Source organism: Achromobacter sp., from assembly GCF_032113835.1.
GTDB lineage: Bacteria > Pseudomonadota > Gammaproteobacteria > Burkholderiales > Burkholderiaceae_B > Achromobacter.
This window is the reverse complement of the sequence record NZ_DAMCTG010000005.1, coordinates 47,300-102,639: the sequence shown is the minus strand read 5'-3', so window position 1 is coordinate 102,639 and position 55,340 is coordinate 47,300. Positions and strand designations below refer to the sequence as shown.

Below are 55,340 nucleotides of genomic sequence, written 5' to 3'. Positions count from 1 at the left end.
CCCCAGCGACACCAGAACCATCACGGCGAGGCCAAGCAGCAGTAAGGCGGCTACCGTGTAGCGGGTGGAATGCGGTCGGGACATCTGTCGTTGCTGAATCTGAATAGTCGGGAGACCACAATGCGCGTTTTCGTCGTTCTGGCCTTCATCGGGATACTGGCCAGTCTGGCATCCGCCCTGGTCTACCTGATGCGGGACAAAGGTACCACCAACCGCACGGTCAACGCGCTGACGGTCCGCATCGGCCTGTCGGTCGCCCTGTTCCTGTTCGTGCTGTTCGCCCATCACATGGGCTGGATCGAAAGCACCGGTTTTAGATAGGCTGCGCGGGTCCCGGTTCCCCGGTTGTACGCCGTACCCGCCGGCGCATCCCTCCAAATGGCCTGAAAGCGCGACGGATGCCGGCTTGCCGCCCGGCCATCCCTTCGCGCTTTCCCGTGCCGCCATCGCAGCCGGCGCCGCCGGCCGCGATCAGAACCACGTCGTCAGAACCAATACACGAACAGGTACAGGCCCAGCCACACCACGTCGACAAAGTGCCAGTACCAGGCCGCGCCTTCGAACCCGAAGTGGTGGTCCGCCGTGAAATGGCCGCGGATCAGGCGGATCAGGATGACCGTGAGCATCGTGGCGCCCAGGATCACGTGGAACCCGTGAAAGCCGGTCAGCATGTAGAACAGCGACCCGTACGCGCCCGAGTTGAACTTGAGGTTCAGGTCTTGATAGGCGTGGATGTACTCGAACGCCTGACAGGCCACGAATACAAAGCCCAGGATGACGGTGGCCGCCAGCCAGAACTTCGTCTTGCCGCGGTGGTTTTCACGCAGCGCATGGTGGGCGATGGTCAGCGTGACGCCGGAGCTCAGCAGCAGGGCCGTGTTGATCGTGGGCAGCCAGAAGGGACCCACGGTCTGGAAGGGTTCCACGACGCCAGCCGGGCCGAAGTTCGGCCACGCGGCCTGGAAGTCCGGCCACAGCATCAGGCGGTGATCGATGTCGCCCAGCCACGGCGTCGTGATCGTGCGCGTGTACCAGAGCGCGCCAAAGAACGCCGCGAAGAACATGACCTCGGAGAAGATGAACCAGCTCATGCTCCAGCGGTACGAGCCGTCGATGCGCTTGCTGTTCAGGCCGGTTTCGGATTCGTGGATGGCGTCGCCGAACCAGTAATACATGACGATGACCACGCCGATGAATCCCACCAGCACGGACCACTTGCCCCAGTCCACGCCGTTGACCCAGGCCGCGGCTCCCAGGCCCATGAAGAGCAGTGCCACAGCCATGCGCACGGGATGGCCCGAGTCGGCGGGGACAAAGTAGTACGGTGCCTCTTTACCTTGAACCGAGTGGCTTGCACTCATGGCTTTCTCCCTGGTACAGATTTAGATTTAGGTAATTCAAGTCAGGCTGGATACGGCCCAACGAACAATTAAAACCAGCACAGTCACAAAGATTGCCGCTGCCAGCAGCCCGGCCACGATGACGTGGACCGGATTGAGCTTGGCGCTGTCCTCACGGTAGCCCGCGCCCTTGCGCACGCCGAAGAACCCCCACGCCACCGCCTTCATCGTCTGAAGGAAACTCAGCTTGCGCTGAGACGTTTCGCGAAGATCGTCGCTCATGGCCCTGGCTCCTAGCCGACGGCCTTGCCGGTCAGCAAGGCCGAACCGCGGATCACCGTCCAGGCAAACACGGCAACGACGAAAACCAGAAGAACCAGTCCTGCGATCTTGTTACGGCGGCGCTGCTCGGGTGTCATTGCTGTGCTACCTGAAACATGGATAGGGATTTACTTCACTTCGGGCGGCGTTTCGAAGGTGTGGAACGGCGCGGGCGACGGCACCGTCCATTCCAGTCCTTCGGCGCCTTCCCACGGCTTGGCCGGGGCCGGTTCGCCCTTGCCCATGTAGCAGCGCACGATCGCCCACAGGAAAATCAGCTGCGACAGGCCGAACCAGAACGCGCCGATGGTGGCGAGCTGATGGAACGTCGTGAACTGCGCGGCGTAGTCGGCGTAGCGGCGCGGCATGCCAGCCAGACCCAGGAAGTGCATCGGGAAGAAGGTCACGTTGAACGAGATCAGCGTCGACCAGAAGTGCAGCTTGCCCAGCTTTTCGCTGTACATGCGGCCCGTCCACTTCGGCACCCAGTAATACGCGCCGGCAAACAGCGCGAACAGCGAGCCGGCCACCAGCACGTAGTGGAAGTGGGCCACCACGTAATAGGTGTCGTGGACCTGGATGTCGATGGGCGCCACCGACAGGATCAGGCCCGTGAAGCCGCCCATCGTGAACACGAAGATGAAGCCGATGGAGAACAGCATCGGCGTCTCGAACGTCATCGACCCGCGCCACATCGTGGCGACCCAGTTGAACACCTTCACCCCGGTCGGGATGGAGATGAGCATGGTGGCGTACATGAAGTAGAGCTGGCCGGTCACCGGCATGCCCGTCGTGAACATGTGGTGCGCCCACACGATGAACGACAGCACGGCGATGGAGGCGGTGGCGTACACCATCGAGGCGTAACCGAAGAGCTTCTTGCGGGCGAACGCGGGCACGATGGCCGACACGATGCCGAACGCCGGCAAGATCATGATGTAGACCTCGGGGTGCCCGAAGAACCAGAACACGTGCTGGTACAGGACCGGGTCGCCACCGGCGGCGGCATTGAAGAAGCCCGTGCCGAAGTGGCGGTCGGTCAGCACCATGGTGATGGCGGCGGCCAGCACCGGCATCACGGCCAGCAGCAGGAACGCGGTGATCAGCCAGGTCCAGCAGAACAGCGGCATCTTCATCAGCGTCAGGCCGGGCGCGCGCATGTTCAGGATGGTCACGATGATGTTGATCGCGCCCATGATGGACGACGCGCCCATGATGTGGATGGCGAAGATGGCCAGGTCCATGCCGGGGCCCATTTGCAGCGACAGCGGCGCGTACAGCGTCCAGCCCGCGGCGGTGGCGCCGCCCGGCACGAAGAACGACGCCGTCAGCATGATCGCGGCGACCGGCAGCAGCCAGAAGCTGAAGTTGTTCATCCGCGCGAACGCCATGTCCGATGCGCCGATCTGCATCGGGATCATCCAGTTCGCAAAGCCCACGAAGGCCGGCATGATGGCGCCGAACACCATGATCAGGCCGTGCATCGTGGTGAACTGGTTGAACAGTTCGGGGCGGAAGAACTGCAGGCCGGGCTCGAAGAGCTCGGTGCGCAGCAGGAGGGCCAGCGTGCCGCCCTCCAGAAGCATGACGAACGAGAAGATGAGATACATCGTCCCGATGTCTTTGTGGTTCGTTGCAAAAAGCCACCGGCGCCAGCCCGTGGGCACGCCGTGGTGGTGGTCATCGTGACCGTGGCCGTGGCCCGGCGACACGTGGTCTACAGTGACGCTGCTCATGATGGACTCCTTCCTGCTGAGTGCCAGCCCCGTCCAACGGGGCGGCAGGGTATCTCTGACTAAACGGAACCGGTTCTACCGGTGAAGGAACGGCCCACGCGCAATCAGCGCGCGGGCGTGATGTCCTTCGGAAGAACCGTCGGGTCCTGCCCCTTGCCGGCGTTGCTCCAGGCATGGCGCGTATAGCTGATGACCGCTGCGATCTCGACATCGTTGAGCTGCCCGCCGAATGCCGCCATGGCGGTGCCGGGCTTGCCCTTCAGCACGGTATTGATCTGCTCCCCCTTGGGGCCCAGAACAATCTTGTCTCCGTCGAGTGGCGGGAAGGAACCGGGAATGCCCTTGCCGGTGGCCTGGTGGCAGGCCACGCAATTTGCCGCGTAAACCTTTTCGCCGCGGGCAACCAGTTCAGCTTCTGTCCACTCTTTATTGGGATCGTCGGCGTTTGCCGCCATCTTCTTCTTTTGGTCTTCAACCCACTTATCGTAGTCGGGCTGCGCCAGGACTTCCACGACGATGGGCATGAAGGCGTGGTCCTTGCCGCACAATTCCGCGCACTGGCCGCGATAGATGCCAGGCTTTTCGGCGTTGAACCAGGTGTCGCGCAGGAAGCCGGGGATGGCGTCCTGCTTCACGCCGAAGTCCGGAACCATCCACGAGTGGATGACGTCGGCCGCCGTGAGGACGATGCGGACCTTCTTGTTGGCGGGGACGACCAGGTGGTTGTCCACTTCCATCAGATAGAACTCGCCCTTGGGCTCGCGGTTCTCGATCTGGGCGCGCGGCGTGGAAAGCGTGGAGAGGAACTTGATGCCGGCGGCCGAGCCGTCCAGATATTCGTAGCCCCACTTCCATTGATAGCCGGTGACCTTGACGGTCAGATCCGCGCTGGAAGTGTCTTTCATGGCGACGACCGTCTTGGTTGCCGGCAGCGCCATGGCGATGACGATGATGAAGGGGATGACAGTCCAGGCGACTTCGACGCCCAGGTGTTCGTGGAAGGTCGCCGCTTTGTGGCCGCGGGACTTCCGGTGCGCCCATATGGAGTAGAACATCACTCCGAAGACGCCGATGAAAATCACAATACAGATCGTGAGCAGCAACCAATGCAGCCACATGATGTCGCGCGAAATCGCGGTGACGCCTTCATGCAGGTTCAGCTGATTGACCTTCGGACCGCCGGGCATGTTTTGCACCTGGGCACCGGCCACGCCGCCAATCAGCATCGCACAAGCCCCCAGTATCCCTCTCCACTTCTTCATGCTTACCTCGAAATACGGCGCGAAGGCCCATTTGCTGGTGGCGGAAGTCACCGGAATACGGGCAACACGCAATTATTAGATGGCAGGGCGATGCAGGGAGATAGAGCGGCCCTGTCGTTCCCTCTCGAAATCACAAAGAAACTGGCGGATTATAGCGGACGCGCAAACAGATGTAATTTAGTGCTCTTGAATTCATGCGGCCCGCCCCCATGTGCGCCCGCCCCTTGACGGCGGGCCGTAAACCGGGTGGCTTAAAATCGCCCGCAACCTCATCTCCTTGGCGCCACGATGCAAAAGCAGTTGCCCGATTTGTATGCCGCCCTGTGCGCCCGCGCGCAGGAGCCCGCCCCTGAAGGCGCGCGCGCTTTATATATAGCGGGGCGCCGCTGCGGCTGGGCCACGCACGCGGCCTGCGACGCGCTGCGCGACGCGCCGCAAACGCGTGCGGACGATGCGGCGCTGCGCATCGGCGAGGGTCTCGCGCCCGGCCATGCGCTGGACGCCGTGCTGGAACAGGCTGCGGAACTGTTGCGCCAAGCCAACTGCCTGCGCGGCTGGCGCGACGAATTGCTGGACGTGCTGGACGGCGACGAGGCGCTGGGCGTCATCGAACGCGCCGCCGTGCGGCCGCTGGGCCTGCTGACCAAGGCCGTGCATCTGAATGCATGGACGCCCGACGGCAAGCTGTGGGTCGCCCGGCGAGCGCTCAGCAAGTCGACGGATCCCGGTATGTGGGACACGTTGGTCGGCGGACTGGCCGGCCGCGGCGAGGATCTGGAACTGGCGCTGGTGCGCGAGTGCGGCGAAGAAGCCGGCCTGGACGAACCCGACCTCGCACGCCGCACGCCGCTGCGCACGATCCTGCGCATCCACCGCCGGCTGCCCGAGGGCTATCAGGTTGAAGACGTGCTGACCAGCACGTGCATCCTGGCGCCCGACGCGCGGCCCGCCAACCGTGATGGCGAGGTCATGGAAATCGCCACCGTCGACGTCGCGACGGCCTTGCACCATATCGCCGAAGGCGAGTTCACGCTGGAAGCCGCCCTGGTGCTGGTCGAGGACATCATGCGGCGCCAGGCTGCGGGCGACATCACGATCTGATTTGCTTAAACGGGCCGCGTTGACGGGGCGGGCCCGGTCATCCTCACACGACACTGCCGGCACGCGCGCGATGGCGCGTCCGGCAGAGTGCGGCTAGCGGGACGCCGGTTCTGGCGTTCCCAGCGCGGGACCGCTCGGGGCATTGGCGTCCGGGGCATCGGCGCCCGGCGCATGAGTGCTCCGCACGTCATCACCGTCCGCCGGCTCGCCGCGCAGTTCACGCGCCGCCCGCAGATCCTCGCCTTCCGGGGGACCGCCTGCGCCAGCCGCTTCCGCGGCTTCGGCCGCCTGCGCGGGCGTGGGGCCTGCGACCGGCGCGGGCGTGGCCGCCGCCGCCGCGGAAGCCTGCGAAAACTGCTTCCAGACTTCAATCGCCCGCAGACGCTGCTTGGCCACGACCTGGATGCGATCGCGCAGGTTTTCGTCGCGGGCCAGCAGCGCATGGAAGTCGCGCGAAGACAGCATCAAAAGCTTGCTGTATCCCAGCGATGTCACGTCCGGCGTCAGTTGCTCTTCGCCCAACAGACCCAATTCGCCAAAGAATTCGCCGCTGCCCAGCTCGATCATGGTGTTGTCGGGCAGATGGACCGCCACCGCGCCCGACGCCACAAAGCACATCTCCTCGCCGTGCCGCCCCTTGGTCAAAACCCGCTGGTCGGGCAGGGCCAGGCGCGGCTTGAGCAGCTTGCTGATGGCGCGCAACGAATCGGGCGACAGGCCTTCGAAGAGCGGCACGCGCTTGATGAGTTCGGCCGCGCTCATTTCGATATCCAGCGGCGGATGCTTGTCGATGTGCGCCCAGCGGCTTTTCAGTTGCTCGGTCAGGTCGGCATAGACTTCGCCGCTGATCAGGAACTGCTCAAGCATGTCGCGGTAGCGGATGCGTTCAAGCTCGCGCGCCACACGCCCCAGATAGCTTTCCTGCAGCCATTGGGCGTACGACGGATATTGCAGGTTCAGCGCCTGCATCGCGTTTTCGATCAGGTCCAGGCGGCGCTGATGCAGCGACACGATGCGCTGCGTGGCCTCTTCACCGAGCAGCGGCGTGATCTGCTCGCGGGCAAAGCCGATCAGGCGCTGCGCGACCGACCGCTTGCTCATCAGGTTGGCAAAGCGCTGGCCAAGCTCGCGCGCCAGCCAGCCCTGGAATCCGAAGACGTAATGCAGCCGCAGCGCCAGCCGGAAGCCGGTCGAATAGCGGACGTCGGCGGCGATGGCGCGCTCGAAGCCCTCGACGCCGCCCAGCCGGATCGCGTCTTCCAGACGCTCGGCCCGCGCCAGCAGCGTTTCGGCCATGCGCCAATCCACGATCTGCGCCTTCAGGATGTCGAAGAACATTTCCTCTTCGCGTTGGGCGACGATGGCCAGGCCCACGGCCACGCGCTGCTCGTCTGTCATCTGGCTGACCCGACCGTCGTGCACGCTGGCCAGGCTGGCGTCGAACACGGCGCGGATGCGGTCGCGCACTTCATTGCCGATGTGCTCGGCCTTGGCGACTTCCTCGGTCTTGCCCTGCAAATCTTCCAGGGCCACGGCCAGCACCTGGTTGCGGATGGTGCGCTCCACGGGCGACAACTGGTTCAGCCCCAGCATCCGGATCAGCGGCCGCAGGCTGATGCCATTGACGAACAGCGTCATCAGCACGAACCCCGTCGTGGCCACGGCAATGAACTGGCGCGCCTCTTCGGGCACGCCGGTCTGTTCGGTCACCGCCAGCGCCAGCGCCAGCGACACGGCGCCCCGCAGTCCGCCCCATAGCATCACCACCTTGTACGGGTTGCTCACCTTGGTGCCCAACCGCGTCAGGCCCAGGAGCGGCAGCAGCCCGAACACCACGATCGCGCGCGCCACCAGCGTCACCACGAACACCACGCCCACCAGCACCAGTTCCTGCCAATCGGCCGCGGCCATCAGCTTGGGAATCAGCATGGCCGCAAACAGGAAGATGAGGGAATTGGCCCAGAAGCCAAACTGCTCCCAGGCGCTGGACAGATGCTCGAAGGTGGTGGGCGACATGCGCGTGCGGCCGGTGGAACCGACCACCAGGCCTGCAATCACGGTGGCGACCACGCCCGAGACATTCAGGTAATGCTCGGAGATGAAGAAGGACAGATAGGCCAGCGTCAGGGTCAGCGTGATCTCGGCCGTGGGAAAGCCGCGCAGCCAGGCAAACAGGAAGCAGGCCAACCGCCCCATCGCAAAGCCGGCCACGCCGCCGCCAATGAAGTGCACGATGAAGTCGTTGAAGATGCCGCTGACGGACAGTTCGCCCTTGCCGCTCAGCACCGCCAGCAGCACGGAATACAGCGCGATGGACGCCGCGTCGTTGAACAGGCTTTCGCCTTCGACCAGCGTGGTCAGGCGCTTGGGCGCGCCCACTTCACGAAAGATGCCGACCACCGCCACCGGGTCGGTCGTGGCCACGATGGCGCCGAGCAGCAGGCACACCACCAGCCCATAGGGCGAGATGGCGTCCAGCGTCACGCCCACCACGACCGTGCAGACGACCACGGCCACGATGGCCATCATCAGGATCGGACCAATGTCGTCCATGAGCCGCCGCACGTTCATCGACAGCGCCGTCTCAAAGAGCAGCACCGGCAGGAACACCATCAGGAAGGTCTCTGACGAGATCTCAAAGCGTTCGAGCGAATCGAGAAAATCGCCGATCCAGGCGGGCGCCCAGCCGTGCACGTGAATGACGATACCGAGCAGACAGCCAACGATAGCGAGCAGCACCGAATAGGGCAGCTTGACGCGGCCGGCCAGGGGCGGCATGAAGCAGACCAGCGTAAGCAGGCCCGCAAGACCAAATACGAGAAAACCAACATCCATGGGTAGCGCCGCGTCCCGATCGTAATGCGTGTGGAAAGTTCCACAAGAATAGCGGCTTTTTTCCGGCGCTCGCGGCCGGTGCATGACGGGATCGTGGAGAATGCACGTTTCGTTACCCCAATGGACGCTTGCGAAACGTGCCGCGCCATGTTTTTTGGGTAATGTGGCATCACGCGAACTTTTGCAGGAGCGGCACGTGGCACGCATCCACACCTTGACCCGGCGCCACGACGCGCCCGCGATGCTCGTCCAGTTGACCGATAGCCATCTTTTCGGCGAGCCCGAAACGTCGATGCTGGGCGTCAATACCGACGCGAGCCTGCGCGCCGTGCTGCGCCAGATCGAGGCCGACGGCAAGCATCCCGACCTGCTGCTCGCCACGGGCGACCTGTCGCAGGACGGCGAGGCCGCGGGCTACCAGCGCTTTGCGCGCATCCTGTCCGAATCGGCCGCGCTGGATCGCGCGACCATCCGCTGCCTGCCCGGCAATCACGATCAACCGTCCGTCCTGCGCCAGGAATTGTCCGACTGGTCGATGCCGGTGACGGACGTGGGCGCATGGCGCGTGGTCTCGCTGGATACGACGGTGCCCGGCTCGAACGCCGGCCATCTGTGCAATAGCGAACTCGACATGCTGGAAGCGGCGCTGGCCCAGGCGCCCAGCCGCCACACGCTGGTGGCGATGCACCACAACCCGATGCAGATCGACAGCCACTGGCATGACTCGATGATGATCGACAACCCGCAGGCCCTCTTCAAGCTGCTGGCGCGGTTTCCGCAGGTGCGCGTGCTGCTGTGGGGCCATGTGCACCACGAGTTCGACCGCCGCCGCCACAACCTGCGCATGCTGGCCACCCCGTCCACGTGCTTTCAGTTCAGCATTCGCGACGGCAAGCACATCGTCGACAACATGGCGCCGGGCTACCGGTGGATCAAGCTTTATCAGGATGGGTCGATGGCGACCGGCGTGCGCCGCGTGCAGGACGCGCTGTGGCACACGGCGCTGCAAGCCCCGCACAGCGCGCGCGCGGCTTGATCTGCCTGCGGACGGCTTCGAGATAGGGGCCGTTTTATGTCAGCGCTGCGTTCCGAGCGCGCATAAAAAACGGGGCACCGATATGCTAGGTGCCCCGCAAGCATCCGTCTCATAGGGGAGGGGAAAGAGGAGAAGCCGAGACGGATGACAAGACTGCTAACCGAAGTTCGCGGTCTACATGAAGTTAGGCGGCGCCTTCCCCATTAAGTTTCTGCGAACGCAGAAAATTTGACCCCGAATTTGTATCAATTTATTGACCATCGCGTAGTCGTCGGCCGCCTATTGCCAGCAGCGCGCAATGACAGACGCCAAAGAAAAAGGCCGCAACGGGCGGCCTTTTTCATGCGCGGTGCAGCAATCACGAAGCGAGGTTGCCCCGCATCTTCTTGAGCGCAGCCGCTTCGATCTGACGGATGCGTTCTGCCGACACGCCGAACTCTTGCGCAAGTTCGTGCAGCGTGGCGCCGCCGTCGTCCTGGAGCCAGCGGGCTTCGACGATGCGGCGCGAGCGCGGATCCAGCGCTTCGAGCGCAGTGGTCAGGCCGGCGCTTTGCAGGTGGTCACGTGCGGCGCGCTCCAGCACGCGCGTGGGTTCCTGGCGTCCTTCGTCGGACAGGTAGGCGATCGGCGCATAGCTGTCGTCGTCGTCGTCCTGGTTTTCCAGCGACATGTCGCGGCCGGACATGCGGACTTCCATCTCGCTCACGTCTTCGTGGCGCACGTTCAGCTCGCGAGCAATGTGGTCGACCTGTTCCGGATCCAGGGTCTGGCCGTCGGGACGCATGCTGCGCAGGTTGAAGAACAGCTTGCGCTGCGCCTTGGTCGTGGCCACCTTGACCAGCCGCCAGTTGCGGATGATGTATTCGTGGATTTCAGCCTTGATCCAGTGAACCGCGAACGACACCAGGCGCACGCCACGTTCGGGGTCGAAACGTTTGACGGCCTTCATGAGGCCGACGTTGCCTTCCTGGATGAGGTCGGCGTGGGGCAGGCCGTAACCCAGATACTGACGGGCCACGGACACAACAAGACGCAGATGCGAAAGAATCAGCTCGCGAGCGGCGCCGAGGTCTTCCTGGTCGCGAAGGCGGCGGCCGAGTTCCGTTTCGCGATCCGCGGTCAACACCGGCAGGCGGTTGACCGCGGAAATATACGCGTCGATCGTACCGAGAGCGCCCGGATTGGCGATGGCCAACGCCAGAGCGTTGCCGGAGGCGGTCAACGAGGTACTGGGTTGCTTCATAGCGGGGGTCTCCGGATAGCGAGAAAACGACATGAATTCGATGTTAGCACTCAAGTAATGGGAGTGCTAATTCGACTGTTGCGACGCGTCAAAGTTTCATTTGACCGGATTGTCCCCATTTATTTCGGCGACGCTCGCGAAGCGGGCGGCGCACGTCAGGGTGAGGCTTTACCAGCCCAAGCGCTTCAGCCCTTCGGCGGTGGCTTCGCCGTCCGGACGGATGAAGAGCGCGCCCCGGGGATCCATGAAAACCTGGTAGCGGGCCCCGTCGAACAGGGGCATGTAGGCGCCGCTGCCAAATTGGACATCGACGAAGGGGAACCAGTTCGGAAAACTTTTCTTCAGCGAACCCAGGTCCGGCGCGGGCCAGTCATCCAGGGGATGCACTGAACGCGTGGCCGTGGCTTCGCGGGCGGCATCGCTGTAGCGGCCCGACAGCCGCTCCAGCCGGTACAGCGGCGGCACGCCTGCCATCAGCGCCGGCAGCTTCCAGCGCACGACCCGGGCGTCGATCTGCCACTGGTCGCCATAAAGGACATACTGCTTGTCGCCGATGCCCGGCGCGTTGGCGTTGACCTGGAACTGACCCTCGGCCTGTTGGCGGATGTCGATGCGGGCAACCGGCTGGTCGGTGGTCAGGCGGACGAACTGCACCAGCGACAGCGCGAGCAGGCCCGATACGCATCCCAGGCACACCAGCAGCAGGCCGCACACGCGGCGCACCGGCCGAAACTGGAACATGCGGCGTCCGCGCTCGTCGCGGGGGCCGCCCCGGCCCAGCAGCATGACGATGCCGGGCAACAGGACGATGACGGCGCCCAGCAGGATCCAGGCGAAGGGAGCGATTCCGTTGATCAAATCAGGCGTTCCTATTCAAGCCGCCGCGATGTGCAGCGCGGCGGGCGCAGGAAGCCGCCACCCGCCGCGGCAGGCTCATCAGTATAGAAGCGCGTCTTCAGGCGCCCGGTTTTCCAAGCCGTTCGACGTGAAACCGGATGTGATCCTCGATGAACGTCGAGATGAAGTAATAGCCGTGGTCGTAGCCGGCTTGGCGGCGCAGAGTGAGCGGCTGTCCGGCGGCGGCGCAGGCGGCCTCGAATACCTCGGGATACAACTGCTCGGCCAGGAATTGGTCGGCGTCGCCCTGATCGATGAGGATGCCGCCGGGGAAGGGTTGCTGCAATCCGCGCATCAAGGCGGACGCATCGTAGGCCGCCCAGTCCTCGGTTTGCGCGCCCAGGTAAGCGCCGAACGCCTTCTTGCCCCACGGGCATTGGCTGGGCGCCGCGATCGGGGCAAACGCCGAGACCGACCGGAACTTGCCGGGGTTGCGCAACGCCAGCACCAGCGCGCCGTGGCCGCCCATGGAGTGTCCGAAGATGCCGGTTCGCGAAGCATCCCCCGGCAGTGCGCCGCCGGTGACGATGCCGTGCAGTTCCTGGGTGACGTAGCTGTACATGCGGTAGTGGTCGCGCCACGCCGGGGTGGTGGCGTCGACATAGAAGCCGGCGCCGGTGCCCAGGTCCCAGCTTTCGTCCTCACCGGGCACGCCGGCGCCGCGCGGGCTGGTGTCGGGCGCCACCAGCATGACGCCCAGTTCCGCTGCCAGCCGCTGCGCGCCGGCTTTGATCATGAACGTCTCTTCGGTGCAGGTCAGGCCCGCCAGGTAGAACAGCACCGGCACCGGGCCTTGCTCGGCCTGCGGCGGCACATAGACCGAAAACCGCATGGGCAGGCCAATTTCGGTGGAGTCGTGGCGGTAGTAGCGCTGCGTGCCGCCGAAGCACCGATGCTGCGAGATGAGTTCGAGGGACGCGGCCATGGGCTTGCTCCGAAGAAGAATAAATCGAGGTGGAGAAAACGTCGGCGTGTTAGGGGAATCCACGGTGCGACGTTCCGTCGCCGAATGTTAACCTGCCCCTCAATGAGCGCTCGCCACAAAAAAATACGATTCCGCGCTCAGATTGTGATCACGGCACTTGACCAACGCCCACCGTGGCACTATTTATATACCGTGTGTGAAGACAACCCGTTCTTCCCAATACGCAAGCCCTGACACTATGGCCCGACTGCCCCGTCTGTATGCCCCTGGGCTGCCCCAACTGGTGCAGGCCAACTTTATTCAGCCGTTGGCGGCGCCATCGCAACCCGCGCCCGCCGACATCCTGAATCAGCTCGCCACGTGGCTGGGCGAATCGGCCCAGCGGCACCGCGTATCGGTGCACGGCTGGCTCCTCGCCAACGACCGCATCCTGCTCCTGGCCACGCCGGCCGACGAAGAAGGCCTGCCGCGGCTGATGCAGACACTGGGCCGCAACCTTGCGGCGCGGCTGCGCGGCGGCCGGGTGTTCGCGGGTCGATACCGCTCGGCCTTGCTGGAGCCCGGCGCGTGGGTGCTGCCCTCGCTGGTCTGGCTGGAAACCTATCCGGTTCGCAGCGGGGCGTCGCAGGATCCGGATTCGTGGCCGTGGTCGTCCGCGTCCAGCCATACCGGCAACACCAGCGCCGCACCGGCTCAATGGCAGTCCGATCACGCCGATTACTGGGCTTGCGGCAACACGCCGTTCGACCGGCAGGCCAATTACCGCAAGCGGCTGCAAGATGGGCTGTCACGCGAGGAAACCCAGCGCATCGACCAGGCCGTCTCAGGTCAATGGGCACTGGGCGGCCCCAGCTTCATCGCCAGCCTGGCTCATACCGCCAGCCGGCGCGTGGCGCCCGGCCAGCGTGGCCGGCCGCGCAAGAAGCCCGCCGCGGCACCCGCGGACAACGAGTCCAGCCCGCCCACGCCACCGACGTCCACGCCGCCAGTCAACAATTCCTGATCCTTCCGACCCGCCATCACGGCGGGTTTTGTTTGTCTGCGTTTGGGCAGTGCGGCGCCGCTTTGCAGCAGAAAGGCCTGCGCGGGGCAAGCCTGTGCGCTTGTGCGCCTGCGTGCAGCCACATTTGACGTGTCTCACGCCGCGCCTGACGCCGCCGCCAAAACCGTGCGATTTCGCCACACTCAACGTTGATCCCGGGCAGAAAAAACACGGATTTAAATAGGGACGTATAACGTCGATTTGCGGGGTTTCAGGCGCCTGGATCGCTCATGCCGATACCCTGCTTCCGCAGCAGCCAATAACGGCGCGGCTGTTGTTGTGTCCCTATATTTATGCACTATGACATAGCATCATTTAAATTAGGGTCATACCCCTTTTGTTTCTGTTGCACCCTACTCCCGGCGGGGGTATTGTCCGACTCCTGCACTGCAACATTAAACGCAGGCCCACTGCGGAGCGCGCCATGCCCCAAATTACCCCGACCGAATCCTGTCCCACCTCCAAGGCAGTTGCCATCGATGCGACCCGCATCGGCCTGCCTTCGGCCCAGGGCCTGTACAACCCCAAGAACGAACATGATGCCTGCGGCGTCGGCTTCGTTGCCCACATCAAGGGCAAGAAAAGCCACGCGATCATCCAGCAGGGTCTGAAGATTCTGGAGAACCTGGACCACCGCGGCGCGGTCGGCGCAGACAAGCTCATGGGCGATGGCGCAGGCATCCTGATCCAGATCCCCGACACGCTTTATCGCGACGAACTCAGCCAGCAAGGCATCATCCTGCCCCCGCCCGGCGAGTACGGCGTGGCGATGGTGTTCCTGCCCAAGGAAACGGCCTCGCGCCTGGCCTGCGAACAGGAACTCGAACGCTCCGTGCGCGCCGAGGGTCAGGTCGTGCTGGGCTGGCGCGACGTGCCGGTGGACGTCGACATGCCCATGTCGCCCACCGTCCGCGACTGCGAACCCGTTATCCGCCAGCTGTTCATCGGCCGCGGCGCCGACGTGATGGTCCCGGACGCGCTGGAACGCAAGCTGTACGTCATTCGCAAGACCGCCAGCCACGCCATCCAGAACATGCATCTGGCGCACGGCAAGGAATACTTCGTTCCGTCGGCCTCGGTGCGCACCGTGGTCTACAAGGGCCTGCTGCTGGCCGATCAGGTCGGCCGCTACTACCGCGACCTGGCCGACACCCGCACGGTGTCCGCGCTGGCGCTGGTCCACCAGCGTTTCTCGACCAACACGTTCCCCGCCTGGCCGCTGGCCCACCCGTACCGCATGATCGCCCACAACGGCGAAATCAACACGGTCAAGGGCAACTTCAACTGGCTGCGCGCCCGCGAAGGCATGATGCAGTCGGCAGTCCTGGGCGACGACCTGAAAAAGCTGTACCCCATCGTCTACGAAGGCCAGTCGGACACCGCGACGTTCGACAACTGCCTGGAACTGCTGGTGAATTCGGGCTACTCGCTGGCCCACGCCATGATGATGATGATCCCGGAAGCCTGGGAACAGCACACGCAGATGGACGAAAGCCGCCGCGCTTTCTACGAATATCACGCCGCCATGATGGAGCCGTGGGACGGCCCCGCCGCGGTCGCGTTCACCGATGGCCGCCAGATCGGCGCCACGCTGGACCGCAACGGCCTGCGTCCCGCCCGCTACCTGGTCACCGATGACGACATGGTCATCCTGGCGTCGGAAGCCGGCACGCTGTCGATTCCCGAAAACCGCATCGTCAAGAAGTGGCGCCTGCAGCCGGGCAAGATGTTCCTGATCGACCTGGAACAGGGCCGCATCATCGACGACGCCGAAATCAAGCTGCAACTGGCCAACAGCCGTCCGTACCGCCAGTGGATCGAACGCCTGCAGATCAAGCTGGAATCGCTGCCCGCCCCGCGTCAGGTCGCCGTGGCCACGCAATCGGCCGTGTCGCTGCTGGATCGCCAGCAGGCATTCGGCTGGACCCAGGAAGACTACAAGTTCATCCTGGAGCCCATGGCTTCGAGCGGCGAGGAAGTCATCGGCTCGATGGGCAACGATGCCCCGCTGGCCGTGCTGTCGGACCGCGCCAAGCCGTTCTACAACTATTTCCGCCAGTTGTTCGCGCAGGTCACGAACCCGCCGATCGACCCCATCCGCGAACAGCTCGTGATGTCGCTGGTGTCCTTCATCGGTCCCAAGCCGAACCTGCTGGACATCAACAACGTCAACCCGCCGCTGCGTCTGGAAGTGTCCCAGCCGGTGCTGGACTTCGCCGCGATGGCGCAGATCCGCGACATCGATCAGGTCACGGGCAAGAAATTCCGCAGCTTCGAACTGGACATCACGTATCCCGCCGCCTGGGGTCCCGAGGGCATCGAAGCCCGCGTGGCAGCCCTGTGCGCGCGCGCTGTTGACGCAGTGCGCAGCGGGTACAACATCCTGATCGTGTCGGACCGCCTGGTCGACAGCGAGCGCGTGGCCATCCCCGCGCTGCTGGCCACGTCGGCCGTGCACCAGCACCTGATCCGCGCCGGCCTGCGCACCAACACGGGTCTGGTCGTCGAGACCGGTTCGGCCCGCGAAGTGCACCACTTCGCGCTCCTGGGCGGCTACGGCGCAGAAGCCATTCACCCCTACCTGGCGCTCGAATCGCTGGGCAAGATGAATGACCCCGAAAAGGCCGTGAAGAACTACATCAAGGCGCTGGGCAAGGGCCTGAACAAGGTTATGTCCAAGATGGGCATTTCCACGTACATGTCCTACACCGGCGCGCAGATCTTCGAAGCCGTGGGCCTGCAGAGCGCCCTGGTGAACAAATACTTCACCGGCACCGCCTCCAACATCGAAGGCATTGGCATCTTCCAGGTCGCCGAAGAAGCGCTGCGCCAGCACCGCGCCGCCTTCAGCGCCGACCCCGTGCTTGCCAACGACCTGGACGCCGGCGGCGAATACGCCTATCGCGTCCGCGGCGAAGAGCACATGTGGACGCCGGATTCGATCGCCAAGCTGCAGCATGCTTCGCGCGCCAACAACTACCGCACGTACAAGGAGTACGCGCAGATCATCAATGACCAGAGCCGCCGTCACATGACGCTGCGCGGCCTTTTCGAGTTCCGCTTCGACCCGTCGCGCGCCATCCCGCTGGACGACGTCGAGCCGGCCAAGGAGATCGTCAAGCGCTTTGCCACCGGCGCCATGTCGCTGGGCTCGATCTCGACCGAAGCCCACTCGGTGCTGGCCGTCGCGATGAACCGCATCGGCGGCAAGTCCAACACCGGCGAAGGCGGCGAGGACGAACTGCGCTACCGCGCCGAAATGCGCGAAGGCAAGAGCACCATCAAGGACGGCGACACGCTGGCCTCGGTGCTGGGCACGGACCGCATCGAAGCCGACGTCGAACTCAAGAAGGGCGACTCGCTGCGTTCGAAGATCAAGCAGGTGGCGTCAGGCCGTTTCGGCGTGACCGCCGAGTACCTGTCGTCCGCCGACCAGATCCAGATCAAGATGGCGCAGGGCGCCAAGCCCGGCGAAGGCGGCCAGCTGCCCGGCCACAAGGTGTCGGAATACATCGCCAAGTTGCGCTACTCGGTGCCGGGCGTGGGTCTGATCTCGCCCCCGCCGCACCACGACATCTACTCGATCGAAGACCTCGCACAGCTCATTCACGACCTGAAGAACGTCAATTCCAAGTCCTCGATCTCGGTCAAGCTGGTGTCCGAAGTCGGCGTCGGCACGGTGGCCGCGGGCGTGGCCAAGGCCAAGGCCGACCACGTCGTGATCGCCGGCCATGACGGCGGCACGGGCGCATCGCCGGTGTCGTCCATCAAGCACGTGGGCACGCCCTGGGAACTGGGTCTTGCCGAAACGCAGCAGACGCTGGTGCTGAACCGTTTGCGCAGCCGCATCCGCGTGCAGGCCGACGGCCAGATGAAGACCGGCCGCGACGTCGTCATCGGCGCGCTGCTGGGCGCCGACGAATTCGGCTTCGCGACCGCGCCGCTGGTCGTCGAAGGCTGCATCATGATGCGCAAGTGCCACCTGAACACCTGCCCGGTGGGCGTGGCCACGCAGGATCCCGCGCTGCGCAAGAAGTTCCAGGGCAAGCCCGAGCACGTCGTGAACTTCTTCTTCTTCATCGCTGAAGAAGTCCGCGAAATCATGGCCCAGCTGGGCATCCGCAAGTTCGACGACCTGATCGGCCGCGCCGATCTGCTCGACATGCGTTCGGGCGTCGAGCACTGGAAGGCGCAAGGCCTGGACTTCACCCGCGTGTTCCACCAGACCGTCTCCGACGCCGAAGTGCACCAGACCGAAGAGCAGGATCACGGCCTGGCTGGCGCGCTGGATCACCTGCTGATCGAGCGCAGCAAGCCCGCGCTGGAGCGTGGCGAGAAGGTGTCGTTCATCGTGCCGGTGCGCAACCGCAACCGCACGATCGGCGCGATGCTGTCCGGCGCCGTGGCCTCGCGCTACGGCCACGACGGCCTGCCCGACGACACCATCCACATCCAGTGCAACGGCACCGCCGGACAGAGCTTCGGCGCGTTCCTGGCGCACGGCATCACGATGGATCTGGTGGGTGAAGGCAACGACTACGTGGGCAAGGGCCTGTCCGGCGGCCGCATCATCGTGCGCTCGCCCAACGACTTCCGCGGCTTCGGCCCCGACCACATCATTGCCGGCAACACCGTGCTGTACGGCGCGCTGGCAGGCGAGGCGTTCTTCAACGGCGTGGCGGGCGAACGCTTTGCCGTGCGCAACTCGGGCGCGGCCACCGTCGTGGAAGGCACAGGCGACCACGGCTGCGAATACATGACCGGCGGCACCGTCGTCGTGCTGGGTTCCACCGGCCGCAACTTCGCGGCGGGCATGTCCGGCGGCGTGGCGTACGTCTGGGATCCGGACCGTACGCTCAAGCACCGCGTGAACCTGTCGATGGTGGAGCTGGAATCGGTGGTGCCGCACGCCGAGCAGCAGTCGCTGAACAACATCGACATCTGGCACAGCGCGCAGCGCGGTGGCGAACGCGAGACGGACGAGTCCATCCTGCGCCGCCTGGTGGAAGACCACTTCCGCTACACCGGCAGCTACCGTGCCCGCGAAATCCTGGGCGACTGGGAAGCCTCGCGTGGCAAATTCGTGAAGATCATGCCGACGGACTACCGCCGTGCATTGGGTGAAATGTGGCGTGCAGCCAACCCGCAACAACTGGCTGCGTGAGGGATACCATGGGAAAGATCACTGGATTTATGGAATTTCAGCGTCTGCAGGAGGCCTCCGAGGCCCCGCAGAAGCGGCTGAAGAACTGGCGCGAATTCGTGCTGCACCTGACCGACGATCAGGCCAAGCAGCAGGCGGCGCGCTGCATGGACTGCGGCATCCCGTTCTGCAACAACGGCTGCCCGGTCAACAACATCATCCCGGACTGGAATGACCTGGTGTACAAGCAGGACTGGCGCCGCGCGCTGGACGTCCTGCACTCCACCAACAACTTCCCGGAGTTCACGGGCCGCATCTGCCCGGCGCCCTGCGAAGCCGCCTGTACCTTGAACATCAACAGCGACGCTGTCGGCATCAAGTCCATCGAGCACGCGATCATCGACAAGGGCTGGGCCGAGGGCTGGGTCGCGCCGCAAGTGCCGGCGCGCAAGACGGGCAAGAAGGTTGCCGTCGTGGGCTCCGGCCCTGCCGGCATGGCGTGCGCGCAGCAACTGGCGCGCGCGGGCCACTCCGTGACCTTGTTCGAAAAGAGCGACCGCATCGGCGGCCTGCTGCGCTACGGCATCCCCGACTTCAAGCTCGAAAAGCACCAGATCGATCGCCGCATCTCGCAGATGGAAGCCGAGGGCGTGGAATTCGCGCCGTCGACCTACGTCGGCGATCCGAAGGATCCCGTGGCCGACGGCCTGACGGTGCGCACGCCGAAATCGCTGCTGGCCGAATTCGACGCCGTCGTGATGAGCGGCGGCTCCGAGACGCCGCGCGATCTGCCGGTGCCGGGCCGTGAGCTCGACGGCGTGTACTTCGCCATGGACTTCCTGCGTCAGCAGAACAAGGCCGTGGCGGGCGACCGCCTCACCAACCAGACGCTGGCCAAGGGCAAGCACGTGGTGGTGATCGGCGGCGGCGATACGGGTTCCGACTGCGTCGGCACCAGCAACCGCCATGGCGCCGCATCGGTCACGCAGTTCGAACTGATGCCCCAGCCGCCCGAGTCCGAAAACAAGACCATGACGTGGCCGTACTGGCCGCTGAAGATGCGCACGTCGTCGTCGCACGAGGAAGGCTGCGAGCGCGACTGGTCGGTGACCACCAAGCTGCTCAAGGGCGCCAACGGCAAGGTCGAGCAACTGGTCGGTGCACGCGTCGAATGGTTCAAGGACGACGCCACGGGCCAGATGAAGATGCGCGAAGTCGAAGGCTCCGAGTTCGAGATCAAGGCGGACCTGGTGCTGCTGGCCATGGGCTTCGTGTCGCCGGTGCAGAACGTGCTGGACGCGTTCGGCGTGGATCGCGATGGCCGCGGCAATGTGCGCGCCAATACCGACGACTACCGCACCAACGTGGAGAAGGTTTTCACCGCCGGCGACATGCGCCGCGGCCAGTCGCTGGTCGTGTGGGCGATCCGTGAAGGCCGCCAGTGCGCGCGTTCGGTCGATGCCTATCTGATGGGAAGCAGCGAACTGCCGCGTTGATCGTATTGCGACACATCAACGCCGCCGGACGCCTTGCGCGCCGGCGGCGTTTTTTTTGCCTTGCGTTGCGGTTAACCGCAGGTGTTGCGGCATAACCACTTTCTGAAAACGGTCTTTTCACGATTTGACACACGTCAAGATCGGGGACGGGGCGGTCTGAGAACCTGTCGTCTCACCCCACACGGAAAGATCGGAGAAGAAAATGTTTTCGCTGAACGGGCGTATCCGCGCCACCGCCATTGCTGGTTTGATCGCTGCCGGCGCATTCGCCGCTCCCGCCCATGCCCACGAAGCCGGCGATATCCTGTTCCGCGTCGGCGTGACGCAAGTCCGCCCCTCGCAGAACAATGGCTCGGTGCTCGACGGCAGCGTCAAGCTGGATGTGAGCAACAACGTGCGCCCCAGCTTCACCCTGGCCTACATGGCCACCCGCAACATCGGCATCGAACTGCTGGGCGCCTGGCCCTTCCAGCATGACGTCAGCGGCAGCAACCTGGGCAAGATCGGCTCCACCAAGCAACTGCCCCCCACGCTCAGCCTGCAATGGCACATCCTGCCCGACAGCATGATCCAGCCCTACATCGGCGTCGGCATCAACTACACCCACTTCTTCGACACCAAGGCCGAAGGCGCACTCAAGGGCTCGAACCTGAAGCTGGGCGATTCCTGGGGCGTGGCCGCGCAACTGGGCGCGGACATCAAGATCAACGACCGCTGGTTCATGAACGCCGACATCCGCTACATCGACATCAAGTCGAAGGTGACGCTGGACGGCCAACGTGTCGGCACCGCGCGCATCGATCCGTGGGTCGCCACCATGGGCATCGGCTACCGTTTTTGATCGCTGACCTGATCGCTGACCTGACGATGCGCGCGGCCTCGCGCGCATCGCTCAATCCTGCGGCGGCGCAAGCCGGCTACGCAGGGCCTGCAACGCCGGCGTGTCGTCGTCGGCACGCCAGACCAGCTGGGTAAGCGCCTGCCCCTGGGGTCCGGACAACGCGCCCACGCGCACCGAATGCTCCGCCCCCAGCACCGCCAACACCGACCGCGGCACGATCGCCACGCCGGTTCCCGCTGCCACACACGCCACGATGGCGTGATACGACGCAAACTCCATCACCTTGCCGGGCGCAATGCCTTCCTGGTTCAACCACGATTCCAGGATGCGCCGATATGAGCAGCCCGCCGCAAAGGCGATGACGCTGCGGTTGCCCAGGTCTTTCGGACTGCCGATCGGGTCCCAGGCCAACGGCGAGATCAGCGCCAATTCCTCCTTGAACGCATCCATCGCCGCCAGTCCCTCTGCGGGAAAGGGCTGCGCCACGAAGGCGGCTTCGATCTCGTAATTGCGCACCTTGGCGGCCAACGCGCCCGACGTACCGGTGACCAGTTCGATCCTCACCTGCGGCCAGGCCGCGTGATAGGCCGCCAGGATGGGCGGCAGGCGGGCGGCGGCCGTGCTTTCCATGGTGCCGATGCGCAGCACGCCTTGCAGGGCGCCTTCCCGGACCGCCGCCTGCGCCTCATCGGACAGGCGCAGCAGGCGGTCGGCGTAGGACAGCAGCACGCGGCCCTGGTCCGACAGCACCAGCCGGCGGTTCTGCCGCCGAAAGAGCGGCGTTCCCAGCGAGGATTCCAACTGCTTCAGGCGCGTCGACACATTGGACTGCACCCGGTTCAACTGCGCGGCGGCGCGCGCGACGCCGCCCTGATCCGCCACGGTCTTGAAGATCTGCAGCGCATCGAGATCCAAGTTTCTCATTTTGGGAACTCACGTTCTTAATAATTCACTATTCAAGATATTAGTACAGCCGTAGAGTAGGCTCCATGTCAACGCCTGCTTACCCTTCCTCCCGTCCCTCGGCCAGCGCCGCAAGCCTGGCCTGGCCCGCGGCGCTTGCGCTGGCGGCCGCCATGGGCATCGGCCGCTTCGCCTTCACGCCTGTCTGGCCGTTGATGGCGCAGGAGTCCGGCCTGTCGCTGGCGCAGGGCGGCTGGATGGCGTCGGCCAACTACGCGGGATACCTGTTGGGCGCGCTAGCGGCGATCGTCTGGCCCGTGCGCCGGCTCCGTGCCACGCTGGCGGCCAGCCTGGCCGCCGTGGCCGCACTGACGCTGACCATGCCGCTGTTGAACAGCGTGGCGGGCTGGTCGGCGCTGCGGCTGGCCGCGGGCTATGCCAGCGCCAGCGCCTTCATCTGCGTGGTCGCATGGCGGCCGGTGCCCGCTGGCGATCCGCGCGAGGCCGCGGCTTCGGCGGTGACGTATGCCGGCGTGGGGGCGGGCATTGCGCTGACGGGACTGGCCTGTCTGGTCCTGATGGCCTGGGGCGCAAGCGCCGGCGTGACCTGGACCGCGCTGGGCGGTCTGGCGTTGGCGCTGTCGGTCGTGGCGTGGCCCGGGCTCAGCCGGCAATCGCCTCCCGCGCGACGGGCAGCCGCCGACGCGCCGCAAGCCCGCCTGCCGCGCGGCATCGGCGCGCTGTCGCTGCACTACGGCGTCTTCGGGGTCGGCTACATCATTCCCGCCACCTTCCTGCCGGCGATGGCCAAGGAGATCTTTCCGGACCCGGCGATCTTCGGCTGGGCGTGGCCGCTCTTCGGCATGGCCGCGGCGCTGTCCTGCCTGCTGGTCCCGCGGCTGGCGCGCGGCCGGGACGACCGTCAGGTGTGGCGCGGCGCGCAGGCGCTGATGGCGGCCGGCATGCTGACCGTCGCGCTGTGGCATCACATTGCCGCCGTGATCCTGGCGGCGCTGCTGGTCGGCGGCACCTTCATGGTGATCACGCAGGCGGGCATGCTGACCGCGCGCCGCCTGTCCGGCCCGGCGGCGCCGCGCGCTGCCGCCATCATGACGGCGGCATTCGCGGCGGGACAGATTCTGGGGCCGTTGCTGGCCTCGTGGGCGGCGCGCTGGGGCGCCGGCCTGCCGCAGGTGCTGGCGGCCAGCGCGGGGCTGCTGGCGGCGTCGGCCTGGGCGCTGGGAAAAGTCACGACAGATGGCAATGGCGCTGGGCATAATGCCATCGGCCCTTCGGGCCAACCACACAGCAATTAGAAAGCAGGTAAAGAGGAGTCCCCAGCATGAAAGCACTACGCCCCCTGATCGCCGCCCTGGCCGCCACCGCCGCCTTTGGCGGCGCTGCCCAAGCCCAGACCGGCGAGTGGCCCGCCAAGCCCGTGACCATGATCGTGCCCTACGCGCCGGGCGGCTTTGCCGACACCCGCGTGCGCCTGTTGGCGCGCAAGCTGGGCGAATCGCTGGGGCAACCCGTTGTCGTCGAGAACAAGGCGGGCGCCGGCGGCGTGGTCGGCACGAACCTCATCGCCAAGGCCGCGCCTGACGGCTACACGATCGGCACGGGCAACCTGGCCCCGATGGCGGTCAATCCGTCGCTGATGAAGGAAATGCCCTACAACCCGCAGAAGGATCTGGCCCCGATCATCCTGATCGAGAACAGCCCGCTGGTCCTGAGCGTAAACAACGAGCTGCCGGTCAAGACGCTGGCCGACCTGATCGCGCTGGCCAAGAAGGAACCCGGCAAGCTGACCTTCGGCTCATCCGGCGTGGGCGGCGCGCACCACCTGTCGGGCGAGATGTTCCGCGAACAGGCCAACATCGATATCGTCCACGTGCCCTACAAGGGCGGCAGCCTGGCCGCGACCGACCTCATGGGCGGCCACATCGCGATGATGTTCGAAATGGGCTATTCCGCGCTGCCCGCGATCCAGGGCAACAAGATCCACCCGATCGCCGTCACGTCCGCCAAGCGCCTGGCCGTGCTGCCCGACGTGCCCACCATGGCCGAGTCCGGCCTGCCGGGCTTCGAGTCCTACAACTGGCAGGGCATCGTGGCGCCTGCCGGCACGCCCGCGCCGATCATCGCCAAGCTCAACGCCGAGTTCAACCGCATCCTGAAGGAACCGGATGTGCAGAAGGCCATTGCCGACACCGGCAGCCAGGCCGGCGGCGGCACGCCCGAGGAATTCGCCGCCTTCATCAAGACCGAAAGCGACAAGTGGGCGCACGTCATCAAGGCTGGAAACATCCAGCTTCAATAACCTCCCAGGAGTTTTCCCATGGCTACCCCTTTGATTGAACTGCTCAAGCTGACCCACCCCATCATCCAGGCGCCCATGGCGGGCGGCGCCACCACGGTGGACATGGTGGCCGAGGCATCAAAGGCGGGCGCCCTGGGATCGCTCGGCGGGGCCTACATGACGCCCGAACAGATCGAAGCGGCGGCCGAAGGGATCCGCGCCCGCACGGATCGCCCGTTTGCCATCAATCTGTTCGCGTCCGTAACGCAGGAGCCCATGCAGGGCGATGCGAGCCGGATGCTGGCCCTGATGGCGCGCTACCACGAGCAACTGGGGCTGCCTGCACCCGAGGCCCCCGGCCCGCAGGCCGATCCGCTGCCGGGGCAACTCGAGGCCGTGCTGCGCATCCGGCCCGCCGTCCTCAGCTTCACCTTCGGCCGCCTGCCGGCCGCAACGCTGGCCCGCTGCCGCGAGTTGGGCATTCTGACGGTGGGCACGGCCACGACAGTCCGCGAGGCGCAGGCGCTGGAGCTGGACGGCGTCGACGCCATCGTGGCGCAGGGCGCAGAGGCGGGCGGCCACCGTGGCACTTTCCTGGACGCCTTTGAGGCATCCCTGATCGGCACCATGGCGCTGGTCCCGCAGGTGGCGGACGCCGTCTCGGTTCCGGTCATCGCATCCGGTGGCATCATGGACGGGCGGGGCATCGCGGCCGCCTTGGCCCTGGGCGCCGACTTCGCGCAAATGGGGACGGCTTTCCTCACCACGGAAGAATCCGGCATCAGCGACGCCTACAAGGCGGTCGTGTCCGCCTCGCGCGCCGAACAGTCCCGGATCACCCGCGGCTTCTCCGGCCGCCCGGCCCGCGGCATCGCCAATGCCTTCATGCGGGATGTGGACGCCATCGCCGGCGACATCCTGCCGTATCCGCTGCAGAACGCGCTGACGCGGCCCATGCGCACGGCAGGCGGCAAGAGCGGCAATATCAATGTCCTGTCCCTGTGGGCCGGCCAGGGCGCGCCGCTGGCGCGGCGGGAGTCGACGGCCGAATTGATTCAGCGCCTGGCCCGGGAAACGGCGGCCGCGCAGACGCGGCGCTGAGCGCTGGCGGCGGCTTGGCCCGGGAATGGGTGTCTGACACCCGGGTAGAAGGCGTGTGTGCTGGGCCAGTGCCTCAAGGGTGTCAGACTCCCAAGGCGGTCGGCCCGGAATGGGTGTCTGACACCCGGGTAGACGGCGTGTGTGCTGAACCAGTGCCTCAGGGGTGTCAGACACCCATGGAGCAATGGCAAACGCCGATCAGCACCGAATCGGGGACGGCCGAATTGTTCCTGAAGCCGAAAACACTGTTCCACGGGCGGCCACTCCAATTGTGATTGCACAGCGTCGGGCTACAATGGCGCCTCGCCGCCGGGAGCGAACGCTTACGCTTGCCCCGGCATCTGAGTAACAGGGCGCTTCCCGACGCAGCCTGTCTTGCCCGCGCCGGCCAGGTCTTCGGTCCCGCGTGTCGACAGGACAGCAGGGCAAGCTCCGCCGCCGAAACTCCCTTTCGTTGCCCATGCCCGCTCAAACCAGCAGCACCCCGGAATTCGCCCTGCGCCTGGAAGGTGTGGCGCTTGGCTACGGTGATTTCACCGTCTTGCGCGATATTTCCATGGACGTCCGGGCGGGCCAGGTGGTGGCAGTCATGGGCGGCTCCGGCTCCGGCAAGACCACGCTGCTGCGTGCGGCCACCGGCCAGATCACCGCCCAGCAGGGCCGCGTGCTGGCATTTGGCCAGGATATCGGCGCCGCCTCCCGCACCGAAGTGCAGTCCCTGCGCAAGCGCATGGGGGTGCTGTTCCAGCAGGGCGCGCTGTTCACCGACCTGAACGTCTTCGAAAACGTGGCGTTTCCGCTGCGCGAACACACCCGCATCAGCGAGGCCGAGGTCACCGACCGCGTGCTCGACAAGCTGGATGCCGTCGGGCTGCGCGCCGCCGCGCACCTGAAGGTCTCCGAAATCTCCGGCGGCATGGCCCGGCGCGTGGCGCTGGCCCGCGCCGTGGTCCTGGAGCCGGAACTCATCCTGTACGACGAACCCTTTGCGGGGCTGGACCCGATCTCGCTGGGCATCACCGCCCGCCTGATCCGCAGCCTTGCCGACCGGCTGGGCTGCGCCTCGGTGCTGATCACCCACGACGTGCAGGAATCCTTTGCCATCGCGGACCAGGTCTACCTGGTGGGCCGCGGCCAGTTGGCCGCCGCCGGCACGCCGCAGATGCTGGCCGCCTCGCCGGACCCGTACGTGCAGCAATTCCTCAAAGGCCAGCCGGACGGTCCGGTCGCGTTCCAGTATCCCGAAACGCCCGCCTTCCAGAAGTGGCTGTCGCAACAGAAAGGGCGCAAAGCATGAGCGCTTCCAATAACGCTATCGCCATACTCGGCCACTGGGTGCGCTCCCGAGTCGCCGCCATTGGCTACTTCACCCGTTTCTTCGGCGCCATGCTGGCGCGCAGCGGCATCGCGCTGTCGCGGCCGCGCCTGGTGTCGCAGCAGGTCCACTTCATCGGCAATTATTCGCTGCTGATCATTGCCGTTTCCGGCATGTTCGTGGGCTTCGTGCTGGGCCTGCAGGGTTATTACACGCTGAACCGCTACGGCTCCGAAGAGGCCCTGGGCCTGCTGGTGGCCCTGTCGCTGGTGCGCGAGCTGGGTCCCGTGGTCACCGCGCTGCTGTTCGCGGGCCGCGCCGGCACCTCGCTCACCGCCGAGATCGGCCTCATGAAAGCGGGCGAACAACTGTCGGCCATGGAAGTCATGGCCGTCGACCCGATCCGCCGCGTGCTGGTGCCGCGCCTGTGGGGCGGCATCATCGCGATGCCCATCCTGGCGGCGGTGTTCTCCATGGTGGGCATCCTGGGCGGCTGGGTCGTGGGCGTGCTGCTCATCGGCGTGGACGCGGGCGCCTTCTGGTCGCAGATGCAGAGCGGCGTCGATGTATGGAAAGACGTCGCCAACGGCGCCATCAAGAGCGTCGTCTTCGGCGTCACGGTGACGCTGGTGGCGCTTTATGAAGGCTGGCAGGCCAAGCCCACCCCCGAAGGCGTTGCCCGCGCCACCACGCGCACCGTGGTCGTGGGCTCCCTGGCGGTTCTCGGGCTGGACTTCCTGCTCACCGCCTTGATGTTTGGAAATTGATACGGATCGATCATGTCACGCGAAAAAACCGACTTCTGGGTAGGCCTGTTTGTATTGCTGGGCGCGATCGCGCTTGGGTTCCTGGCGTTGCGCGCCGGCAACTTGAGCACGTTTTCCTTTGCCCCGACCTATACCGTGACCGCCAACTTCGATAACGTAGGCGGCCTCAAGGTGCGCGCGCCGGTCAAGAGCGCGGGCGTGGTGGTGGGCCGGGTCACGGGCATTTCCTTCGACGACAAGACGTTCCAGGCGATCGTCTCGGTCGATCTGGAAACGGCCTACCAGTTCCCCAAGGACTCGTCGGCGGCCATCCTGACCTCCGGCCTCTTGGGCGAGCAATACCTGGGCCTGACCGCCGGCAGCGAGGAAGATAACTTTACCGACGGCGGAAAAATCCGCTATACACAAAGCGCCGTGGTCCTGGAGCAACTGATCAGCCAGTTCCTGTACGGGTCGGCGGAAAAGCAAGGCACGACCGCCGCGCCGGAATCTGCCCCGAAGGCGCAAGATTAAAGGCGCGGCGCGATCAAGCCGTTACAACGCTGCGTCTCGCCGTCGCGATAACAAAAGAATTGTTGATAGGGATATCCGGATCATGAATAAGAAAGCTATTTCCCGAATTGCCACCGTCGCCGCCGCGGGCGCGCTGATGGCTGGTTGCGCCGCCCCCAAGAATCCGGATCCGCGCGACCCCTGGGAAGGCTTCAACCGCGGCGTCTACCAGTTCAACGACACGGTCGACCGCGCGGTGTTCAAGCCCGTTGCGCAGGCCTACACGTTCGTGACGCCGCAGCCGGTGCGCAGTTGCATCCACAACATCTTCAGCAACGTCGGCGACCTCTGGTCCGGCACCAACAGCTTCCTGCAGGGCCGCGGCCACGACTTCGTCAACACGCTGGGCCGCTTCCTGTTCAACACGACCATGGGCGTGGGCGGCTGCTTCGACGTCGCCTCGGCCAATGGTGCGCGCAAGATCCCGAACGACTTCGGCACCACACTGGGCGTCTGGGGCTTCAGCCAAGGCCCGTACCTGGTGCTGCCGTTCTTCGGCGCCTCCAGCGTGCGCGATGGCATCGGGCTGGCGGGCGACTTCTACGGCACGACCTACGGCTACATGGGCGTGGACTCGATCGACAACATCCGCCTGCGCAATTCGCTGTGGGGCCTGCGCGTCGTCGATACGCGCGCCAACCTGCTCGACACCACCGACACCATCGACCGTGTGGCGCTCGACCCGTACAGCTTCGTGCGCGACGCCTTCCTGCAACGCCGCGCCGCCATGGTGCTGGGCCATCGCGTCGATGAAGAAGGCTCGCTGCCCAACTACGAAGACGACGGCGACGACGACACCCCCGCCGCGCCCGCGCCGGCCCCCGTGCCTGCGCCGCAACCCGCGAACAAGTAAGCTGAGGCCTTGCGCTTTCGGTATCTGAAGGAGATTTGATGCGATTTTCCATTCCCTCCCTGTTGCAGCGCCTGGTGTTCACGGGCCTCGTCGGCCTGGCGGCCGCCACGGCCGCGCACGCCAAGCCGGACCCCAACGGGCCGCCCGAGCAGTTCGTCTTGACCGCCGCCAACGAGGCCCTCGATGTCCTGAAGTCCGACGGCGCGCTGCGGGCCGGCAACACTGCCCGCATCAACGAAGTCGTCGACCAGCACATCCTGCCGTACGTCAACTTCCAGAAGACCACGCGCCTGGCCGCCGGCCGCTACTGGCGCCAGGCCTCCGAGCAGCAGAAAACCGCGCTGGCCGAAGCCTTCCGCGGCACGCTGATCCGCACGTACAGCGGCGCGCTGACCCGCGTCACGTCCAGCACCACCATCACCGGCCTGCCGTTCCGCGGCGATCCCAAGGCCGACGACGTGGTCGTACGCACGCTGATCAGCCAGTCCAACAGCCAACCGGTGGGCGTTGACTACCGCCTGGAAAAGACGCCGCAGGGCTGGAAGATCTACGACATGAACGTCGAAGGCATCTGGCTGATCGAGAACTACCGCAACCAGTTCGCCCAGCAGATCAATCAGAACGGCATCGACGGCCTGATCCAGGCGCTGAACCAGCGCAACAAGTAAAGCTCCGCTCAGGCTTGCTTCGGCCCGGCGCGCCCCCTCGGGGGTCCGCCGGGCCGATTGTTTTGGGGACGCAACATCGCGCCGCCCCCAACGCCGCCGGGGCCATCCCCGGTTCCCGCCACATCGCGCTTATATAATGGTCAATTCGCTCTTTTCGGGCCATCTCCCCCCGTCATGTCCGCCGTCAGCCTAGAAAACGTCTCCAAGATCTACTCGCCGCGCCAGCGCGGCTGGCAGAAGCTGCTCGGGCGCACGCCCCGTCCGGGCTTTCAGGCGCTGGACAACGTCAGCCTGAATATCGAGCACGGCGAATTCTTCGGCCTGCTCGGCCCCAACGGCGCGGGCAAGACCACGCTTATTTCCATCCTGGCGGGCCTGGCGCATGCCACCTCGGGCCGCGCCACCGTCTGTGGATACGACGTCGTGGCCGACTACAAGTCGGCGCGGCGGGCGCTTGGCGTCGTGCCTCAGGAATTGGTCTATGACCCGTTCTTTACCGTGCGCGAGACGCTGCGCATCCAGTCCGGCTATTTCGGCCTGCGCAAGAACGACGACTGGATCGACGAAATCCTGTTCAACCTGGGCCTGGCCGACAAGGCCAATTCCAACATGCGTGCGCTGTCCGGCGGCATGAAGCGCCGCGTGCTGGTGGCGCAGGCGCTGGTGCACCGGCCGCCGGTCATCGTGCTGGACGAGCCGACCGCGGGCGTGGACGTGGACCTGCGCCGCACGCTGTGGGAATTCATCTCGCGGCTGAACAAAGCCGGCCACACCATCATGCTGACCACGCACTACCTGGAAGAAGCCGAGGCGCTGTGCAATCGCATCGCGATGCTCAAGGGCGGACGCATCGTGGCGCTGGATACCACGCAGGCTCTCCTGGCTCGCGTGGGCGGCGTGGACCTGGAAGACGCCTTCGTGCGCATCATGCACCAGGACGACGAGCCTGGCGCGCGCGCCCTGCAACCCGAAGAGATCTCATCATGACCCAGCCCGCCACGTCTGCCGGCCAGCCGCTGGTGCAGCCCCGCCTGGACGCGGGATCCGGTTTTCCCACGCTGCTGCGCAAGGAATTGCTGCGCTTCTGGAAGGTCAGCTTCCAGACCATCGCCGCGCCCGTCATCACGGCGCTGCTGTACCTGCTGGTGTTCGCGCACGTGCTGGAAGGGCGCGTGACGGTGTACGGCACCGTGCCCTACACGTCGTTCCTGATCCCCGGGCTCATGATGATGAGCATGCTGCAGAACGCGTTCGCCAACCCGTCCTCGTCGCTCATCCAAAGCCGCATCACCGGCAACCTGGTCTTCATGCTGCTGCCGCCGCTGTCGCACCGGGACATCTTCGGCGCCTACGTGTTGGCCGCCATCGCGCGCGGTCTCGCGGTCGGCCTGTGCGTCTGGGCCGTGGCGCTGTTCTTCGTGCCGCTGGCGCCCGCGCATCCGCTGTGGGTGCTGGTGTTTGCCGTGCTGGCGTGCGGCATCATGGGCACGCTTGGGCTGATCGCGGGCCTGTGGTCCGAGAAATTCGACCAGCTCGCGGCCTTCCAGAACTTCCTGATCATGCCGGCGACCTTCCTGTCCGGCGTGTTCTATTCCATCCACACGCTGCCGCCGTTCTGGCAAAGCGTCTCGCACTGGAACCCCATCTTCTACACCATCGACGGATTCCGTTACGGATTCTTCTCGGTGTCGGACGTCTCGCCCTGGCACAGCCTGGCGGTGGTGACGGCGGTGTTCCTCGCGCTCTCGACTTACGCGCTGCGGCTCCTGTCCAGCGGCTACAAACTCAGGAACTGACGTCCATGCTTCCCACTCCCGCGCAAGTCCGCCAATACATCGCTGATGGCCTGCCCTGTGAACATCTCGACGTGCAGGGCGACGGGTCGCACTTTGATGCCGTCATCGTCAGCAATGCCTTCGAAGGCAAGCGTCTGATCCAGCGTCACCAGCTCGTCTACGCCGCGCTGGGCGACCGCATGAAGGCCGAGATCCATGCGCTGTCGCTGCGCACCCTGACCCCCGCCGAATACAACAAAGCGGGCGAATGATGGACAAGCTACGCATCACCGGCGGCGCGCGGCTGCACGGCGAGATCTCGATTTCCGGCGCCAAGAATTCGGCCCTGCCGATCCTGTGCGCGGGTCTGCTGACCGCCGACACGCTGGTCCTGTCCAACGTGCCGCGCCTGAACGACACCGGCACCATGCTGCGCCTTCTGGCCCAGATGGGCGTGCGCGCCGAGCGCGCCGAAGACGGCGTGGTCACGCTGCAGGCCGGCAACGTCGACAGCCTGGAAGCGCCGTACGACCTGGTCAAGACGATGCGCGCCTCGATCCTGGTGCTGGGTCCGCTGGTCGCGCGCTTTGGCGAGGCACGCGTCAGCCTGCCGGGCGGCTGCACCATCGGCCAGCGTCCGGTCGACCAGCACATCAAGGGCCTGGCCGCACTGGGCGCGGAAATCAGCATCGAGCACGGCTTCGTCGTGGCGCGCGCCAAGCGCCTGAAGGGCGCCTCCATCCGCACCGACATGGTCACGGTCACCGGCACGGAAAACCTGCTGATGGCCGCCGTGCTGGCCGAAGGCCGCACCGTGCTGGAAAACGCCGCGCGCGAACCCGAAGTCGTGGACCTGGCCGAACTGCTCATCAAGATGGGCGCCCGCATCCAGGGCCACGGCACCGACCGCATCGTGATCGACGGCGTCGACCGCCTGCACGGCGCCGAGCATCGCGTCATCTCCGACCGCATCGAAGCCGGCACCTTCCTGTGCGCGGTGGGCGCGGCCGGCGGCGACATCCTGCTCAAGAACGCCGATGCCGGCATCCTGGGCGCGACGCTGGACAAGCTGATCGAAGCGGGCCTGACCATCGAAACCGGCCCGGACTGGATCCGCGGCGCCATGGACAAGCGTCCCAAGGCCGTGGGCTTTCGCACGCACGAGTATCCGGGCTTTGCCACCGACATGCAGGCCCAACTGATGGCGCTGAACGCCGTGGCCGACGGCACGTCGGTCATCGTCGAGACCATCTTCGAAAACCGCTTCATGCACGTGCAGGAACTGCGCCGCATGGGCGCCCAGATCGACATCGACGGCCACACCGCCATCGTGCGCGGCGTGCCGCGCCTGTCGGGCGCCACCGTCATGGCGACCGACCTGCGCGCCTCGGCCAGCCTCGTCATCGCCGGCCTGGCCGCCGACGGCGACACGCTGGTCGACCGCATCTACCACCTGGATCGCGGCTACGACCAGATGGAAGTGAAACTGCGCGCCCTGGGCGCGAATATCCAACGAGTTACCGGCAAGGAACAGGCTCAATGAGCAATGCCTCCGTCACCCCCCTGACCCTGGCGCTGTCCAAGGGCCGCATCTTCGAAGAAACCATGCCGCTGCTGGCGGAAGCCGGCATCGACGTTCCGGAAAACCCGGAAAGCTCGCGCAAGCTCATCCTGCCCACCAGCGATCCCGGCCTGCGCCTTATCATCGTGCGCGCTTCCGACGTGCCCACGTACGTGCAGTACGGCGCGGCCGACCTGGGCATCGCGGGCAAGGACGTGCTGATCGAGCACGCCAAGGAACAACCCGGCGGCCTGTACCAGCCGATCGACCTGAACATCGCCAAGTGCCGCCTGGCCGTGGCCGTGCGCAACGGCTTCGACTACGAGGCCGCCGTCCACCAGGGCGCGCGCCTGCGCGTGGCCACCAAGTACGTGCAATCAGCCCGTGAACACTTCGCGGCCAAGGGTGTGTACGTCGACATCATCAAGCTGTATGGTTCGATGGAACTCGCGCCGCTGGTCGGCCTGGCCGACTGCATCGTCGACCTGGTGTCCACCGGCGGCACGCTGCGCGCCAACGACCTGGTTGCCGTGGAAGACGTCATGCCGATATCGTCGCGCCTGATCGTCAACCAGGCTGCACTGAAGACCCGCGGCGACCGCCTGCAACCGCTGCTGGACGCCTTCGCAAGAGCCGCCTCCCGCAACGTCTGATTCCCGACCGCCCGCCGCGCCCGGCGCGGCGGGCGATACCCGATACCGTTTCCTGCTTTGCTCCATGACGCCATGGCCCTGATCAATCGTCTCGACTCCCGCGATCCCGGTTTCAAAACCGCCCTGTCCACGCTGCTGGCCTTCGAGGCCACCGAGGACGAATCCATCGACCGCGCCGCCGCCAGCATCCTGGCCGACGTGCGCACCCGCGGCGACGCCGCGCTGGTGGAATACACGCAGCGGTTCGACCGCATGCCGGACGCGGCGGTCCATACGCTGGAGATCCCCAAGGCCGATTGGCATGCGGCCCTGGCCGCGTTGCCGGCCGCCCAGCGCAATGCGCTGGAAGCCGCCGCCGACCGCGTGCGCGCCTACCACGAGCGCCAGCGCGCCGAGACCTGGACCTACACCGAAGCCGACGGCACGCTGCTGGGCCAGCAGGTCACCCCGCTGGACCGCGTGGGCCTGTACGTGCCCGGCGGCAAGGCGGCCTATCCGTCGTCGGTGCTGATGAACGCCATCCCGGCCAAGGTCGCGGGCGTGCAGGAACTGGTCATGGTCACGCCCACGCCTGACGGCGTGCGCAATCCCATCGTGCTGGCCGCGGCCGCCATCAGCGGCGTGGACCGCGTGTTCGCCATCGGCGGCGCGCAGGCCGTGGGCGCGCTGGCCTATGGCACCGATACCGTGCCGGCCGTGGACAAGATCGTCGGCCCGGGCAACGCCTACGTCGCGGCCGCCAAGCGCCGCGTGTTCGGCGTCGTCGGCATCGACATGATCGCCGGCCCCAGCGAAATCCTGGTCATCTGCGACGGCAAGACGCCGGCCGACTGGATCGCCATGGACCTGTTCTCGCAGGCCGAGCACGACGAACTGGCCCAGTCCATCCTGCTTTGCCCCGACGCCGCCTTCATCGAAGAAGTCGAAGCGTCCATCGCCCGCCTGCTGCCCACCATGCCGCGCGCCGACATCCTGCGCGTCAGCCTGGCCAACCGCGGCGCGCTGATCCTGGTGCGCGACCTGGAAGAAGCCTGCCAGATCGCCAACGACATCGCCCCCGAGCACCTCGAAATCTCCACCGAGCAGCCCGAGGTCTGGACCGCCCGCATCCGCCACGCCGGCGCCATCTTCATGGGCCGTTTCAGCTCGGAAGCGCTGGGCGACTATTGCGCCGGCCCGAACCACGTGCTGCCCACCTCGCGCACGGCGCGCTTCTCGTCGCCGCTGGGGGTCTATGACTTCCAGAAGCGTTCCAGCCTGATCCAGGTCTCGCACGCCGGCGCGCAGACGCTGGGCCGTATTGCCGCCGAACTGGCGCTGGGCGAGGGCCTGCAGGCGCACGCCGCCAGCGCCCAGTACCGGATCGACAAGCCATGAGCGCGGGACCGGCGGACGTCGCCGGCCGCATCGAAGGCACCGTCCGCGCCGACATCCGCGAGTTGGCGGCGTACCCGGTCGCCCATGCCGAAGGCTGCATCAAGCTGGACGCCATGGAGTGCCCGTACGAGCTGCCCGAGGCCGTGCGCGACGACATCGCGCGCGCTGTTCGCGATCTGCCCCTGAACCGTTATCCGTCCGCCGACCTGTCCGCGCTCGAGGCCGCCGTCAAGACGGCCTTTGGCGTACCGGACGCCGCGGACGTGCTGTTCGGCAACGGCTCGGACGAACTCATCCACCTGATGGTGCAGGCGTGCTGCAACCCGGGCGACGCGGTGCTGTCGCCCTGGCCGTCGTTCGTGTATTTCGACATGGCGGCCCGCTTCGATCACGCGCGCTTCGTGGGCGTGCCGCTGACCGCGGACCTGGCCTTGGACCTGCCGGCCATGCTGGCCGCCATCCGCGAACACCAGCCCAAGCTCGTGTTCCTGGCCACCCCCAACAACCCCACCGGCGGCCTGTGGTCGCCGGAAGACGTCAACGCCATCATCCAGGCCGCGCCGGGACTGGTGGTGATCGACGAGGCCTACCAGCCGTTCGCGGACTACACCTGGATGCCGCAGGTGCTGGATGCGCCCAACGTCGTCGTCATGCGCACGGTGTCCAAGATCGGCCTGGCCGGCCTGCGTTTCGGCTACCTGGCCGGGCATCCCGCGTGGATCGCCGAGTTGAACAAGGTGCGTCCGCCGTACAACCTGAACGTGCTGACCCAGGCAACGCTGCTGGCCGTGCTGCGCCACAAGGCCGTGCTGGACGAGCAGGCCGCCCGGCTGCGCGCGGACCGCGAACCGCTGGCCGCGGCACTGGCGCAACTGCCCGGCGTCAGGGTATTCCCTTCCGCCGCCAACTTCATACTCGCCCGCTTTTCCGGCAAGCTCGATGGCAACGCCGTGCATCTTGCCCTGAAAACGCGCAAAATATTGATTCGCAACTTCTCCAATGCCCATCCGCTGCTGGCCAACTGCCTGCGCATCTCGGTGGGCGCCCCGGCCGAGAACGCCGCCTTGCTGGCTGCCCTGCAAGAGATCTTGAGTGCTTAACATGCGTACCGCAGAAATCACCCGCAACACCAACGAAACCCGCATCCGCGTGGCCATCAACCTCGACGGCACCGGCAAGCAGACGATCGACACGGGCGTGCCCTTCCTGGACCACATGCTGGACCAGATCGCGCGTCACGGCCTGATCGACCTGGACATCAAGGCCGAGGGCGACCTGCACATCGACGCGCATCACACGGTGGAAGACGTGGGCATCACGCTGGGCATGGCCATCGCCAAGGCGGCGGGCACCAAGGCCGGTCTGCGCCGCTACGGGCATGCCTACGTGCCGCTGGACGAAGCCCTGTCGCGCGTCGTGGTCGACTTTTCCGGCCGTCCCGGCCTGGAATACCACATCCCCTTCACCCGCTCGCACATCGGCAGCTTCGACGTGGACCTCACGCGCGAATTCTTCCAGGGCCTGGTCAATCACGCGCTGATCACGATGCACATCGACAACCTGCGCGGCTTCAACTCGCACCACCAGGCGGAAACCGTGTTCAAGGCCTGTGGCCGCGCGCTGCGCATGGCCCTCGAAGTCGACCCCCGCATGGGCGACGTCGTGCCGTCCACCAAGGGCGTGCTGTAAGGCACTGCTGTAACGTACGCAATCCACTTTCGCACCGCACCAGGCAGACAGAAGTGACCACTATCGCCATCGTCGACTATGGAATGGGCAATTTCCATTCCGTCGCACGCGCCCTGAAATACGCCGCGCCTGACGCCGACATCCGCATCTGCAACCAGCCCCAGGAAATCGCTGCCGCCGACCGCGTGGTCTTCCCGGGCCAGGGCGCCATGGCGGACTGCATGCGCACCCTGAACGAATCCGGCCTGCGCGACGCCGTCGTGCGTGCCGCCCGCGAAAAGCCCCTGCTGGGCGTCTGCGTCGGCGAACAGATGCTGTTCGAATCCAGCGAAGAGGGCGGCACCGCCTGCCTGGGACTGTTCCCGGGCGTCGTGCGCCGCTTTTCCGGCCCCGGCTTTGCCGACCTGATCCCCGCCGACGACGAGGCGTGCCTGGCCGACACGGGCGCGGCAGGTCTCGTGGACACCCGTCCCGAGCGCCTGAAGGTCCCGCACATGGGCTGGAACAAAGTCCGTCACACCCGCTCTCACCCGATCTGGGACGGCATTCCGGACGACTCGCACTTCTATTTCGTCCACAGTTATTACGCCGATCCGGCCGATCCGGGCCTGACGGTTGGTGAAACCGATTATGGCGTCGCCTTTACCTGCGCGGTGGCGGCAGCTAACATTTTCGCGGTGCAGTTCCACCCCGAAAAAAGCGCCGAGCACGGTTTGCGCCTGTATCGCAATTTTGTAGACTGGCAGCCCTAGGCCTTGAGCCGCGTGCGCCAGCCCGTTCAACCCCACTTTCTTACTCGCTGCCAACCATGCTGCTGATCCCCGCCATCGACCTCAAAGACGGGCGCTGCGTTCGCCTGCGCCAGGGTGACCTGGACGATGCAACGGTGTTCTCCGAAGACCCCGCCGCCATGGCCACCCGCTGGCTGGACCAGGGCGCCCGCCGCCTGCATCTGGTCGACCTGAACGGCGCCGTCGCCGGCAAGCCCAAGAACGAAGCGCCGATCAAGGCGATCCTGGACGCCGTCGGCGACGACATTCCCGTCCAGATCGGCGGCGGCATCCGCGACCTCGACACCATCGAGCGCTACCTCGACGCCGGCATCTCGTACGTCATCATCGGCACCGCCGCGGTCAAGAACCCGGGCTTCCTGCAGGACGCCTGCGGCGCCTTCCCCGGCCAGATCATCGTCGGCCTGGACGCCCGCGACGGCAAGATCGCCACCGACGGCTGGAGCAAACTCACCCGTCACGACGTGCTGGATCTGGCCAAGAAGTTCGAAGACTACGGCTGCGAAGCCATCATCTACACCGACATCGGCCGCGACGGCATGTTGTCGGGCGTCAACGTCGAAGCCACGGTCCGCCTGGCCCAGCACGTGCGCATTCCCGTGTACGCCTCGGGCGGCATCGCCGGCATCCAGGACATCGAGGCGCTGTGCGCCGTCGAGGAAGAGGGCGTCGAAGGCGCCATCCTGGGCCGCAGCATCTACGAAGGCACGCTCGACTTCCAGGCCGCGCAGGCGCGCGCCGACGAATTGGCAAAATGACCATATCCAGCAACACCCCCGGGGCCGGCGCGTCCGCGCAGAACGCGCTGACCCGCCGCATCATTCCCTGCCTTGACGTCACGGCCGGCCGCGTCGTCAAGGGCGTGAACTTCGTCAACCTGCTCGACGCGGGCGACCCCGTCGAGATCGCCCGCCGCTACAACGAGCAGGGCGCCGACGAACTCACGTTCCTGGACATCACCGCCACCAGCGATGGCCGCGACCTGATCCTGCCCATCATCGAGCAGGTGGCGTCGCAGGTCTTCATTCCGCTGACGGTAGGCGGCGGCGTGCGCCAGGTGTCCGACATCCAGCGCCTGCTCAACGCCGGCGCCGACAAGATCAGCATCAACAGCGCCGCGGTGGCCAATCCCGACCTGGTTCGCGCCGCGTCGGACTACCACGGCTCGCAATGCGTGGTCGTGGCCATCGACGCCCGCCGCGTGTCCGCGCCCGGCGAACCGGCGCGCTGGGAAGTCTTCACACACGGCGGCCGCAAGGCCACCGGCCTGGACGCCGTGGCGTGGGCGCGCCGCATGGCCGCCTATGGCGCCGGCGAAATCCTGCTGACCAGCATGGACCGCGACGGCACCAAGTCCGGCTTTGACCTCGAACTGACCCGCACCGTCTCGGACGCCGTGCCGGTGCCCGTCATCGCCTCGGGCGGCGTGGGCAACCTGCAGCATCTGGCCGACGGCGTCACCACCGGCCGCGCCAGCGCGGTGCTGGCCGCCAGCATCTTCCATTTTGGCCAGCATACCGTCGGCGAGTGCAAGCACTTCATGGCCGAACAAGGCATCGCCGTACGATTGGACTGATTATGAGCAACGAACCCGCCTGGCTGGCCGACGTCGTCTTCGACGAAAACGGCCTGATCCCCGCCATCGCCCAAGACGCCGACAACGGCCAGATCATGATGGTGGCGTGGATGAACCGCGAATCCCTGGCCGAAACGGCCGCCACCGGCCGCGCCGTGTACTGGTCACGCTCGCGCCAGCGCCTGTGGCGCAAGGGCGAAGAGTCCGGCCACGTCCAGCAAGTGCACGAACTGCGCCTGGATTGCGACGGCGACGTGGTGCTGCTGAAGGTCCACCAGGAAGGCGGCATCGCCTGCCATACCGGCCGCGCCAGCTGCTTCTTCCGCCGTCTGGAAGGCCAGACCGATCACGCGTCCTGGGTCACGGTGGATCCGGTGCTCAAAGACCCGGAACTCATCTACAAATGACCGATCAGACTCTGTCCGCGGCCGACATCCTGGCCCGCATTGCAGACACCCTGGAAACCCGCCGTCCGCAAAACGGCGGCGATCCTTCCGCCTCCTACACGGCCAAGCTGCTGGCCAAGGGGCCGGATGCCTTCCTGAAGAAGATCGGGGAAGAAGCCACGGAACTGGTCATGGCCGCCAAGGACGGCGTGCCCGACCGCATCGTCAGCGAGACCGCCGATCTGTGGTTCCATTGCCTGGTGGCGCTGACGCATTTCAACCTGCGGCCCGAAGACGTGCTGGCTGAGCTGGCCCGCCGCGAAGGCCTGTCGGGCCTGGTGGAAAAGGCAAGCCGCCCCAAGGACTGACCACGGAAACCCAACCCATGAGCGACAACTGCCTTTTCTGCAAGATCGCCGCCGGCGAAATCCCGTCCAAGAAGGTCTACGAGGACCAGGACTTTGTTGCATTCCACGATATCAATCCCGCCGCGCCGGTACATTTACTGCTGATCCCCCGACGTCATGTCACATCCATGCAGGATATTACGGGCGAGGACGCAGATTGGTTGGGTAGAATGATGTCGTTGGCGCCGCGGCTTGCCGCCGAGAACGGTTGCCGTCCGGGCCCTGATGGCGGATTTCGCATCATGATCAATTCTGGCGTCGAAGGCGGCCAGGAAGTCCCGCATCTGCATTTCCACATCATCGGCGGCTCGCGTCCCTGGAAAGGGCGCGTGGCCCCCACTGCGTAATTCGGAGAATCATCATGGGTAGTTTCAGCATTTGGCATTGGTTGGTCGTCCTCGTCATCGTTGCGCTCATTTTCGGCACCAAGAAGCTGCGCAACATCGGCGGCGATCTGGGCGGCGCGGTCAAGGGCTTCAAGGACGGCATGAAGGAAGCCAACAGCGACAAGCCCGCTGAACCGGTCACGCAACAGCGCGTCGCCGGCGACACCATCGACGTGCAGGCCAAGGAAAAGTCCAACTCCTGAGCGTCAGCCAGTCTCCCTCCGGGCCAGCCCTGAACGGGCCGGCCCTTATTGCTTCAATTCCCTAGCGGCCGTCGAATGTTTGATGTCAGCCTCACTGAACTGATGGTGATCGGCGTCGTCGCCCTGATCGTCATCGGCCCCGAACGCCTGCCCAAGGTTGCCCGCACCGTCGGCCACCTGCTCGGGCGCGCGCAGCGTTACGTCAATGACGTCAAGTCCGATATCCAGCGCGAAATCGAACTCGACGAACTCCGCAAGTTCAAGACCGAAATGGAAGACGCGGCCCAGGGCGTGCAGCAATCGCTGAACGAAACCGGGGCCTCGCTGCAGGAACCCGTTCAGCAGTTCCGCGCCGAACTCGACGAAGTCGCCCGCGAAGCCAGCGGCAAGGCCACGCCGGCCGTTGCGCAGGCGCCGGTGACTGTCCAAGTGGCTGACGCTGCGCAATCGCCTGCCGCAGGGGCGCCTGCCGCAGGTTCGCCTGCCACAGGTTCGCCCGCCGCAGGATCGCCCACTGCCGACGCGTCCGCCGCTGGCGCACCCGCTGAGCCCGCGCGCACCATCGCGCCGCCCAGCCAGAACCACAATCTGGACCTGGACCTGCCCGCCGCCGAGCCCGCACCGCGTCCGGCCGCCGCCCCTCAACAACCCGCCCCGGCGCCCAGCGCGCCCGCGGCTGACGTCGCCGCGCCCGCCGCCAAGCCCGTCTCGCCCTCCGGAACTTCGTCGTGACCCAGGACGCAACCCAAGAAGAAGGCCAGCAAGAGACCTTCATCTCCCACCTGGTCGAGCTGCGCACCCGCCTGCTGCGCGCTGTCGGCGCCGTGGTGGCCGTGTTCATCGTGCTCTTCATCTATCCCGGCGCGTCGGCCATCTATGACGTGCTGGCCGCCCCCATGCTGGCCTCGCTGCCCGAAGGCACCCGCATGATCGCCACCGGCGTCATCACGCCCTTCATGGTGCCGGTCAAGGTCACGATGATGGCCGCGTTCATCGTGGCGCTGCCCGTGGTGCTGTATCAGGCTTGGGCTTTCGTGGCCCCGGGGCTGTACCGGCACGAGAAGCGCCTGGCGCTGCCGCTCATCGTTTCCAGCACCTTTCTCTTCATCGCGGGCATGGCGTTTTGCTATTTCGTGGTGTTCCGCACGGTGTTCCACTTCATCGCCACGTTCGCGCCGCAGTCCATCACCCCGGCGCCGGACATCGAGGCCTACCTGAGCTTCGTCATGACGATGTTCATGGCGTTCGGCATCACCTTCGAAGTCCCCGTGGCCGTGGTGCTGCTGGTGAAGATGGGCGTGGTCGAGTTGTCCAAGCTGAAGGCCGCGCGCGGCTACGTGGTCGTCGGCGCCTTCATCATCGCCGCCGTCGTCACCCCGCCCGACGTGGTCAGCCAGTTCATGCTGGCGGTGCCGCTGTGCCTGCTCTATGAAGTCGGGCTGATCTGCGCCCGGATGGTCACACCAAAAGGGAGTGCGGCGGCAGACGACGCCGCCGCCGATTCCCTGACCGAACGCCACTGAAGCCGGCCAGCCGGCAAGGCAGAAGAAAACCAGAACGGTCCGCATAAAAGCGGACCGTTTCACCTTGTCGGCCCATGACTGCAGTCCTACATTGCAGTCATGTCGCTCTCACAAAGACTGCGCACCCTCATGCGGTGGCGCGGCATCCATAGCCAGAACCAGCTTGCGCGCCTGTCAGGTGTGCCGCAGTCCTGCATCCACCGCATCCTTACCCGCGAAGACCGCTATTCACCGGCGCGCAACACGGTGGTGCGGCTGGCGCGGGCCCTGGGCACCAGCGTGCCTTGGCTGACGGATGGTGTGGTGCCCGCCAATTCGCCCCCGTTGCAGGAGGCCGCCGCCAACGACATCGACGGCTACTGTGCCGAAATCTGCGCACGGCTGGCGGCGCAACCCGACAGCACCAAGCGGCTGATCCTGGCGCTGGTGCGCGAACTCTCAGACAAACCAGACACCGGGGCCGCCCGAATGGCCGCGCGCAAATGCGCTTAGCGCGGCTTGCCCGGCCGCGTCCCCACCACGACCGCCAGGTCCGCCGGTTTGCCGCTGCGCAAGATGCCCAGCGTTGCCCGCTGGCCCGGTGGCACCTGCGCAATCTCCGACAGCAGGCCAACCGTATCCGCTACCCGCTTGCCGTTGACCGACTGGACGATATCCCCCACGCGCAGGCCGCCGCGCGCGGCCGGGCCGTCGCGCATGACCCCGGCAATGATCACGCCCGCCGCGTCGCGCGGCAGCTCGAAGGCCCGCGCCAGTTCCGGCGTCATGTCCTGCGGCTCCACGCCCAGCCAACCACGCTTGACCGTCCCCGTCTTGACGATGTCGTCCATGACCTTGCGCGCAATCTCGATCGGCGTCGCAAAGCCGATGCCCATCGACCCGCCGGATTCCGAATAGATGGCGGTGTTGATGCCCACCAGATTGCCGTAGGCATCGACCAGCGCGCCGCCCGAATTGCCCGGATTGATCGCCGCATCGGTCTGGATGAAGTTCTCGTAGGTGTTCAGCCCCAGGCCATTGCGGCCCAGCGCCGACACGATGCCCTGAGTAGTGGTCTGGCCCACCCCAAACGGATTGCCGATCGCCAGCACCACGTCGCCCACGCGCAAGCCCTTGTCGGGCGCCAGCGTTGCGGCGGGCAAGTCACGCAGCTTGGACAGCTTGAGCACCGCAAGGTCCGTGTCCGGATCCGCGCCCACCACCTTGGCGGTGTCGCGCCGCCCGTCGCGCAGCGCCACCTCGATGGCGTCCGCGGCCTGCACCACGTGATAGTTGGTCAGCACGTAGCCGTCGGCATTCACGATCACACCCGAGCCCAGGCTGGTCGACGCCTCGCGCCGGCTCACGCCCGGCACCTGCCCGAACAGCTGGCGCAGCACCGGATCATCGGGCAGCGGGATCAACGGCACGTTCACGTGTTTGGTCGTAAATACATTCACCACCGAGGGGGCCGCCTTCGCCACGCCGTCTGCGTACGACACCGCACCCACATCGTCCGCGGATGCGCGTCCCGCCGCGGCGGTGGCCGGCGGGACCGTGCCGGGCCCGTTCACCCGCAGCAGGTCGGGCCGCAACGTCGTCACCACGAATAGAATAGCCAGGCAGACCGTGGCGGCCTGAGCAAAGATCAGCCAATATCGGCGCATGTTTCTGATAGGACTAGCAATGAATAAAGTGGACTCCCGCGTCCTGGCCAACTGGCTGGACGACACCCTGCAGGCGGCCCGTTTCAAGGACTACTGTCCCAATGGGATGCAGGTGGAAGGCCGATCCGAGGTCGGACACATTATCACCGGTGTCACGGCCAGCGAAGCATTGCTGCGCGCGGCGGTCGACCGCGGCGCCGATGCGGTGCTGGTGCACCACGGCTGGATGTGGCGCAACGAAGACCGCCGCGTCATCGGCACCCGCCGCACGCGCATGGCCCTGACGCTCAAGAACGACCTGAACCTCTTTGCCTACCACCTGCCGCTGGATGCGCATCCCACGCTGGGCAACAATGCGCAGCTGGCGCGCGTGCTGGGTCTGACGCCGGCGCTACGCGACGAGGGCGTGCCGCGGACCTGCGGGCAGGACGGGCTGATCTGGCTGGGCGAGGCCACCGGTCTGCAGACGCTGGCCCAACTGGGCGACCAGGTGGCCCAACGCCTGGGCCGCCAGCCGCTCGTCGTGGGCGACCCGGACCAGCCCCTGACGACAGTCGCATGGTGCACCGGCGGCGCCCAAGGCATGATGGGCGACGCCGTTGACGCGGGCGCCAGCGTGTACATCACCGGTGAAGTCTCGGAATCCACCGTGCACCTGGCGCGCGAAACTGGCGTAGGGTTCATTGCGGCCGGCCACCATGCCACCGAACGCTACGGCGTCCAGGCATTGGGACAGGCCGTGGCCGAGCGTTTCGGCATCAAGGTCGAATTCGTGGACATCGACAACCCGGCCTGAATCCCTTGACACCGGCATACCGGCGCCAACCCGGCTGAAAGCAAAAGCGCCCCGATGGGGCGCTTTGCTATTTACGGCCGCTTGAGCAGATCGCGAATTTCGCGCAGCAGGGCCACGTCTTCCGGCGTCTTGGCGGGCGCCGGCGCTTCCTCCTGCTTGTTGCGAGCCTTGTAGATGGCCTTGACCATCCAGAAGATCACAAGCGCCAGCAGGACGAAATTGATGATGATGGTGACGAAGTTGCCCCACGCAAACACGTTGGCGCCAGCCTTGGTCAGATCCGCGTACGTCATCGGTCCGGCATAGCCTTCGGGCATCGACAGGACAAGGAATTTGTTCGAGAAATCAACCGATCCGCCAAGGATGAAATTGACGAGCGGCATGATGATGTCCCGGACCAGCGAGTCGACAATCCTGCCGAACGCCGCACCGATGATCACACCAACGGCTAAGTCGACCGCGTTGCCCTTGACCGCGAAATCTCGAAACTCTTTGACGAAACCAGTCGTTTTGCTCATAAATCCGCTCCATTCGTGATACGCCTGGGGTAGGCTGGCCTATAATACGCGGTTGCTATGTTGTTACATATTCCCGCGAACCCGATGCCGCAGAAGTGATGCTACTCGTTGAGCGGGCGCATCAACAAGGATAGGAAGATGAGTCAGGATACGCTGGTGCATGACGATGACGGTGCGGTTGATCCCAACCTGCCACCTGATCCTTCGCGACGTTTCTGGGTTACCACCGCCTGTGCTGTGGGCGGCGTAGCAGGTGTCGCAACGGCAGTGCCGCTTGTGAGCACGTTTTCCCCCTCCGAAAAAGCCCGCGCGGCAGGGGCGCCGGTTGAAGTGGATATCGGCGACATTCCCGTCGGTTCCATGAAAACGGTCGAATGGCGCGGCAAACCGGTCTGGATCATGCATCGCTCGCCCGAGCAGCTGGCCGGACTGAAAGAGCTGGATCCCCAGCTCGCCGACCCGCAATCCAAGCGGCCCGGCTTCACGCCTCCGTATGCCGAAAACGAAGCCCGCTCGCGCAAGCCCGAGATCTTCGTCTGCGTCGGCATCTGCACCCACCTGGGCTGCTCGCCCACCGCGCATTTCGAAACGGGTGGCGGCGGCGGTCTGGGCGCGGATTGGCAAGGCGGATTCCTCTGTCCGTGCCACGGCTCCACGTTCGACCTGGCTGGCCGGGTCTTCAAGAACAAGCCTGCTCCCGATAATCTCGAAGTTCCGCCGTACCAGTACCTCACCGACACCCGCATCATCGTGGGCGTCGATGAAGACAACAAGGCCTGACGCTCGCGTCGCGCTTTTTTCCCGATCTACGTAAGTAAGAACAATACGCCACGTATAGAAGGAGCCGTTACATGGCTGGCGAGAAAACCGTCGAGACGACAGGCCTGTTGGGCTGGCTGGACCGGCGCTTTCCGGTGACCTCCACCTGGAAAGCCCATCTGTCCGAGTACTACGCACCCAAGAATTTCAACTTCTGGTATTTCTTTGGCTCGCTGGCGCTACTGGTGCTGGTGCTGCAGATCGTGACCGGCATCTTCCTGGTCATGCACTACAAGCCGGACGCCGAGCGCGCGTTCCAATCCGTCGAATACATCATGCGCGAGGTCCCGTGGGGCTGGCTGGTGCGCTACATGCACTCGACCGGCGCGTCGATGTTCTTCGTCGTCGTCTACCTGCACATGCTGCGCGGCCTGCTTTACGGTTCCTACCGCAAGCCCCGCGAACTGGTGTGGATCTTCGGCGTCGCGATCTTCCTCTGTCTGATGGCGGAAGCCTTCTTCGGCTACCTGCTGCCCTGGGGCCAGATGTCGTACTGGGGCGCCCAGGTGATCGTGAACCTGTTCGCGGCCATTCCGTTCATCGGCCCTGAACTGTCCATCTGGATCCGCGGCGACTACGTCGTGTCCGATGCCACGCTGAACCGCTTCTTCGCCTTCCACGTCATCGCCATTCCGCTGGTGCTGATCGGCCTGGTCGCGGCTCACCTGGTGGCGCTGCACGAAGTCGGCTCGAACAACCCGGACGGCATCGAGATCAAGCAGGGCCCGAAAGACAAGTACGGCCGCCCGAAAGACGGCATCCCGTTCCATCCGTTCTACTCGGTGCATGACCTGGTGGGCGTGGCGGGCTTCCTGCTGGTGTTCGCGGCCATCGTGTTCTTCGCCCCGGAAATGGGCGGGTACTTCCTCGAGTTCAACAACTTCATTCCCGCTGACTCGCTGAAGACGCCTCCGCACATCGCGCCGGTCTGGTACTTCACGCCGTTCTACTCGATGCTGCGCGCCACAACGGATGAATTCACGTGGGTGCTGGCGGGCGCTTCGGTGCTGGGCGCCATCGTGCTGTTCGCCAAGAGCAACCTGAAGGGCTTCATGCGCATCGCCGTCCCCGGCATCCTGATCGTCGTCGCCGTGCTGCTGCGCGCCATCGACGCCAAGTTCTGGGGCGTGGTGGCCATGGGCGGCACGGTCGTCATCCTGTTCTTCCTGCCCTGGCTCGATCATTCGCCGGTCAAGTCGATCCGCTACCGCCCCACGTGGCACAAGTGGATCTACGGCATCTTCATGGTCAACTTCCTGGTGCTCGGCTACATCGGTACGCAGCCGCCCAGTCCGCCGTTGAACCTGACGTCGCAGATCGGCACGCTGCTGTACCTGGCCTTCTTCTTCCTGATGCCGGTATGGAGCCGCCTGGGCACCTTCAAGCAAGTGCCCGACCGCGTCACGTTCCACGCCCACTGAGCCAACGAGAATAACGGACTAACCATGATCAAGAAGCTGATTGGTGCCGTGGCCTTGATGCTCACGTGTACCGCTACCTTTGCCGCCGGAGGCGGATATCCGCTAGACAAGGCGCCTTACCGCGTCAACGACATGGCGTCGCTGCAAAACGGCGCCAAGCTGTTCGTCAACTACTGCCTGAACTGTCATAGCGCGTCCTCGATGCGCTACAACAAGCTCCGGGACATCGGCCTGACCGACGAACAGATCAAGGAAAGCCTGCTGTTCTCCGGCGAAAAGATCGGCGACATGATGCACGTCGCCATGACGCCGAAGGACGCCAAGGCCTGGTTCGGCACGACGCCCCCGGACTTGTCCGTGATCGCCCGCGCCAAATCCGTGAACGCCGGCCCCTCGGGTTCCGACTATCTGTACACCTACCTGCGCACCTTCTACCGCGACACGTCGCGCGCCACGGGCTGGAACAACCTGGTCTTCCCGTCGGTCGGCATGCCGCATGCCCTCTGGCAGGAACAGGGTCCGCGAGAGCTCACCACGGTCGCCGTGCACGAGGTCGAAGGCAAGCAAGGCGCCCCCAAAACCTGGGAACGCGTCACAACGGTGTACGATGCACAGGGTTTTGCCACGGTGAAGGCCGAGCCGTTAGCCAATCACCACGGCCATGCCACCTTCGATGCCAAATTCAAGGCCGCCAACCCGGCCCAAATCGCAACATACGACAACGACGTCGCTGATCTGACCGCATTCATGTCCTGGATGGCCGAGCCCGTCCAGACACTGCGCGTCCGCATCGGCGTCGGCGTCATGTTGTTCCTGCTCCTGTTCTTCTTTGTTACGTGGCGCTTGAATGCCTCGTACTGGAAACACGTGCGCTAACCGTAACGCCCCGCCAGGTTCCCCAGCCACCCCGTCTATCGGGGACGGAAGAGGCGGATAGGGCTGTAAGCCTATCCTGCCTGGCAATTGGGGCCAGCGCCTGCTAGATTTAGGCGCTGGCCTTTCGTTTTTCAATAAAGGACTTACCGCCATGATGGTGCTCTATTCCGGAACCACGTGTCCGTTTTCGCAACGCTGCCGCTTCGTGTTGTTCGAAAAGGGTATGGATTTCGAGATCCGCGACATCGACCTGTACAACAAGCCCGAAGACATCTCGGTGATGAACCCGTACGGTCAAGTGCCCATTCTGGTCGAACGTGACCTGGTGCTGTACGAGTCGAACATCATCAACGAGTACATCGACGAGCGCTTCCCGCACCCGCAGCTCATGCCCGCCGACCCGGTCATGCGCGCCCGCACGCGTCTGTTCCTCTACAACTTCGAGAAGGAACTGTTCGTTCACGTCTCGACGCTGGAAGACCGCAGCGCCAAGCCCGACGAAAAGAAGCTCGCCAACGCTCGCCAGAACATCCGCGACCGCCTGGCTCAGCTGGCCCCGATGCTGCTCAAGAACAAGTACATGCTGGGCGAGGAATTCTCCATGCTCGACGTGGCCGTCGCTCCGCTGCTCTGGCGCCTGGACCACTACGGCATCGAGCTGCCCAAGAATGCGGCTCCGCTGCAAAAGTACGCCGAACGCATCTTCTCGCGCCCGGCCTACATCGAAGCGCTGACGCCTTCGGAAAAAGTGATGCGTCGTTAAGGCTGGCTGTGTAATGGGTGAAACTTCGACCAAACCGTATCTGATCCGCGCACTGCACGAATGGTGCACCGATAACGGCTACACGCCGTACATCACCGTGCAGGTCGACGAGCACACCATGGTGCCCGTCGCCCACGTGCGCGATGGCCAGATCACGCTGAACGTGGGCACGCTGGCCACCAACCGCCTGGTGCTGGGCAATGAATTCATCGAATTCCAGGCCCGCTTCAGCGGCGTGACCGAAAACGTCTACGTCCCCGTGGGCGCCGTCAGCGCCATCTATGCGCGCGAAACCGGCGCCGGCATGGGCTTCGAGGTGCAGCCCTACGAGCCGCCCGAGGCAGGCGCCCAAAGCGCCTCGCCCAACCCCGCCGCCCCCGAGGGCTCGGACGCCAATCCCGCCCCCGGCGACGACGACGGCAACGACGACGAACCCAAGCGCCCGCGCCTGACCATCGTCAAATAACGACCCCACGAGAGGGGCTGCATTTTTTTCATTACAATGCAGTCCCTGCGCGTGCCCCGGCACGCATCGCCGGTGTAGCTCAGTTGGTAGAGCAGCTCACTTGTAATGAGAAGGTCGAGGGTTCGATTCCTTTCACCGGCACCAAAAATCTCCACCAGGTTCATCTGGCGTAGTACACGAAACCCGCATCCAAACTGGCGATGCGGGTTTTTTCTTGCCCATGACAATCGACCGTCAGATTGCGCCGAGAGACAGCACATTTGACGGCGCGCGGCGAACACTGCGGCCTGTGACTTCCGGCAACCATGATCGTGGTCGGATCGGTCGCACAAATAATAGAAATCCTATTTACCGACCTTGAGCATGGCGTCTACAAGTGGGTCGCGGAAACACCCGTCATGGGGTAACGCAATCCACCTGTGGTCAGACCCAACAACGCGTCGGCATGAAAGTTTTTCCTCTTGTTTTTCTAGCATTCGCCTTGCTCGTGGTCCAGCTGACTGGTTGTGACGGCCGGCAAACCAAGCAGGACAACGTGGGCACGTCCATGACCGGAATCGATCACTTGCCGGATCACGTGAGCGTGCAGAATTTCTGGGTCAATGGCGCCAGCGGACATCAAGCCGGTACGGGCGGAAGTGTGGTCTGCTGCGCGATGCTGCCGCGGACATGGCATCCCGATCTAACGGTGGTGGTGAACTGGAATGTCACGAACTGGCGAGACTGCCAGTGGGAAAGCTACGAACGGCGCGTTGCGGTGGACCGCTACGAGAAGGTGGGTCATTTGTTCGTTCACTTCCTGGCCGATGGCGGCGTTCGTGTCGTTTCAGCGAATATCGGCCCAGGCTATCCAGGTAACGGTTATCCGGGCCCAGAGGATTCGATACCTAACAAGGACCCCTGGGATGTCTATGGAAGCTATCGCGGACGTTGCCCGCCGCAGGAGACGCCCACGGCGATGGAACGCGCCAAATGAACGAGCTGCTCCGAGTCCTTCCGGCGATTCCAGCGGTCGGTATCCAGTCGTCTTCCTTCACGCCACCGACACTCGCTTCCTTTCACCGGCGCCGCATCCGATTCCAGATTCCACTGGCGTGTTTGCTCAGAACCGCATCCACATTATCGAAACCAGAAAGTAGCGCAAACCTCCGGTTGTCTGAACCAACAACGAGTCGGCATGAGAATTTACTCCCTCATCATCATGGCGTTTGCACTGCTAGTGGTCCCGTTGACCGGCTGTGACAGCCGGCAAACCAAGCAGGACAGCGTGGGCACGTCCATGACCGGAATCGATCACTTGCCGGATCACATGAGCGTGCAGAATTTCTGGGTCAATGGCGCCAGCGGACATCAAGCGGGCACCGGCGGCAGCGTCGTCTGCTGCGCGACACTGCCGCGGAAATGGCATCCCGATCTCACGGTGGTGGTGAACTGGAATGTCACTAACTGGCGAGATTGTGGCGGACAAAGCTACGAACGACGCGTGGCAGTGGACCGCTACGACAAGGTGGGGCATATGTTTGTTCACTTCCTAGCCGATGGCGGCGTTCGTGTCGTATCAGCAAACGTAGGTCCTGGTTACCCAGGCAACGGCTACCCCGGACCGGATGACTTGATTCCTAACAAGGACCCCTGGGATGTCTACGGCAGCTATCGCGAACGCTGTTCGTGGGCAGGCGGCCCGGTCATTATGGAAAGAGCGCAGTGATGGACTCCTTCGAGCCCAGCGCCGCCAACCTCATGCTTTCCTGATTCTTCTGATTGTCCGTTGCTCGACGCGGTGTTGTTCTACGCGCTCCGACAATCTGCAAAGGGACGTGATGCGTTTCCTACTTAAGTTCTTCGGAAGTATCGTCGGATTTTTAGCTGTGCTTTGGAGCTGCATAGCCTTGTGGGGCACGTTCTCGCCAATCGTGCTCTTGCATTATTCCGAGCGGGCGACGGACCGAATCGGTGTTTTTTTCAACGACAACCACAACACGGCGAAATTCGGGATGAGCCCGGGCGAGACGTCGGCTCACTACACGGCAATGTTTCCAGAGTCCGACTTGTGGCTGCTGCTGACATTTCCCAGTGAAAGCACTGATTCGCTGGAAATCACCAAGCCGTTCAGACGAATCGACGTCTGCATCGGGCCTGGTGCAAAAATTGAGCGAACGGTGACGCGCCACGGATTCTTTGATCGTTTCACCGAGCCTAGCCCGCCCTGCGAGCCCGCGTCCAAGCGCTGAGTCGCCTCGGGCCGCGCGGGCCTGCCAGGAACCCCATACGGATTCTCCCTCGGCATTCTTCTAACGCTCCGCAGCGCTTTTCAGGAGAGGGCGGCGCGCACTCAGCGCGGTCCCCCTCCGCCGTCCTCACCCCAGCGCCGGCAACAAATTAAACAGCAGCACCATCACCAACCCCACCACCGACACGATCGACTGCACGACCGAGATCGTCTTGGTGGCTTCGCCCATCGTCATGCCGAACGATTCCTTCACCATCCAGAATCCGGCGTGGTTCGCGTAGTTGAAGAACAGCGAACCGCAGCCGATGGACAGGGCAAGCAGCGGCAAATTCAGGGAGGGGTCTGCGCCTGCAAGTGGCGCCAACAACCCCGCCGCGCCCACGATGCCGACGGTGGCCGAGCCGGTGGAGACCGACAGCAGCATCGCGATCAGCCAGCCCAGGATCAGCGGCGGGAAGGCGAACTGGTGCGTCAGGTGCACGATGGCGTCGCCGACCTTGGCGTTCGTCAGGACCTGCTGGAAGGCGCCGCCGCCAGCGATGATGAGCATGATGCCGGCAATCGGTTTCAAACTCTGGCCCAGCGCGCCGCGCAGCTTTTCCGGGTCGCCGCCGCGCATGAAGACCAGCGTCACGGCCGCGAACAGCACGCCCAGCAGCATGGCGACGACGGGGTTGCCCAGGAAGGCGGCCACGTGCGTCACGCTGGAGTCCTTGGGCAGCAGCATTTCGGCCACCGCGTGGACCAACATCAGCAATGCCGGCAGCAGCGCCGCCAGCACGCCCAGGCCGACGCTGGGGGCATGCTGGCCCGCAGGGCTGTCAGTGGAGGCGGTGAACTGTTCAAGCAGCGCCTCGTCCGGCCGCGACGTCATGCGCGGGGCGATGAACGCGCCATACAGCGGGCCGCCGAAGATCATGGCTGGCAGGGCCGCGATGAAGCCGTAGATCATGGTCGGACCGACCGTGGTCTTGAGCGTGGCGATGGCGGTCAGCGGGCCGGGGTGCGGCGGCACCATGCCGTGCATCGCCGCCAGGGCCGAGATCACCGGCACACCCACGTAGACATAGGCCGAACCCTTGAAGCGCGCCTGGCTCTCCAGCTTGCGCGCCACGCTGAAGATCAGCGGCAGCATCACCACCAGGCCCACTTCGAAGAACATGGGGATGCCGATGACGAACGCCACCAGCGTCATGGCCCAGGGGATCAGTCGCGGGGAAGTGTGGCGCAGGATCGCGTTGGCCAGGCGCTCGGTGGTGCCGGAGTCCGCGAGAATCTTGCCCAGCATCGCGCCCAGCGCGATCACCACGCCGACGGCGCCCAGCGTCTTGCCGGCGCCGTCGGTCAGGCTTTTGACGATGGCGCCAGGAGCCATGCCCGTTGCAAAGCCGACGCCGATCGACACGATCAAGAGCGCCAGCAGCGGATGCATGCGTATCCGCGAGACGATCAGTGCGACCAGAACCAGAACGCTCACCAGGGCGGTGAGCAGCAATTGAATGTCGAACGAAGACATATGAGAACCCAGAAAAATCGAGAGAGGTCGCGAGCCCTCTGTGCGCCATGATACGGGATCGGGTTGACGGCAAGCTTGAAAAAAAGGGCCGGTTTCGGGCGCCGAAACGCGCTTTTTCGGCCCCGCTTTGCATTCTTCCGTTTTTTTGTGCATAATTCGCCCCCTCTACCTGTTCCCCGATAGCTCAGTCGGTAGAGCGACGGACTGTTAATCCGCAGGTCGCTGGTTCGAGCCCAGCTCGGGGAGCCAAGAATTTGCAGTACCGCAGTACCCCTAAAAAAGCCCGCAACTTGTTTGCGGGCTTTTTGCATTGGGGCGCGGCGTCTCGCGCGGGATTGCGGCCAGGACAGCCCGCGGGTTGCCAACCCGCGCGCATCGCGTAGCATCACCCGGATCCCCGCACCTTCTGCCCCTGCACACCGATGCGTTCCTCGCGATCACTGCCTCCCCTGGTATCCCTGCGCGCCTTCGAGGCCGCCGCGCGGCGGTTGAGCTTTTCGCAAGCGGGAGAAGAGCTGTTCGTCACGCAGAGCGCGATCAGCCATCACATTCAGCGGTTGGAAAAGGAATTGGGCGTGGCGCTCTTTGAGCGGCGCACGCGCGCCGTCGCGCTGACCGAGGCCGGCCAGGCGTACTACGCCCGCGTGCACGCGGCGTTCGAGTTGCTGCGCCAAGGCACCGACGAACTGCGCGCGCCCGAGCCCGCCCGTCATACGCTGCGGATCGGCTTGCTGGCGTCGTTCGCCACGCGCTGGCTTGCGACGCGTCTGCCCGCCTTTGCCGCTGCGCATCCCCACATCGATCTGCAACTGCAACCCGACATCGCGCTGGCAGACGTGGCGGGTGGCGAGGTCGACGCCGCGATCCGCTATGGCCGTGGCGGCTGGCCCGGCGTGCGCAGCACGTTGCTGATGTCGGAACGCCTGTCGGTCGTGTGCGCGCCCGCGCTGGTGGCGGGCCGAAAGCGGCCAAAGACGCCCGCAGACCTGCTGCGCCACCCGCTGCTGGTCTCGCACGCAAGGCAGCAGTTCGAATGGGACGCCTGGGCGCACCGGTACGGGCTGGATCTGGGCGCCGCCCGCACCGTGCGCCTGCATGACTACAACATCGTCGTCGAGGCCGCACTGGCCGGGCAGGGCCTGGCGATGGGCCGCGAACGGCTGATCGCCGCGCACCTGGCGAGCGGGGCGCTGGTCGAGGCGCTGCCCGGCGCAGTGCTGCAAGATGCGCGCATCGGCTGGTGGTTCGTCACGCCGCGCGGCGCATTCAGCGAACCCGTCCAGGCCTTGCACGACTGGCTGGCGCAGACAGCAGCGCAAAACACGGGTGTCTGACACCCGTGTAGCCGCGCTTGATTATGAAAGGCTGTCTCTTGGGGTGTCAGACACCGGCACATGCCCCGCCCAACAAAAGACGTATTAGTTTTACTCATACGTACCAGGCAAGAATTGATTGGTCATGCCGCGCCGCGGCCGATAGCATCGGGGAAGCGTCAAGACGCGCTTTCTCCTTCGCTTTCCCCCCTTTTCATAGGTGATCCGATATGACCCAAAGCATTTCCGCCCGCGTTGCCGAGCTTGGCCTGGTCCTGGAAGCGGCCGCCGCGCCGGCCGCGAACTACGTGCCCTTCGTCCTGGAAGGCAATCTGCTCTATATCTCCGGCCAGATCTCCCGCAAGGACGGCAAGGCCGCCTACCTGGGCCAATTGGGCCACCAGGTGTCGGACGCCGACGGCGTCGAGGCTGCACGCGCCAGCGCACTGGGCATCCTGTCGCAGATCGCCGCCGCCACGGGCGACCGCCTGGACCGCGTGGCGCGCGTCGTCAAGCTGGGCGTGTTCGTTGCCAGCGCGCCGGACTTCAACCGCCAGAGCGCCATCGCCAACGGCGCCTCGGACCTGATGGTCGAGGTGTTCGGTGACGCGGGACGCCATGCCCGCAGCGCCGTCGGCGTCGCCGCTTTGCCGCAAGGCGTGTCGGTGGAAGTCGAGGCCGTGATCGCGCTGACCCCGGCCTGATGCCGGCCGCCTGATCGCAACAACAGGAGCCGCCATGACCGCCCCCCTGACCCCGCGCGCCGTCCAGGCACTACGCGCCCTCGCGCCTGGCGCGCAAAGCACCGTGCACTTCAATCACGCCGGCGCCTCACTGCCGTCAGAAGCCACGCTGCAGGCCATTCATGCGCATCTGAAGCGCGAAGCGGCGCAGGGGCCGATGGAAGCGGGCGTGGCGGCGCGCGATCTCATCGAAGCAGCCCGCACGCTGGCCGCGCAGTTGCTCAACGCCC

58 protein-coding genes, 2 tRNA genes and 1 pseudogene (1 of these 61 cut by a window edge) are annotated in these 55,340 nt (G+C 65.2%); 47 read left to right on the top strand and 14 right to left on the bottom strand.

What is annotated here, in order from left to right; translation table 11 throughout:
• Positions 1–84: the start of an SURF1 family protein gene (locus RT697_RS03820; protein ID WP_313697050.1), read on the bottom strand. Its footprint begins 729 nt before the window's first position; 84 of the gene's 813 nt are visible here — the first part of the coding sequence; its start codon is at positions 82–84; the stop codon falls past the left edge of the window.
• Positions 85–120: 36 nt separating this feature from the next.
• Here RT697_RS03820 and RT697_RS03815 point away from each other — a divergent pair, with 36 nt between their 5' ends.
• Positions 121–321, top strand: coding sequence for a twin transmembrane helix small protein (locus RT697_RS03815; protein ID WP_105236947.1), 201 nt, complete (start codon positions 121–123; stop codon positions 319–321).
• A 164-nt stretch (positions 322–485) separates the two neighbouring features.
• Here RT697_RS03815 and RT697_RS03810 read toward each other — a convergent pair whose 3' ends face one another.
• From RT697_RS03810 to coxB, 5 genes are all read right to left on the bottom strand, one after another.
• Entirely contained in the window at positions 486–1,361 is an 876-nt protein-coding gene (locus RT697_RS03810; RefSeq protein ID WP_313697049.1) for a cytochrome c oxidase subunit 3, read from the bottom strand.
• A gap of 36 nt (positions 1,362–1,397) precedes the next feature.
• On the bottom strand, positions 1,398–1,622 hold the full coding sequence (locus RT697_RS03805; protein WP_056565538.1) for a DUF2970 domain-containing protein: 225 nt from the start codon (positions 1,620–1,622) through the stop codon (positions 1,398–1,400).
• Between the two features lie 11 nt (positions 1,623–1,633).
• The gene (locus tag RT697_RS03800) at positions 1,634–1,759 is read right to left on the bottom strand and encodes a cytochrome oxidase small assembly protein (RefSeq protein WP_217467855.1); all 126 of its coding nucleotides are present in this window, start codon (positions 1,757–1,759) and stop codon (positions 1,634–1,636) included.
• A 30-nt stretch (positions 1,760–1,789) separates the two neighbouring features.
• Positions 1,790–3,397 carry a cytochrome c oxidase subunit I gene (gene ctaD, locus RT697_RS03795; RefSeq protein ID WP_056565541.1) on the bottom strand — a complete coding sequence of 536 codons (1,608 nt, stop codon included), beginning with the start codon at positions 3,395–3,397 and terminating at the stop codon, positions 1,790–1,792.
• A gap of 104 nt (positions 3,398–3,501) precedes the next feature.
• Positions 3,502–4,659, bottom strand: coding sequence for a cytochrome c oxidase subunit II (coxB, locus tag RT697_RS03790; RefSeq protein WP_313697105.1), 1,158 nt, complete (start codon positions 4,657–4,659; stop codon positions 3,502–3,504).
• Between the two features lie 288 nt (positions 4,660–4,947).
• Here coxB and RT697_RS03785 point away from each other — a divergent pair, with 288 nt between their 5' ends.
• Positions 4,948–5,760, top strand: coding sequence for an NUDIX domain-containing protein (locus RT697_RS03785; protein ID WP_313697048.1), 813 nt, complete (start codon positions 4,948–4,950; stop codon positions 5,758–5,760).
• A gap of 93 nt (positions 5,761–5,853) precedes the next feature.
• On the opposite strand, the gene RT697_RS03780 is transcribed toward RT697_RS03785, so the two are convergent.
• Entirely contained in the window at positions 5,854–8,595 is a 2,742-nt protein-coding gene (locus RT697_RS03780; protein ID WP_313697047.1) for a cation:proton antiporter, read from the bottom strand.
• 196 nt (positions 8,596–8,791) lie between these two features.
• Between RT697_RS03780 and cpdA the strand changes: the two genes are divergently transcribed.
• On the top strand, positions 8,792–9,631 hold the full coding sequence (gene cpdA, locus RT697_RS03775; protein ID WP_313697046.1) for a 3',5'-cyclic-AMP phosphodiesterase: 840 nt from the start codon (positions 8,792–8,794) through the stop codon (positions 9,629–9,631).
• Positions 9,632–9,989: 358 nt separating this feature from the next.
• Here cpdA and rpoH read toward each other — a convergent pair whose 3' ends face one another.
• The 3 genes from rpoH to fghA all read right to left on the bottom strand — a co-directional run bounded on the left by rpoH (position 9,990) and on the right by fghA (position 12,696).
• Positions 9,990–10,874 (bottom strand): RNA polymerase sigma factor RpoH, encoded by an 885-nt coding sequence (gene rpoH / locus RT697_RS03770; protein ID WP_191576287.1) that lies wholly within the window; start codon positions 10,872–10,874, stop codon positions 9,990–9,992.
• A 168-nt stretch (positions 10,875–11,042) separates the two neighbouring features.
• Positions 11,043–11,732 carry a hypothetical protein gene (locus RT697_RS03765; RefSeq protein ID WP_312439129.1) on the bottom strand — a complete coding sequence of 230 codons (690 nt, stop codon included), beginning with the start codon at positions 11,730–11,732 and terminating at the stop codon, positions 11,043–11,045.
• A gap of 97 nt (positions 11,733–11,829) precedes the next feature.
• Positions 11,830–12,696 (bottom strand): S-formylglutathione hydrolase, encoded by an 867-nt coding sequence (fghA, locus tag RT697_RS03760; protein WP_313697045.1) that lies wholly within the window; start codon positions 12,694–12,696, stop codon positions 11,830–11,832.
• Between the two features lie 238 nt (positions 12,697–12,934).
• Here fghA and RT697_RS03755 point away from each other — a divergent pair, with 238 nt between their 5' ends.
• The 4 genes from RT697_RS03755 to RT697_RS03740 all read left to right on the top strand — a co-directional run bounded on the left by RT697_RS03755 (position 12,935) and on the right by RT697_RS03740 (position 21,218).
• A complete protein-coding gene (locus RT697_RS03755; protein WP_313697044.1) occupies positions 12,935–13,699 on the top strand; it encodes a hypothetical protein in 765 nt (254 codons plus the stop codon).
• A gap of 463 nt (positions 13,700–14,162) precedes the next feature.
• Positions 14,163–18,902, top strand: coding sequence for a glutamate synthase-related protein (locus RT697_RS03750; protein ID WP_313697043.1), 4,740 nt, complete (start codon positions 14,163–14,165; stop codon positions 18,900–18,902).
• A gap of 8 nt (positions 18,903–18,910) precedes the next feature.
• A complete protein-coding gene (locus RT697_RS03745) occupies positions 18,911–20,377 on the top strand; it encodes a glutamate synthase subunit beta (protein WP_313697042.1) in 1,467 nt (488 codons plus the stop codon).
• A 202-nt stretch (positions 20,378–20,579) separates the two neighbouring features.
• On the top strand, positions 20,580–21,218 hold the full coding sequence (locus RT697_RS03740) for an OmpW/AlkL family protein (RefSeq protein ID WP_313697041.1): 639 nt from the start codon (positions 20,580–20,582) through the stop codon (positions 21,216–21,218).
• A gap of 51 nt (positions 21,219–21,269) precedes the next feature.
• Here the strand turns inward: RT697_RS03740 and RT697_RS03735 are convergent, their stop codons facing one another.
• On the bottom strand, positions 21,270–22,142 hold the full coding sequence (locus RT697_RS03735) for a LysR family transcriptional regulator (protein ID WP_313697040.1): 873 nt from the start codon (positions 22,140–22,142) through the stop codon (positions 21,270–21,272).
• A gap of 65 nt (positions 22,143–22,207) precedes the next feature.
• On the opposite strand from RT697_RS03735, the gene RT697_RS03730 reads away from it, so the two are divergent.
• From RT697_RS03730 to RT697_RS03605, 26 genes are all read left to right on the top strand, one after another.
• Positions 22,208–23,437, top strand: coding sequence for a YbfB/YjiJ family MFS transporter (locus tag RT697_RS03730; protein ID WP_313697039.1), 1,230 nt, complete (start codon positions 22,208–22,210; stop codon positions 23,435–23,437).
• Between the two features lie 26 nt (positions 23,438–23,463).
• Positions 23,464–24,441 carry a tripartite tricarboxylate transporter substrate binding protein gene (locus tag RT697_RS03725; RefSeq protein WP_313697038.1) on the top strand — a complete coding sequence of 326 codons (978 nt, stop codon included), beginning with the start codon at positions 23,464–23,466 and terminating at the stop codon, positions 24,439–24,441.
• Positions 24,442–24,459: 18 nt separating this feature from the next.
• A complete protein-coding gene (locus RT697_RS03720) occupies positions 24,460–25,521 on the top strand; it encodes a nitronate monooxygenase (protein ID WP_313697037.1) in 1,062 nt (353 codons plus the stop codon).
• 460 nt (positions 25,522–25,981) lie between these two features.
• Positions 25,982–26,818 (top strand): ABC transporter ATP-binding protein, encoded by an 837-nt coding sequence (locus RT697_RS03715; protein WP_313697036.1) that lies wholly within the window; start codon positions 25,982–25,984, stop codon positions 26,816–26,818.
• Entirely contained in the window at positions 26,815–27,603 is a 789-nt protein-coding gene (gene mlaE / locus RT697_RS03710; protein WP_313697035.1) for a lipid asymmetry maintenance ABC transporter permease subunit MlaE, read from the top strand. The genes RT697_RS03715 and mlaE overlap by 4 nt, the downstream gene beginning before the upstream one ends.
• Before the next feature lie 12 nt (positions 27,604–27,615).
• Positions 27,616–28,116 (top strand): outer membrane lipid asymmetry maintenance protein MlaD, encoded by a 501-nt coding sequence (gene mlaD / locus RT697_RS03705; protein WP_175123902.1) that lies wholly within the window; start codon positions 27,616–27,618, stop codon positions 28,114–28,116.
• Positions 28,117–28,198: 82 nt separating this feature from the next.
• On the top strand, positions 28,199–29,008 hold the full coding sequence (locus RT697_RS03700) for a VacJ family lipoprotein (protein WP_313697034.1): 810 nt from the start codon (positions 28,199–28,201) through the stop codon (positions 29,006–29,008).
• 38 nt (positions 29,009–29,046) lie between these two features.
• Positions 29,047–29,676 carry an ABC transporter substrate-binding protein gene (locus RT697_RS03695; protein WP_313697033.1) on the top strand — a complete coding sequence of 210 codons (630 nt, stop codon included), beginning with the start codon at positions 29,047–29,049 and terminating at the stop codon, positions 29,674–29,676.
• Positions 29,677–29,850: 174 nt separating this feature from the next.
• Complete coding sequence (locus RT697_RS03690; protein ID WP_313697032.1) at positions 29,851–30,663, top strand: ABC transporter ATP-binding protein; 813 nt, start codon at positions 29,851–29,853, stop codon at positions 30,661–30,663.
• Complete coding sequence (locus RT697_RS03685) at positions 30,660–31,472, top strand: ABC transporter permease (protein WP_313697031.1); 813 nt, start codon at positions 30,660–30,662, stop codon at positions 31,470–31,472. Before RT697_RS03690 ends, RT697_RS03685 begins: the two co-directional genes overlap by 4 nt.
• A 5-nt stretch (positions 31,473–31,477) precedes the next feature.
• On the top strand, positions 31,478–31,723 hold the full coding sequence (locus tag RT697_RS03680; RefSeq protein WP_313697030.1) for a BolA family protein: 246 nt from the start codon (positions 31,478–31,480) through the stop codon (positions 31,721–31,723).
• The gene (murA, locus tag RT697_RS03675; protein WP_313697104.1) at positions 31,723–32,994 is read left to right on the top strand and encodes a UDP-N-acetylglucosamine 1-carboxyvinyltransferase; all 1,272 of its coding nucleotides are present in this window, start codon (positions 31,723–31,725) and stop codon (positions 32,992–32,994) included. Before RT697_RS03680 ends, murA begins: the two co-directional genes overlap by 1 nt.
• Positions 32,991–33,665 carry an ATP phosphoribosyltransferase gene (gene hisG, locus RT697_RS03670; protein ID WP_056565602.1) on the top strand — a complete coding sequence of 225 codons (675 nt, stop codon included), beginning with the start codon at positions 32,991–32,993 and terminating at the stop codon, positions 33,663–33,665. Before murA ends, hisG begins: the two co-directional genes overlap by 4 nt.
• A gap of 72 nt (positions 33,666–33,737) precedes the next feature.
• Positions 33,738–35,042, top strand: a complete 1,305-nt coding sequence (gene hisD, locus RT697_RS03665; RefSeq protein ID WP_313697029.1) for a histidinol dehydrogenase — start codon at positions 33,738–33,740, stop codon at positions 35,040–35,042.
• Complete coding sequence (gene hisC, locus RT697_RS03660; protein WP_313697028.1) at positions 35,039–36,142, top strand: histidinol-phosphate transaminase; 1,104 nt, start codon at positions 35,039–35,041, stop codon at positions 36,140–36,142. Before hisD ends, hisC begins: the two co-directional genes overlap by 4 nt.
• Before the next feature lies 1 nt (position 36,143).
• Positions 36,144–36,731, top strand: a complete 588-nt coding sequence (hisB, locus tag RT697_RS03655) for an imidazoleglycerol-phosphate dehydratase HisB (protein WP_008160445.1) — start codon at positions 36,144–36,146, stop codon at positions 36,729–36,731.
• 53 nt (positions 36,732–36,784) lie between these two features.
• Positions 36,785–37,483, top strand: coding sequence for an imidazole glycerol phosphate synthase subunit HisH (hisH, locus tag RT697_RS03650; protein ID WP_175123911.1), 699 nt, complete (start codon positions 36,785–36,787; stop codon positions 37,481–37,483).
• Between the two features lie 56 nt (positions 37,484–37,539).
• Positions 37,540–38,280 carry a 1-(5-phosphoribosyl)-5-[(5-phosphoribosylamino)methylideneamino]imidazole-4-carboxamide isomerase gene (gene hisA, locus RT697_RS03645; RefSeq protein ID WP_006224535.1) on the top strand — a complete coding sequence of 247 codons (741 nt, stop codon included), beginning with the start codon at positions 37,540–37,542 and terminating at the stop codon, positions 38,278–38,280.
• Complete coding sequence (gene hisF, locus RT697_RS03640) at positions 38,277–39,098, top strand: imidazole glycerol phosphate synthase subunit HisF (RefSeq protein WP_313697027.1); 822 nt, start codon at positions 38,277–38,279, stop codon at positions 39,096–39,098. Before hisA ends, hisF begins: the two co-directional genes overlap by 4 nt.
• 2 nt (positions 39,099–39,100) lie before the next feature.
• The gene (gene hisI, locus RT697_RS03635; RefSeq protein ID WP_313697026.1) at positions 39,101–39,505 is read left to right on the top strand and encodes a phosphoribosyl-AMP cyclohydrolase; all 405 of its coding nucleotides are present in this window, start codon (positions 39,101–39,103) and stop codon (positions 39,503–39,505) included.
• On the top strand, positions 39,502–39,852 hold the full coding sequence (locus RT697_RS03630) for a phosphoribosyl-ATP diphosphatase (RefSeq protein ID WP_313697025.1): 351 nt from the start codon (positions 39,502–39,504) through the stop codon (positions 39,850–39,852). The genes hisI and RT697_RS03630 overlap by 4 nt, the downstream gene beginning before the upstream one ends.
• 17 nt (positions 39,853–39,869) lie before the next feature.
• Positions 39,870–40,238: a histidine triad nucleotide-binding protein gene (locus RT697_RS03625; protein WP_175123915.1), complete on the top strand. Its 369-nt coding sequence runs from the start codon at positions 39,870–39,872 to the stop codon at positions 40,236–40,238.
• A gap of 14 nt (positions 40,239–40,252) precedes the next feature.
• On the top strand, positions 40,253–40,480 hold the full coding sequence (gene tatA / locus RT697_RS03620) for a Sec-independent protein translocase subunit TatA (RefSeq protein ID WP_056320404.1): 228 nt from the start codon (positions 40,253–40,255) through the stop codon (positions 40,478–40,480).
• Between the two features lie 75 nt (positions 40,481–40,555).
• Positions 40,556–41,212, top strand: a complete 657-nt coding sequence (tatB, locus tag RT697_RS03615; protein ID WP_313697024.1) for a Sec-independent protein translocase protein TatB — start codon at positions 40,556–40,558, stop codon at positions 41,210–41,212.
• On the top strand, positions 41,209–42,003 hold the full coding sequence (gene tatC / locus RT697_RS03610) for a twin-arginine translocase subunit TatC (RefSeq protein ID WP_312433712.1): 795 nt from the start codon (positions 41,209–41,211) through the stop codon (positions 42,001–42,003). The genes tatB and tatC overlap by 4 nt, the downstream gene beginning before the upstream one ends.
• Positions 42,004–42,102: 99 nt before the next feature.
• Positions 42,103–42,495, top strand: a complete 393-nt coding sequence (locus RT697_RS03605) for a helix-turn-helix transcriptional regulator (RefSeq protein ID WP_312433713.1) — start codon at positions 42,103–42,105, stop codon at positions 42,493–42,495.
• Here the strand turns inward: RT697_RS03605 and RT697_RS03600 are convergent.
• A complete protein-coding gene (locus RT697_RS03600; protein ID WP_313697023.1) occupies positions 42,492–43,649 on the bottom strand; it encodes a trypsin-like peptidase domain-containing protein in 1,158 nt (385 codons plus the stop codon). The two genes, RT697_RS03605 and RT697_RS03600, sit on opposite strands and share 4 nt — an antisense overlap.
• Before the next feature lie 19 nt (positions 43,650–43,668).
• On the opposite strand from RT697_RS03600, the gene RT697_RS03595 reads away from it, so the two are divergent.
• Positions 43,669–44,445 carry a Nif3-like dinuclear metal center hexameric protein gene (locus tag RT697_RS03595; RefSeq protein ID WP_313697022.1) on the top strand — a complete coding sequence of 259 codons (777 nt, stop codon included), beginning with the start codon at positions 43,669–43,671 and terminating at the stop codon, positions 44,443–44,445.
• Between the two features lie 71 nt (positions 44,446–44,516).
• On the opposite strand, the gene mscL is transcribed toward RT697_RS03595, so the two are convergent.
• Entirely contained in the window at positions 44,517–44,963 is a 447-nt protein-coding gene (gene mscL, locus RT697_RS03590; RefSeq protein WP_056565647.1) for a large conductance mechanosensitive channel protein MscL, read from the bottom strand.
• A 138-nt stretch (positions 44,964–45,101) separates the two neighbouring features.
• On the opposite strand from mscL, the gene petA reads away from it, so the two are divergent.
• From petA to RT697_RS03545, 9 genes are all read left to right on the top strand, one after another.
• Positions 45,102–45,743 carry a ubiquinol-cytochrome c reductase iron-sulfur subunit gene (gene petA, locus RT697_RS03585; protein ID WP_313697103.1) on the top strand — a complete coding sequence of 214 codons (642 nt, stop codon included), beginning with the start codon at positions 45,102–45,104 and terminating at the stop codon, positions 45,741–45,743.
• 71 nt (positions 45,744–45,814) lie between these two features.
• Complete coding sequence (locus RT697_RS03580) at positions 45,815–47,203, top strand: cytochrome b (RefSeq protein WP_056565653.1); 1,389 nt, start codon at positions 45,815–45,817, stop codon at positions 47,201–47,203.
• 24 nt (positions 47,204–47,227) lie between these two features.
• A complete protein-coding gene (locus RT697_RS03575) occupies positions 47,228–48,079 on the top strand; it encodes a cytochrome c1 (protein ID WP_313697021.1) in 852 nt (283 codons plus the stop codon).
• Positions 48,080–48,230: 151 nt separating this feature from the next.
• Positions 48,231–48,842, top strand: a complete 612-nt coding sequence (locus RT697_RS03570) for a glutathione S-transferase N-terminal domain-containing protein (protein ID WP_006388039.1) — start codon at positions 48,231–48,233, stop codon at positions 48,840–48,842.
• Between the two features lie 13 nt (positions 48,843–48,855).
• A complete protein-coding gene (locus tag RT697_RS03565; RefSeq protein WP_313697020.1) occupies positions 48,856–49,308 on the top strand; it encodes a ClpXP protease specificity-enhancing factor in 453 nt (150 codons plus the stop codon).
• Between the two features lie 68 nt (positions 49,309–49,376).
• Positions 49,377–49,452: transfer RNA gene (locus tag RT697_RS03560), tRNA-Thr, on the top strand.
• Between the two features lie 301 nt (positions 49,453–49,753).
• On the top strand, positions 49,754–50,284 hold the full coding sequence (locus RT697_RS03555; RefSeq protein ID WP_313697019.1) for a DUF3304 domain-containing protein: 531 nt from the start codon (positions 49,754–49,756) through the stop codon (positions 50,282–50,284).
• A 201-nt stretch (positions 50,285–50,485) separates the two neighbouring features.
• On the top strand, positions 50,486–51,016 hold the full coding sequence (locus RT697_RS03550; protein ID WP_313697018.1) for a DUF3304 domain-containing protein: 531 nt from the start codon (positions 50,486–50,488) through the stop codon (positions 51,014–51,016).
• Between the two features lie 112 nt (positions 51,017–51,128).
• The gene (locus RT697_RS03545) at positions 51,129–51,539 is read left to right on the top strand and encodes a hypothetical protein (protein ID WP_313697017.1); all 411 of its coding nucleotides are present in this window, start codon (positions 51,129–51,131) and stop codon (positions 51,537–51,539) included.
• Between the two features lie 126 nt (positions 51,540–51,665).
• Here the strand turns inward: RT697_RS03545 and RT697_RS03540 are convergent, their stop codons facing one another.
• Positions 51,666–53,054, bottom strand: coding sequence for a gluconate:H+ symporter (locus tag RT697_RS03540; RefSeq protein ID WP_313697016.1), 1,389 nt, complete (start codon positions 53,052–53,054; stop codon positions 51,666–51,668).
• A gap of 173 nt (positions 53,055–53,227) precedes the next feature.
• Here RT697_RS03540 and RT697_RS03535 point away from each other — a divergent pair.
• From RT697_RS03535 to RT697_RS03520, 4 genes and pseudogenes are all read left to right on the top strand, one after another.
• A tRNA-Asn gene (locus RT697_RS03535) sits at positions 53,228–53,303 on the top strand.
• 173 nt (positions 53,304–53,476) lie between these two features.
• A complete protein-coding gene (gene gcvA, locus RT697_RS03530; RefSeq protein WP_313697015.1) occupies positions 53,477–54,388 on the top strand; it encodes a transcriptional regulator GcvA in 912 nt (303 codons plus the stop codon).
• Between the two features lie 209 nt (positions 54,389–54,597).
• A complete protein-coding gene (locus RT697_RS03525; RefSeq protein ID WP_191576266.1) occupies positions 54,598–55,071 on the top strand; it encodes a RidA family protein in 474 nt (157 codons plus the stop codon).
• 34 nt (positions 55,072–55,105) lie between these two features.
• Positions 55,106–55,340 (top strand): annotated as a pseudogene (locus tag RT697_RS03520) (aminotransferase); the annotation flags it as partial.

What these genes read in the sequence shown, in the direction of transcription:
- RT697_RS03815 (WP_105236947.1), top strand. Translation starts at nt 121, where the DNA reads ATGCGCGTTTTCGTCGTTCTGGCCTTCATCGGGATACTGGCCAGTCTG.
- RT697_RS03810 (WP_313697049.1), bottom strand. Translation starts at nt 1,361, where the DNA reads ATGAGTGCAAGCCACTCGGTTCAAGGTAAAGAGGCACCGTACTACTTT.
- RT697_RS03805 (WP_056565538.1), bottom strand. Translation starts at nt 1,622, where the DNA reads ATGAGCGACGATCTTCGCGAAACGTCTCAGCGCAAGCTGAGTTTCCTT.
- RT697_RS03800 (WP_217467855.1), bottom strand. Translation starts at nt 1,759, where the DNA reads ATGACACCCGAGCAGCGCCGCCGTAACAAGATCGCAGGACTGGTTCTT.
- ctaD (WP_056565541.1), bottom strand. Translation starts at nt 3,397, where the DNA reads ATGAGCAGCGTCACTGTAGACCACGTGTCGCCGGGCCACGGCCACGGT.
- coxB (WP_313697105.1), bottom strand. Translation starts at nt 4,659, where the DNA reads ATGAAGAAGTGGAGAGGGATACTGGGGGCTTGTGCGATGCTGATTGGC.
- RT697_RS03785 (WP_313697048.1), top strand. Translation starts at nt 4,948, where the DNA reads ATGCAAAAGCAGTTGCCCGATTTGTATGCCGCCCTGTGCGCCCGCGCG.
- RT697_RS03780 (WP_313697047.1), bottom strand. Translation starts at nt 8,595, where the DNA reads ATGGATGTTGGTTTTCTCGTATTTGGTCTTGCGGGCCTGCTTACGCTG.
- rpoH (WP_191576287.1), bottom strand. Translation starts at nt 10,874, where the DNA reads ATGAAGCAACCCAGTACCTCGTTGACCGCCTCCGGCAACGCTCTGGCG.
- fghA (WP_313697045.1), bottom strand. Translation starts at nt 12,696, where the DNA reads ATGGCCGCGTCCCTCGAACTCATCTCGCAGCATCGGTGCTTCGGCGGC.
- RT697_RS03755 (WP_313697044.1), top strand. Translation starts at nt 12,935, where the DNA reads ATGGCCCGACTGCCCCGTCTGTATGCCCCTGGGCTGCCCCAACTGGTG.
- RT697_RS03750 (WP_313697043.1), top strand. Translation starts at nt 14,163, where the DNA reads ATGCCCCAAATTACCCCGACCGAATCCTGTCCCACCTCCAAGGCAGTT.
- RT697_RS03745 (WP_313697042.1), top strand. Translation starts at nt 18,911, where the DNA reads ATGGGAAAGATCACTGGATTTATGGAATTTCAGCGTCTGCAGGAGGCC.
- RT697_RS03740 (WP_313697041.1), top strand. Translation starts at nt 20,580, where the DNA reads ATGTTTTCGCTGAACGGGCGTATCCGCGCCACCGCCATTGCTGGTTTG.
- RT697_RS03735 (WP_313697040.1), bottom strand. Translation starts at nt 22,142, where the DNA reads ATGAGAAACTTGGATCTCGATGCGCTGCAGATCTTCAAGACCGTGGCG.
- RT697_RS03730 (WP_313697039.1), top strand. Translation starts at nt 22,208, where the DNA reads ATGTCAACGCCTGCTTACCCTTCCTCCCGTCCCTCGGCCAGCGCCGCA.
- RT697_RS03725 (WP_313697038.1), top strand. Translation starts at nt 23,464, where the DNA reads ATGAAAGCACTACGCCCCCTGATCGCCGCCCTGGCCGCCACCGCCGCC.
- RT697_RS03720 (WP_313697037.1), top strand. Translation starts at nt 24,460, where the DNA reads ATGGCTACCCCTTTGATTGAACTGCTCAAGCTGACCCACCCCATCATC.
- RT697_RS03715 (WP_313697036.1), top strand. Translation starts at nt 25,982, where the DNA reads ATGCCCGCTCAAACCAGCAGCACCCCGGAATTCGCCCTGCGCCTGGAA.
- mlaE (WP_313697035.1), top strand. Translation starts at nt 26,815, where the DNA reads ATGAGCGCTTCCAATAACGCTATCGCCATACTCGGCCACTGGGTGCGC.
- mlaD (WP_175123902.1), top strand. Translation starts at nt 27,616, where the DNA reads ATGTCACGCGAAAAAACCGACTTCTGGGTAGGCCTGTTTGTATTGCTG.
- RT697_RS03700 (WP_313697034.1), top strand. Translation starts at nt 28,199, where the DNA reads ATGAATAAGAAAGCTATTTCCCGAATTGCCACCGTCGCCGCCGCGGGC.
- RT697_RS03695 (WP_313697033.1), top strand. Translation starts at nt 29,047, where the DNA reads ATGCGATTTTCCATTCCCTCCCTGTTGCAGCGCCTGGTGTTCACGGGC.
- RT697_RS03690 (WP_313697032.1), top strand. Translation starts at nt 29,851, where the DNA reads ATGTCCGCCGTCAGCCTAGAAAACGTCTCCAAGATCTACTCGCCGCGC.
- RT697_RS03685 (WP_313697031.1), top strand. Translation starts at nt 30,660, where the DNA reads ATGACCCAGCCCGCCACGTCTGCCGGCCAGCCGCTGGTGCAGCCCCGC.
- RT697_RS03680 (WP_313697030.1), top strand. Translation starts at nt 31,478, where the DNA reads ATGCTTCCCACTCCCGCGCAAGTCCGCCAATACATCGCTGATGGCCTG.
- murA (WP_313697104.1), top strand. Translation starts at nt 31,723, where the DNA reads ATGGACAAGCTACGCATCACCGGCGGCGCGCGGCTGCACGGCGAGATC.
- hisG (WP_056565602.1), top strand. Translation starts at nt 32,991, where the DNA reads ATGAGCAATGCCTCCGTCACCCCCCTGACCCTGGCGCTGTCCAAGGGC.
- hisD (WP_313697029.1), top strand. Translation starts at nt 33,738, where the DNA reads ATGGCCCTGATCAATCGTCTCGACTCCCGCGATCCCGGTTTCAAAACC.
- hisC (WP_313697028.1), top strand. Translation starts at nt 35,039, where the DNA reads ATGAGCGCGGGACCGGCGGACGTCGCCGGCCGCATCGAAGGCACCGTC.
- hisB (WP_008160445.1), top strand. Translation starts at nt 36,144, where the DNA reads ATGCGTACCGCAGAAATCACCCGCAACACCAACGAAACCCGCATCCGC.
- hisA (WP_006224535.1), top strand. Translation starts at nt 37,540, where the DNA reads ATGCTGCTGATCCCCGCCATCGACCTCAAAGACGGGCGCTGCGTTCGC.
- hisF (WP_313697027.1), top strand. Translation starts at nt 38,277, where the DNA reads ATGACCATATCCAGCAACACCCCCGGGGCCGGCGCGTCCGCGCAGAAC.
- hisI (WP_313697026.1), top strand. Translation starts at nt 39,101, where the DNA reads ATGAGCAACGAACCCGCCTGGCTGGCCGACGTCGTCTTCGACGAAAAC.
- RT697_RS03630 (WP_313697025.1), top strand. Translation starts at nt 39,502, where the DNA reads ATGACCGATCAGACTCTGTCCGCGGCCGACATCCTGGCCCGCATTGCA.
- RT697_RS03625 (WP_175123915.1), top strand. Translation starts at nt 39,870, where the DNA reads ATGAGCGACAACTGCCTTTTCTGCAAGATCGCCGCCGGCGAAATCCCG.
- tatA (WP_056320404.1), top strand. Translation starts at nt 40,253, where the DNA reads ATGGGTAGTTTCAGCATTTGGCATTGGTTGGTCGTCCTCGTCATCGTT.
- tatB (WP_313697024.1), top strand. Translation starts at nt 40,556, where the DNA reads ATGTTTGATGTCAGCCTCACTGAACTGATGGTGATCGGCGTCGTCGCC.
- RT697_RS03605 (WP_312433713.1), top strand. Translation starts at nt 42,103, where the DNA reads ATGTCGCTCTCACAAAGACTGCGCACCCTCATGCGGTGGCGCGGCATC.
- RT697_RS03600 (WP_313697023.1), bottom strand. Translation starts at nt 43,649, where the DNA reads ATGCGCCGATATTGGCTGATCTTTGCTCAGGCCGCCACGGTCTGCCTG.
- RT697_RS03595 (WP_313697022.1), top strand. Translation starts at nt 43,669, where the DNA reads ATGAATAAAGTGGACTCCCGCGTCCTGGCCAACTGGCTGGACGACACC.
- mscL (WP_056565647.1), bottom strand. Translation starts at nt 44,963, where the DNA reads ATGAGCAAAACGACTGGTTTCGTCAAAGAGTTTCGAGATTTCGCGGTC.
- petA (WP_313697103.1), top strand. Translation starts at nt 45,102, where the DNA reads ATGAGTCAGGATACGCTGGTGCATGACGATGACGGTGCGGTTGATCCC.
- RT697_RS03580 (WP_056565653.1), top strand. Translation starts at nt 45,815, where the DNA reads ATGGCTGGCGAGAAAACCGTCGAGACGACAGGCCTGTTGGGCTGGCTG.
- RT697_RS03575 (WP_313697021.1), top strand. Translation starts at nt 47,228, where the DNA reads ATGATCAAGAAGCTGATTGGTGCCGTGGCCTTGATGCTCACGTGTACC.
- RT697_RS03570 (WP_006388039.1), top strand. Translation starts at nt 48,231, where the DNA reads ATGATGGTGCTCTATTCCGGAACCACGTGTCCGTTTTCGCAACGCTGC.
- RT697_RS03565 (WP_313697020.1), top strand. Translation starts at nt 48,856, where the DNA reads ATGGGTGAAACTTCGACCAAACCGTATCTGATCCGCGCACTGCACGAA.
- RT697_RS03555 (WP_313697019.1), top strand. Translation starts at nt 49,754, where the DNA reads ATGAAAGTTTTTCCTCTTGTTTTTCTAGCATTCGCCTTGCTCGTGGTC.
- RT697_RS03550 (WP_313697018.1), top strand. Translation starts at nt 50,486, where the DNA reads ATGAGAATTTACTCCCTCATCATCATGGCGTTTGCACTGCTAGTGGTC.
- RT697_RS03545 (WP_313697017.1), top strand. Translation starts at nt 51,129, where the DNA reads ATGCGTTTCCTACTTAAGTTCTTCGGAAGTATCGTCGGATTTTTAGCT.
- RT697_RS03540 (WP_313697016.1), bottom strand. Translation starts at nt 53,054, where the DNA reads ATGTCTTCGTTCGACATTCAATTGCTGCTCACCGCCCTGGTGAGCGTT.
- gcvA (WP_313697015.1), top strand. Translation starts at nt 53,477, where the DNA reads ATGCGTTCCTCGCGATCACTGCCTCCCCTGGTATCCCTGCGCGCCTTC.
- RT697_RS03525 (WP_191576266.1), top strand. Translation starts at nt 54,598, where the DNA reads ATGACCCAAAGCATTTCCGCCCGCGTTGCCGAGCTTGGCCTGGTCCTG.